56 protein-coding genes and 1 pseudogene (1 of these 57 running past the window's edge) are annotated in these 57,671 nt (G+C 44.7%); 18 read left to right on the top strand and 39 right to left on the bottom strand.

All coding sequences use genetic code 11. The features are described 5' to 3' along the window. The 5 genes from FTU95_RS10780 to FTU95_RS10760 form a co-directional block, all read left to right on the top strand. Positions 1-365: the end of a TonB-dependent receptor gene (locus tag FTU95_RS10780; protein ID WP_180078496.1), read on the top strand. Its footprint begins 2,302 nt before the window's first position; only the last 365 of its 2,667 coding nucleotides appear in the window; its start codon lies beyond the left edge, outside the window; its stop codon occupies positions 363-365. 150 nt (positions 366-515) lie between these two features. After that, complete coding sequence (locus FTU95_RS10775) at positions 516-1,217, top strand: energy transducer TonB (protein ID WP_180050581.1); 702 nt, start codon at positions 516-518, stop codon at positions 1,215-1,217. Between the two features lie 36 nt (positions 1,218-1,253). Further along, a complete protein-coding gene (locus tag FTU95_RS10770; protein WP_159516618.1) occupies positions 1,254-2,153 on the top strand; it encodes a MotA/TolQ/ExbB proton channel family protein in 900 nt (299 codons plus the stop codon). Between the two features lie 16 nt (positions 2,154-2,169). Further along, positions 2,170-2,595 carry a biopolymer transporter ExbD gene (locus tag FTU95_RS10765; RefSeq protein WP_159138568.1) on the top strand — a complete coding sequence of 142 codons (426 nt, stop codon included), beginning with the start codon at positions 2,170-2,172 and terminating at the stop codon, positions 2,593-2,595. 21 nt (positions 2,596-2,616) lie between these two features. Next, positions 2,617-3,033, top strand: a complete 417-nt coding sequence (locus FTU95_RS10760; RefSeq protein WP_159516617.1) for a biopolymer transporter ExbD — start codon at positions 2,617-2,619, stop codon at positions 3,031-3,033. A gap of 57 nt (positions 3,034-3,090) precedes the next feature. Here the strand turns inward: FTU95_RS10760 and bfr are convergent, their stop codons facing one another. Further along, positions 3,091-3,555, bottom strand: a complete 465-nt coding sequence (gene bfr, locus FTU95_RS10755; protein ID WP_005095949.1) for a bacterioferritin — start codon at positions 3,553-3,555, stop codon at positions 3,091-3,093. A gap of 341 nt (positions 3,556-3,896) precedes the next feature. On the opposite strand from bfr, the gene FTU95_RS10750 reads away from it, so the two are divergent. Continuing rightward, positions 3,897-4,964: an aldehyde reductase gene (locus FTU95_RS10750; protein WP_180078493.1), complete on the top strand. Its 1,068-nt coding sequence runs from the start codon at positions 3,897-3,899 to the stop codon at positions 4,962-4,964. Between the two features lie 121 nt (positions 4,965-5,085). Here FTU95_RS10750 and rlmF read toward each other — a convergent pair whose 3' ends face one another. The 6 genes from rlmF to FTU95_RS10720 form a co-directional block, all read right to left on the bottom strand. Continuing rightward, positions 5,086-6,060: a 23S rRNA (adenine(1618)-N(6))-methyltransferase RlmF gene (gene rlmF, locus FTU95_RS10745; RefSeq protein WP_180078491.1), complete on the bottom strand. Its 975-nt coding sequence runs from the start codon at positions 6,058-6,060 to the stop codon at positions 5,086-5,088. A 225-nt stretch (positions 6,061-6,285) separates the two neighbouring features. After that, on the bottom strand, positions 6,286-8,325 hold the full coding sequence (gene ligA, locus FTU95_RS10740) for an NAD-dependent DNA ligase LigA (RefSeq protein WP_180078490.1): 2,040 nt from the start codon (positions 8,323-8,325) through the stop codon (positions 6,286-6,288). Positions 8,326-8,433: 108 nt separating this feature from the next. After that, complete coding sequence (locus FTU95_RS10735; protein ID WP_180078488.1) at positions 8,434-9,426, bottom strand: cell division protein ZipA C-terminal FtsZ-binding domain-containing protein; 993 nt, start codon at positions 9,424-9,426, stop codon at positions 8,434-8,436. Between the two features lies 1 nt (position 9,427). Next, the gene (gene smc / locus FTU95_RS10730; RefSeq protein WP_180078520.1) at positions 9,428-12,880 is read right to left on the bottom strand and encodes a chromosome segregation protein SMC; all 3,453 of its coding nucleotides are present in this window, start codon (positions 12,878-12,880) and stop codon (positions 9,428-9,430) included. An 11-nt stretch (positions 12,881-12,891) separates the two neighbouring features. Then, the gene (locus FTU95_RS10725; RefSeq protein ID WP_180078486.1) at positions 12,892-13,587 is read right to left on the bottom strand and encodes a GntR family transcriptional regulator; all 696 of its coding nucleotides are present in this window, start codon (positions 13,585-13,587) and stop codon (positions 12,892-12,894) included. A gap of 199 nt (positions 13,588-13,786) precedes the next feature. After that, positions 13,787-14,590 carry a sulfite exporter TauE/SafE family protein gene (locus FTU95_RS10720; protein WP_005172427.1) on the bottom strand — a complete coding sequence of 268 codons (804 nt, stop codon included), beginning with the start codon at positions 14,588-14,590 and terminating at the stop codon, positions 13,787-13,789. A 27-nt stretch (positions 14,591-14,617) separates the two neighbouring features. Here FTU95_RS10720 and FTU95_RS10715 point away from each other — a divergent pair, with 27 nt between their 5' ends. After that, complete coding sequence (locus FTU95_RS10715) at positions 14,618-15,373, top strand: biotin--[acetyl-CoA-carboxylase] ligase (RefSeq protein ID WP_100355526.1); 756 nt, start codon at positions 14,618-14,620, stop codon at positions 15,371-15,373. 13 nt (positions 15,374-15,386) lie between these two features. Beyond that, complete coding sequence (locus tag FTU95_RS10710; RefSeq protein ID WP_100355527.1) at positions 15,387-16,130, top strand: type III pantothenate kinase; 744 nt, start codon at positions 15,387-15,389, stop codon at positions 16,128-16,130. On the opposite strand, the gene FTU95_RS10705 is transcribed toward FTU95_RS10710, so the two are convergent. The 3 genes from FTU95_RS10705 to ffh all read right to left on the bottom strand — a co-directional run bounded on the left by FTU95_RS10705 (position 16,081) and on the right by ffh (position 18,966). Continuing rightward, a complete protein-coding gene (locus FTU95_RS10705; protein WP_180078484.1) occupies positions 16,081-16,686 on the bottom strand; it encodes an alpha/beta hydrolase in 606 nt (201 codons plus the stop codon). The genes FTU95_RS10710 and FTU95_RS10705 overlap by 50 nt on opposite strands. Before the next feature lie 150 nt (positions 16,687-16,836). Then, positions 16,837-17,409, bottom strand: a complete 573-nt coding sequence (locus FTU95_RS10700; protein WP_180078482.1) for an alpha/beta hydrolase — start codon at positions 17,407-17,409, stop codon at positions 16,837-16,839. 150 nt (positions 17,410-17,559) lie between these two features. Further along, positions 17,560-18,966: a signal recognition particle protein gene (gene ffh / locus FTU95_RS10695; RefSeq protein ID WP_004279196.1), complete on the bottom strand. Its 1,407-nt coding sequence runs from the start codon at positions 18,964-18,966 to the stop codon at positions 17,560-17,562. Between the two features lie 138 nt (positions 18,967-19,104). On the opposite strand from ffh, the gene FTU95_RS10690 reads away from it, so the two are divergent. Next, the gene (locus FTU95_RS10690; protein WP_180078480.1) at positions 19,105-19,914 is read left to right on the top strand and encodes an inner membrane protein YpjD; all 810 of its coding nucleotides are present in this window, start codon (positions 19,105-19,107) and stop codon (positions 19,912-19,914) included. Positions 19,915-20,013: 99 nt separating this feature from the next. Continuing rightward, positions 20,014-20,493 carry a DUF4097 domain-containing protein gene (locus FTU95_RS10685; protein ID WP_257220136.1) on the top strand — a complete coding sequence of 160 codons (480 nt, stop codon included), beginning with the start codon at positions 20,014-20,016 and terminating at the stop codon, positions 20,491-20,493. A gap of 55 nt (positions 20,494-20,548) precedes the next feature. On the opposite strand, the gene FTU95_RS10680 is transcribed toward FTU95_RS10685, so the two are convergent. From FTU95_RS10680 to paaA, 12 genes are all read right to left on the bottom strand, one after another. Then, on the bottom strand, positions 20,549-21,148 hold the full coding sequence (locus FTU95_RS10680; protein ID WP_180078478.1) for a DapH/DapD/GlmU-related protein: 600 nt from the start codon (positions 21,146-21,148) through the stop codon (positions 20,549-20,551). 31 nt (positions 21,149-21,179) lie between these two features. Then, positions 21,180-22,118: a phenylacetic acid degradation operon negative regulatory protein PaaX gene (paaX, locus tag FTU95_RS10675; RefSeq protein WP_074384109.1), complete on the bottom strand. Its 939-nt coding sequence runs from the start codon at positions 22,116-22,118 to the stop codon at positions 21,180-21,182. A gap of 63 nt (positions 22,119-22,181) precedes the next feature. After that, the gene (gene paaK / locus FTU95_RS10670; RefSeq protein WP_074384108.1) at positions 22,182-23,474 is read right to left on the bottom strand and encodes a phenylacetate--CoA ligase PaaK; all 1,293 of its coding nucleotides are present in this window, start codon (positions 23,472-23,474) and stop codon (positions 22,182-22,184) included. A gap of 59 nt (positions 23,475-23,533) precedes the next feature. Further along, positions 23,534-24,745 (bottom strand): 3-oxoadipyl-CoA thiolase, encoded by a 1,212-nt coding sequence (pcaF, locus tag FTU95_RS10665; protein WP_180078476.1) that lies wholly within the window; start codon positions 24,743-24,745, stop codon positions 23,534-23,536. 11 nt (positions 24,746-24,756) lie between these two features. Continuing rightward, complete coding sequence (locus FTU95_RS10660) at positions 24,757-26,310, bottom strand: 3-hydroxyacyl-CoA dehydrogenase (RefSeq protein ID WP_180078474.1); 1,554 nt, start codon at positions 26,308-26,310, stop codon at positions 24,757-24,759. Between the two features lie 3 nt (positions 26,311-26,313). Then, entirely contained in the window at positions 26,314-27,105 is a 792-nt protein-coding gene (paaG, locus tag FTU95_RS10655) for a 2-(1,2-epoxy-1,2-dihydrophenyl)acetyl-CoA isomerase PaaG (RefSeq protein ID WP_005172455.1), read from the bottom strand. Beyond that, a complete protein-coding gene (locus FTU95_RS10650) occupies positions 27,105-27,875 on the bottom strand; it encodes an enoyl-CoA hydratase-related protein (protein ID WP_180078472.1) in 771 nt (256 codons plus the stop codon). Before FTU95_RS10650 ends, paaG begins: the two co-directional genes overlap by 1 nt. Before the next feature lie 40 nt (positions 27,876-27,915). Then, positions 27,916-28,974: a 2Fe-2S iron-sulfur cluster-binding protein gene (locus FTU95_RS10645; protein WP_180078470.1), complete on the bottom strand. Its 1,059-nt coding sequence runs from the start codon at positions 28,972-28,974 to the stop codon at positions 27,916-27,918. 64 nt (positions 28,975-29,038) lie between these two features. Then, the gene (gene paaD / locus FTU95_RS10640) at positions 29,039-29,539 is read right to left on the bottom strand and encodes a 1,2-phenylacetyl-CoA epoxidase subunit PaaD (protein ID WP_180078468.1); all 501 of its coding nucleotides are present in this window, start codon (positions 29,537-29,539) and stop codon (positions 29,039-29,041) included. A 28-nt stretch (positions 29,540-29,567) separates the two neighbouring features. Next, positions 29,568-30,323, bottom strand: a complete 756-nt coding sequence (gene paaC, locus FTU95_RS10635) for a 1,2-phenylacetyl-CoA epoxidase subunit PaaC (protein WP_180076395.1) — start codon at positions 30,321-30,323, stop codon at positions 29,568-29,570. A gap of 17 nt (positions 30,324-30,340) precedes the next feature. Then, entirely contained in the window at positions 30,341-30,631 is a 291-nt protein-coding gene (paaB, locus tag FTU95_RS10630) for a 1,2-phenylacetyl-CoA epoxidase subunit PaaB (RefSeq protein WP_004279183.1), read from the bottom strand. Between the two features lie 31 nt (positions 30,632-30,662). Next, positions 30,663-31,607, bottom strand: a complete 945-nt coding sequence (gene paaA / locus FTU95_RS10625; protein WP_100328957.1) for a 1,2-phenylacetyl-CoA epoxidase subunit PaaA — start codon at positions 31,605-31,607, stop codon at positions 30,663-30,665. 262 nt (positions 31,608-31,869) lie between these two features. Between paaA and paaZ the strand changes: the two genes are divergently transcribed. The 3 genes from paaZ to FTU95_RS10610 all read left to right on the top strand — a co-directional run bounded on the left by paaZ (position 31,870) and on the right by FTU95_RS10610 (position 36,737). Continuing rightward, the gene (gene paaZ, locus FTU95_RS10620) at positions 31,870-33,981 is read left to right on the top strand and encodes a phenylacetic acid degradation bifunctional protein PaaZ (protein WP_180078466.1); all 2,112 of its coding nucleotides are present in this window, start codon (positions 31,870-31,872) and stop codon (positions 33,979-33,981) included. 194 nt (positions 33,982-34,175) lie between these two features. Continuing rightward, on the top strand, positions 34,176-35,615 hold the full coding sequence (locus tag FTU95_RS10615) for an MFS transporter (protein WP_005095892.1): 1,440 nt from the start codon (positions 34,176-34,178) through the stop codon (positions 35,613-35,615). A 186-nt stretch (positions 35,616-35,801) separates the two neighbouring features. Next, on the top strand, positions 35,802-36,737 hold the full coding sequence (locus FTU95_RS10610) for a tRNA-dihydrouridine synthase (protein WP_180078464.1): 936 nt from the start codon (positions 35,802-35,804) through the stop codon (positions 36,735-36,737). A 52-nt stretch (positions 36,738-36,789) separates the two neighbouring features. Here the strand turns inward: FTU95_RS10610 and FTU95_RS10605 are convergent. From FTU95_RS10605 to rpe, 4 genes and pseudogenes are all read right to left on the bottom strand, one after another. Continuing rightward, positions 36,790-37,451, bottom strand: a pseudogene (locus FTU95_RS10605) (nuclease-related domain-containing protein). Between the two features lie 33 nt (positions 37,452-37,484). Further along, positions 37,485-37,967, bottom strand: coding sequence for a methylated-DNA--[protein]-cysteine S-methyltransferase (locus tag FTU95_RS10600; protein WP_100328961.1), 483 nt, complete (start codon positions 37,965-37,967; stop codon positions 37,485-37,487). Positions 37,968-38,041: 74 nt separating this feature from the next. Further along, positions 38,042-38,359: a quaternary ammonium compound efflux SMR transporter SugE gene (gene sugE, locus FTU95_RS10595; RefSeq protein ID WP_180078462.1), complete on the bottom strand. Its 318-nt coding sequence runs from the start codon at positions 38,357-38,359 to the stop codon at positions 38,042-38,044. A gap of 629 nt (positions 38,360-38,988) precedes the next feature. Further along, a complete protein-coding gene (rpe, locus tag FTU95_RS10590; protein WP_005172476.1) occupies positions 38,989-39,675 on the bottom strand; it encodes a ribulose-phosphate 3-epimerase in 687 nt (228 codons plus the stop codon). Positions 39,676-39,846: 171 nt separating this feature from the next. Between rpe and FTU95_RS10585 the strand changes: the two genes are divergently transcribed. Beyond that, on the top strand, positions 39,847-40,125 hold the full coding sequence (locus tag FTU95_RS10585; protein ID WP_005095882.1) for a DUF2218 domain-containing protein: 279 nt from the start codon (positions 39,847-39,849) through the stop codon (positions 40,123-40,125). Between the two features lie 398 nt (positions 40,126-40,523). Here the strand turns inward: FTU95_RS10585 and fghA are convergent, their stop codons facing one another. The 7 genes from fghA to FTU95_RS10550 all read right to left on the bottom strand — a co-directional run bounded on the left by fghA (position 40,524) and on the right by FTU95_RS10550 (position 46,527). Beyond that, positions 40,524-41,360 (bottom strand): S-formylglutathione hydrolase, encoded by an 837-nt coding sequence (gene fghA, locus FTU95_RS10580; RefSeq protein WP_180078460.1) that lies wholly within the window; start codon positions 41,358-41,360, stop codon positions 40,524-40,526. 44 nt (positions 41,361-41,404) lie between these two features. Further along, on the bottom strand, positions 41,405-42,787 hold the full coding sequence (locus tag FTU95_RS10575; protein ID WP_074384093.1) for a C13 family peptidase: 1,383 nt from the start codon (positions 42,785-42,787) through the stop codon (positions 41,405-41,407). Between the two features lie 121 nt (positions 42,788-42,908). Next, positions 42,909-43,730 (bottom strand): class I SAM-dependent methyltransferase, encoded by an 822-nt coding sequence (locus FTU95_RS10570; RefSeq protein ID WP_218944664.1) that lies wholly within the window; start codon positions 43,728-43,730, stop codon positions 42,909-42,911. Beyond that, positions 43,724-44,548 carry an undecaprenyl-diphosphate phosphatase gene (locus FTU95_RS10565; protein WP_180078458.1) on the bottom strand — a complete coding sequence of 275 codons (825 nt, stop codon included), beginning with the start codon at positions 44,546-44,548 and terminating at the stop codon, positions 43,724-43,726. The genes FTU95_RS10570 and FTU95_RS10565 overlap by 7 nt, the downstream gene beginning before the upstream one ends. Positions 44,549-44,564: 16 nt before the next feature. Then, the gene (gene tsaB / locus FTU95_RS10560; RefSeq protein WP_180078455.1) at positions 44,565-45,230 is read right to left on the bottom strand and encodes a tRNA (adenosine(37)-N6)-threonylcarbamoyltransferase complex dimerization subunit type 1 TsaB; all 666 of its coding nucleotides are present in this window, start codon (positions 45,228-45,230) and stop codon (positions 44,565-44,567) included. Positions 45,231-45,366: 136 nt separating this feature from the next. Next, on the bottom strand, positions 45,367-45,894 hold the full coding sequence (locus tag FTU95_RS10555) for a gamma carbonic anhydrase family protein (protein ID WP_373683528.1): 528 nt from the start codon (positions 45,892-45,894) through the stop codon (positions 45,367-45,369). Between the two features lie 24 nt (positions 45,895-45,918). Beyond that, a complete protein-coding gene (locus FTU95_RS10550; RefSeq protein ID WP_005095870.1) occupies positions 45,919-46,527 on the bottom strand; it encodes a CoA pyrophosphatase in 609 nt (202 codons plus the stop codon). A gap of 123 nt (positions 46,528-46,650) precedes the next feature. Between FTU95_RS10550 and FTU95_RS10545 the strand changes: the two genes are divergently transcribed. Next, positions 46,651-47,199: an NUDIX hydrolase gene (locus FTU95_RS10545; protein ID WP_180078516.1), complete on the top strand. Its 549-nt coding sequence runs from the start codon at positions 46,651-46,653 to the stop codon at positions 47,197-47,199. A gap of 66 nt (positions 47,200-47,265) precedes the next feature. On the opposite strand, the gene FTU95_RS10540 is transcribed toward FTU95_RS10545, so the two are convergent. The 6 genes from FTU95_RS10540 to FTU95_RS10515 form a co-directional block, all read right to left on the bottom strand. Further along, positions 47,266-49,197, bottom strand: a complete 1,932-nt coding sequence (locus FTU95_RS10540; RefSeq protein WP_180078453.1) for a hypothetical protein — start codon at positions 49,195-49,197, stop codon at positions 47,266-47,268. Positions 49,198-49,218: 21 nt separating this feature from the next. After that, positions 49,219-50,379: a putative pilus assembly protein FilE gene (gene filE, locus FTU95_RS10535; RefSeq protein ID WP_180078451.1), complete on the bottom strand. Its 1,161-nt coding sequence runs from the start codon at positions 50,377-50,379 to the stop codon at positions 49,219-49,221. Between the two features lie 7 nt (positions 50,380-50,386). Next, positions 50,387-52,051, bottom strand: coding sequence for an OmpP1/FadL family transporter (locus FTU95_RS10530; RefSeq protein WP_005095864.1), 1,665 nt, complete (start codon positions 52,049-52,051; stop codon positions 50,387-50,389). A 12-nt stretch (positions 52,052-52,063) separates the two neighbouring features. Next, entirely contained in the window at positions 52,064-53,269 is a 1,206-nt protein-coding gene (locus FTU95_RS10525) for a hypothetical protein (protein WP_074384085.1), read from the bottom strand. 34 nt (positions 53,270-53,303) lie between these two features. Further along, a complete protein-coding gene (locus FTU95_RS10520) occupies positions 53,304-54,137 on the bottom strand; it encodes a C39 family peptidase (RefSeq protein ID WP_005172502.1) in 834 nt (277 codons plus the stop codon). Between the two features lie 188 nt (positions 54,138-54,325). Continuing rightward, positions 54,326-55,372 carry a DUF6160 family protein gene (locus tag FTU95_RS10515; protein ID WP_005172505.1) on the bottom strand — a complete coding sequence of 349 codons (1,047 nt, stop codon included), beginning with the start codon at positions 55,370-55,372 and terminating at the stop codon, positions 54,326-54,328. A 260-nt stretch (positions 55,373-55,632) separates the two neighbouring features. Here FTU95_RS10515 and FTU95_RS10510 point away from each other — a divergent pair, with 260 nt between their 5' ends. The 3 genes from FTU95_RS10510 to FTU95_RS15170 all read left to right on the top strand — a co-directional run. Then, the gene (locus FTU95_RS10510) at positions 55,633-56,964 is read left to right on the top strand and encodes an anthranilate synthase component I family protein (RefSeq protein WP_005095856.1); all 1,332 of its coding nucleotides are present in this window, start codon (positions 55,633-55,635) and stop codon (positions 56,962-56,964) included. 149 nt (positions 56,965-57,113) lie between these two features. Continuing rightward, positions 57,114-57,419 carry an IS3 family transposase gene (locus FTU95_RS10505; protein WP_026444437.1) on the top strand — a complete coding sequence of 102 codons (306 nt, stop codon included), beginning with the start codon at positions 57,114-57,116 and terminating at the stop codon, positions 57,417-57,419. After that, the coding region (locus FTU95_RS15170) for an IS3 family transposase (protein ID WP_373688073.1) at positions 57,416-57,671 on the top strand (256 nt) is incomplete at its 3' end. The genes FTU95_RS10505 and FTU95_RS15170, both read left to right, overlap by 4 nt.

The following is a 57,671-nucleotide window of genomic DNA, read 5'->3' as shown; positions in this document are numbered from 1 at the left end:
AACCGGGTGGCTCATGGAAAGGTTTGGTGGGCATCTATGATGATCCTGCAGTCGTTCGCTGGAGACATATTGCCAATATTAACTGGTCTTATGAAAACTGGAAAATGAGACTAGAACAACAATATATCCGTGGTTATGAAGACTTTTCACAAGAACGTGATGTAAGTGCTTATACGCTTTATAACTTTGCAGGAACCTATAACGGATTCAAAAATCTGGAGCTAACTGCTGGTATCCGTAACATGTTTGATGCAGAACCACCTGCTTCTGATGCAACCAATAATGCCCAATACGGCTATGATCCTCGTCATGGTGACCCAATGGGCCGTACCTACTTCTTACGTGGTACCTATAAATTCTTTTAATTAATCTTTTCGCAAACACTGCTGCCAAGCGGTGTTTGCAGTTTTCCCCGTTTAATTTTAGTCGAACAAAAAAATAATGCTGCCTGTAACCAAAAACAATTTTCTCATCAGTGCACTATTTCCTGTTTGTCTTAAATTCTAGGAGTCATGATGGGCACAAAGTTTGAAGACTTAGAAAAAAACTCCGCCAAGAAACTGACGGGTATTGGGGTGGTGGTTTTTTTGCATATCCTGGTTGGCCTGGTACTCATGGCGGGTATGGCAAAAGACATTATTAAACCGGCCGAACAGCCGGTTGAGCTGATGATTATCCAGGATATTAAGCTACCTGAACCTGAACCACCAAAAGAAACCCCGCCAGAACCACCGAAAATAGTGGAAAAAGTGGCACAAGTGCCTGAGCTAAAACCGGTTGAAAAAGTGGTTCCTGTACAGAAAATGCTTGCTACACCCACACAAGCAACGACTGTTGCAGTACCTACACCTGTTGCCGCCAGTCCTTCGCCAAGTCCCGTGGCAGCACCGGCTCCAGTCGTCGCAGCTGCTCCAGCACCAACTCCTCCACCCGCTGGTGTAACTCGCGGTGTGGCACAAGGTGAAGTAGGTTGTAAACGTCCTGACTATCCACGCGATGCACTCATGAATGAAGAACAAGGTGAAGTCCTGATCTCTGTCTATGTAAATACCGACGGTAAGGTCAAAGATGCCAAAGTAAAAAGTTCGAGCGGTAGTCGCTCACTGGATCGTGCAGCATCTAAGGCATTCAGTTTATGTACCTTTAAGCCGGCCATGAAAAATGGTGAGCCGCAAGAATCTTGGTATGACATTCCCTATGAATTTGTCCTTGACTAACAGATACAACAGATAAAGAAAAAAATCAGGAGATCTATGATGAAAAAATCACTAAAACCTTTAAAAAATATGACTGCTGCTGGTGTGATTGCCATAAGCGCCTTATTACCTTTGCAAGCTGTTTTTGCAGAACAGTCCGCTACTCCAAATACGAGTGCAACCACTGAAACAACGGCTACAACACCCGCAACACCTGCAACACCTACTCCGCCACCACTTCCGGCTGAACCCGTAGCCGAAGAGCCTGCGTATAATCCTTATGGTTTAGAAGCCATGTGGAAAGAAGGTGATATCGTTTCTAAAATCACCCTCTTTATTTTGGTTGTCATGTCGATCGGTACCTGGTACATCATGATCAGCAAATGCCTGCAACAAGGCAAAATACGCAAACAGGCCAAACAAGCTGAAAATACCTTCTGGGAATCTTCTTCTCTGGATAATGCGACCGAAAACCTGGACGAAGCCAGCGTCTACCGTTTTATTGCGGAAAAAGGCATCAATTCAACCAAAAATCATGGTGGTAATTTACTTGAGCGTATCGATTTCAATACCTGGGTCACCATTTCGATTTCGCGTGCAATCGACAAAATTCAGAACCATCTGAGTGGCGGTCTGGCCTTCCTTGCGACAGTCGGTTCGACTGCACCCTTTGTTGGCCTGTTTGGTACAGTTTGGGGGATCTACCATGCACTGACTGCCATTGGTGTTTCAGGTCAGGCATCAATCGATAAAGTTGCTGGCCCGGTAGGTGAAGCCCTGATCATGACTGCAATCGGTCTGGCAGTCGCAGTACCGGCAGTACTCGGTTACAACTGGTTGACTCGCCGTAATAAAGCGGTCATGGAAGAAGTGCGTACTTTTGGTTCTGATTTGCACGCAGTATTACTCAGCGGTGAAATCACGACCAATAATTCTGTTAATCGTGACGTAAAGTAAGAGTGAGGCATCAGCCATGGGAATGATGGTCAATTCAAACGACAGCGATGATGAGGTAATTGGAACCATTAATACCACACCTCTGGTTGATATTATGCTGGTTCTGCTCATTATCTTCCTGATTACTGTGCCGGTTGCAATTCATACCGTCCCTGTCGATCTACCTGAAGAAAGAAATGTGCCCTATGAAACCAAGCCAGACAATGTTCAGCTGGCCGTCAATAAAACTGGAGATATTTTCTGGAACGAAATTTATATTGCAGATAAATCCGTTTTACTGAGCCGCTTACAGGCTGAAGCGCAAAAGACACCTCAGCCTGAAGTACATATCCGCGGCGATCAGTTAACCCCTTATGAGGCGATTGATCAGGTGATTAGTACCACCCAACAAGCCGGTATTGGCAAAATTGCTTTTGTCACGACACCTCCCGCTACACCTTAAAAGTGAAGAAGGATTAAGTTTATGGGTATGAATGTGGGTTCGAATCAAGATGATGATGTGATGTTGGATGTCAACATGACGCCACTGATTGATGTCATGCTGGTCTTGCTGATTATGTTTATTATCACGATTCCATTACCAAATAATTCTATTAATATCGATCTGCCCAACGGAACGCCACCTGTGACCGATGAAAAACCGCCTGAGCTGGTGGAATTACGTCTGGATGCACAAGGCAAAATGTTCTGGAATGAACAGCCCGTAGAAAGCCCTCAGGCTCTAGAAATTCTGTTTCAAACAGTGGCCAGAAAAGCAGATCAGGATCAGATTAAAATCAAAGCGGATCGTGCCACCGAGTATAAACATATTGCGATGGTCATGGCTTCTGCACAGCGTCTGGATGTCAAAAAAATTGGAATTATGAGTAATAACAACTAACTATTTACAACATATAAAAAAAACCCAGCATATGCTGGGTTTTTTCTCAATCCGATTTTACATCTGTGATTGAATATAATTTTGCAAGCCAATCAGTTCAATTAAACGCAACTGTTTTTCTAACCAGTAGGTATGGTCTTCTTCAGTATCTGACATTTGCTGGCGCAGCATATCACGGGTGATATAGTCACCTTTTTCTTCGCACAGCTTGATGCCTTGTGCCAGTTTTTCCCGCACATGATATTCAAGTTTCAGATCGGCTTTCAGGCAGCTCACGACATCTTCACCAATCTCAACGTCATCGCGTTGCATGTTCGGTGTACCTTCAAGGAACAATACACGGCGGATAATCGCATCCGCATGCTGGGCTTCTTCCTGCATTTCGTGGTCGATACGTTCAAAGATTTTGGTTAAACCCCAATCTTCATACATCCGAGAGTGAATCAAGTATTGGTCACGAGCAGCCAGTTCGCCACCGATCAACATATTTAAATAATCTACGACTTCTGGATTACCGCGCATTTGAATTACTCCCTACCTTTATGCTGCTATTATGGAGAAAAGCATTCAGATTTGCAAAGCTTAACTATGTTAAATATTTGATTTTTATATAATTAAAATGAGAAGTACTTGCATTTACACTTCGTTCTGAATCAAATCCCATTTATAAAACAATACTTTGCATTTTTACGGCGCTCGGCTCTACAGCTAAATACACCAAAGAATGTTCAGGTTAAAATTTGTAAATATTCATGAAGATCAGTCAGATTAATAGTTTTTGTATAAACATCACCGTATTGGCGTACTTAATGCATAAATTTCGCTTATGATGCAGACAAATTTAAAACAACAATGGTTTAACTATGACACATCTATACACTACAGCGCCGGTTCTAGTTACCGGTGCATCGGGTTATATTGCCAGCTGGGTCATCCAGAAATTACTCACGCAAGGCTATAGCGTACATGCCACGGTACGCGATCTGAATAAAATTCAAAGCTTTACTCACCTAGAAAAAATTGCCGACAGCACTCCGGGAACTCTCAAGTTATTTCAAGCCAATTTATTAAGCCCGGGTTCTTTTGATCAGGCCATGCAAGGTTGTGAAATTGTCTTTCATATGGCCTCACCTTTTGTGGTCACCAACTATAAAGATGCAGTCAAAGATATTATTGAACCTGCGGTGTTAGGCACTGAAAATGTATTGAATAGTGTCAATCAGACCGCATCCGTAAAACGTGTGATCGTCACATCGAGTATCGCATCTACCTATGGCGATGCCATTGATATTCTACAAACTGAACATAACAGTTTTGATGAATCATGCTGGAATACCACCAGTTCGGCCACGCATCAGCCTTATCCTTATTCCAAAGTCATGGCAGAGCGTAAAGCCTGGGAAATGGCTGAAGCACAAGATCGCTGGGATCTGGTCTGTATCAATCCAGCGCTAGTCTTTGGTCAATCCCTAACACCAACTACTCAGTCGGGCAGTGTCGAAGTCTTGCAGCAATTTGCCAACGGCATGATGCTGCTTGGCGTTCCACCGATGTGGAATGGCGTGGTCGATGTTCAGGATGTCGCTGAAGCGCATATCCGTGCTGCATTTAATCCGCAAGCGCATGGCCGTTATATCATTTGTAGTGAAAGCTTAAGTCTGCTGGAAATGGGCCAAATTCTACGGGCACATTTCGGCAATAAGTTTCCGTTCCCACGCAATCAACTGCCCAAAGCAGCCTTTAAACTGTTCGGGCCTGTAGCAGGTTTTAGCCGCAAATTTGTAGAACTGAATATGGGTTATCCAATTTTCTTTAATGCACAAAAAAGTAAGGATGAACTCGGTCTGGAATATCGTCCGGTGAAAGAGAGTCTGGTCGAGCACTTCCAGCAATTACTAGATGATGGTGTGGTGAAAAAATATATTCCTTAATCGTACTTGCTCAAACCTGATCTGACAGTTACCGATTTTTTTATTATGTCTGTCAGATTAAATTTGAGCTACTACACCGACTTATACGCCCACAAGCTCACTATTCCTGCCTAAAAACAAGCTAAGCAGAAGTCCAACGCGCATTTTTCCACGCTTGCTGTTGCTTTGCATCTAGAAAAGTCCAAGCCACAAAACGACTCTCTTTTTGCCCCTGCGTCATTTTAATGGTTTTTACCTCCACTGCACCGCACTTACGCAAGGTATTTAACAGCATAGGCAATGTGGTTTTCTTAGAAACCAGTGTACTAAACCAAAGACATTGCTCAGCAAACTGTGTGCTCTCTTGTACCATCTGGCAAACAAAGCGTTCTTCTCCACCGTCACACCACAGCTCGTTCTTTTGTCCGCCAAAGTTTAACACCACTTTAGACCGATCAACCGGTTTACCGAGTTTGCGTATTTTTTGCGTTGCTGTGGCATTTGCTTCATCTTGCGAAGCATGAAATGGTGGGTTACACAGGGTCAAATCAAAACGATCTGAAGGTTTAATCACACCTTTGAAAATATTGCTCGGTGTCTTTTGCAATCGAATCTGAATCCCCTTCCTGAGATTTGGATTTGCCTCCACAATAAATTGAGCACTTTTTACCGATGCAGGATGAATGTCTGAGCCAACAAATTTCCAACCATAACTACGATGACCAATAATCGGATAAATACAGTTCGCGCCCACCCCAATATCTAATACGTGAACGGCGTGTCCTGTTGGAATCTGACCTTTATTGCTATCACTCAACAAGTCCGCTAAATAGTGAATATAGTCGGCTCTACCCGGAATAGGTGGGCAAAGATAATCTTGAGGAATATCCCAATATTGAATACCATAAAAATGCTTGAGCAATGCTTTATTGAGCATTTTCACAGCTTGAGGATCAGAAAAGTTGACTGAAAGATCGTTATATTGATTCGGGCTGACAAAAGGGGCAAGTTCCGGACAACTCTGGATTAACTGAGGAAAATCGTAACGACTACAATGCAGATTTCGTGCATGTAATTCCGATTTTTGTTGCGGAAAAGATTTCTTTGCTTGAGCCATGTGTATGCCAATCATCAACGGGAGAACAGAATCAATAAGGCAGGATCTATACCTGCAAATGAATCGATATTGTACGTGAATTCAACTCACATTGCCGAACCTGTCCTTGTATTTGTCTATCCTCCCCCTCTCATTCACCTATAGTTTTGAACTAGCAATAAAAAAGACACCTGAAGATTCATCATCCTCGGTGTCTTTTTTATTTGAGTCATTGTTTAGAACTGATTAGTCTTCGATTTGCCCATGCTCTTTCATCAAAGCAATAAATTGCGCTTCATTGATCACAGGTACACCGAGTTTTTCTGCTTTATCGAGCTTAGAACCCGCTTTTTCACCCGCAACCACACATTTGGTTTTACTGGACACACTGCCACTGACTCGTGCACCTAAGGCTTGCAATAACTGGGTTGCATCATCTCGTCCCATACTGCTTAAAGTCCCGGTGACCACCCAGCTTTCGCAGTTTAACGGCTGACGGGTCGGTGCAATCGGTGCATCCCAGTGAATACCGGCAGCCAGTAAACGATCCAGAACTTCCAGGTTATGTGGTGCCTGGAAGAAATCCAGAATCCATTCCGCAGTGATATCACCTACATCTGGAGTTTTCTTTAATGCTTCCAGATCTGCCTCACGTAATGCATCCAAGGTCTGGAAATTATTGGCCAGCATGCGCGCTGTAGTTTCACCCACGCCACGAATACCGAGTGCATAAATAAAAGCGGCCAGTGTGGTTTTCTTACTGTTCTCAATAGAATCTATTAAATTCTGAACAGATTTTTCACCCATTTTTTCAATCTGTAGTAGCTGCTCACGATGTTCATGCAGGTGATAAATATCCGAGACATCTTTCAGCAGATTTAGATGCAGCAAAGATTCTGCCCAGCGATCCCCCAGACCCTCAATATCCATGGCTTTACGTGAAACAAAGTGACGAATCGCCTCAATACGCTGCGCTGCACAATACAGCCCACCCGAACAACGCGCCAAGGCTTCGCCTTCCGGCATCACCACCGGTGAATCACAGACTGGGCATTGCTCAGGTAAATGCACTTCAACGGCATCCATCGGGCGGAATTCCGGCCAGACTTTTTCCACTTTAGGAATTACATCGCCACTTCGGTAAACACTGACGGTATCGCCAATCCGTACATCGAGACGGTGAATTTCACCAATATTATGCAAGGTCACATTAGAAACAGTCACGCCGCCGACCGCGACCGGATTCAAACGCGCCACTGGCGTTAATGTACCAGTACGTCCCACCTGCCAGTTAATATTTTCAACCGTGGTCAAGGCTGCAACTGCGGGGAATTTATAAGCGGTGGCCCAACGCGGCTCCCGGCTCAGAAAACCGAGTTGCTGCTGCTGTTTCAGGTCATTGACTTTAATCACCATGCCATCGATTTCTACACTGAGACTGGCACGTTCCTCAATGATCTGTTCATAGACTTTTTGCACGTCCTGAATACTGTCACAAATAAAGTGGCGCTCACCTACAGCAAAACCAAACTGACTCAGCCATTCCAGACTGTCCGACATGCTGCGTTGACCATGATACGGTACACACTGCGCAATTCCATAAGCATAAAAAGCCAGTGGCCGTGATGCGGCAATATTCGGATCGAGCTGGCGCAAACTTCCTGCCGCGGCATTACGCGGATTGGCAAAGGTCTTTTCACCTTTGGCTGCATTGGCGGCATTCAGTTTTTCAAAGCCCGATTTCGGCATCAATACTTCGCCGCGTACTTCCAGCAAATCGGGAATAACGCCATTTACTGCTGATAACAGCTTCGGCAGGTTGCGAATGGTTCTGACATTCTGGGTAATATCTTCACCGGTTTCCCCGTCGCCGCGAGTCACACCACGGGTCAATACGCCATGCTCATACCACAGGGAAATGGCCAGACCGTCAAATTTCAGTTCTACATCATATTCGATTTTTTGATTCGGCAAACGCTCTTCAATACGGCGAGCAAAAGCAAAAAGATCGTCCTGATTAAAGACATTTCCCAAGGACAGCATCGGAACGGCGTGAGTAATGCTCACAAATTTTGCAAGTGCCTGCCCGCCGACTTTATCGGTCGGGCTATCCGGCTGGATCAGATCGGGATATTGTTGTTCTAAAGCTTTGAGCTGATGAAAGAGCTGATCATATTCACTGTCTTCAATGCTCGGTTGATCCATCACATAATAAGCATGATTATGCTTGGCAAGCAGTTGAATCAGTTGACGCATTTGCGCAATGACAGTGGCATCTTGGGTCATAATTTCACCATAAAAAAGGGCGGAAAATCCGCCCTGTAGAATATTCAGCTTTTGGCTATTATAAAAATTGCAGTCCACAGATTCAACTTGGAGATTAAACAAAACCGCTTAAACTTCTGTCGGTTGACCGGCACGATAATCAATGGCTTGATGGCGCCAGAATTCACGTAATTGTGGGGTAAGTTCCTGCTGGTTCTGATCATAGACCAGACCATCGACTTCACGGGCAATCAGACGTGAAATACTGTCCATGGTATCAAAGGCATTTTGTACATCGCTATGCGGTAAAGCCAGGAAGAAAGCCAGACCTTTGACTTCCTGAGTCGACAATGTTTCCAGATCAAAGCCTTCCATACCCGTATCGGTCATTTGCAGTACCGAAAATAGCAGTTTTGAATCATCTTCACTATAACGGTGGAAACAGGCCAGTTCGCCATAACGCAGACCATATTTGAGTAAGACTTTCAGGGTTTTATCACCTGAAAGTACACGGCCTTGCGGATAGATATGCAGAGAAATAATGGTTTCAGCACTGGATAACGCACTTTCTTCATCCACTATTTTTTGCTCATGCAGATGGGCATCCAGAATACTGCTTTCATCATTAAATTCAGAAATTTCTGCTTTTTCGATGTTGCTGTTCAGACTAAATTCGGTAGCTGTATCTTTATTTTCAGGCTGGTTATTTTCCGGTTCTACTTCGGCCGGCTTTTGCTCCAGTGATGTTTCGGCTGGTTCTGTAGTTGCAGAGCTTGCCACCACTTCAGCTTCGGTCATTGGACTCGGCTCGACCGCTGCAGCTGTCTCAAGCACTGCTGGCTCAGCCAAGATCGGTTCAGGCTTGCGAAATGCCGAAGGTTTTTCAGGAGCCTTTTCTTCTACGCTCAGGCTCGGCTCTATACGTTGTGCCGGATCTGCGTTCTGCTTTGCCAGTTGCGATCGTACATGCCGAGGAATGACAGGGGTCTGGCTATCCGGATCGATATGCAGGTTAGCATCCAGTGAAGGGACTGCCTCTACAGGTTTTTTGAGCAGCATTCTGATGCCCAACAGCATGATGATAATTGCAATAACAATCCCGATAATGGTGGTGATTTCCATATTATACCTCCGCAGCTAAGCCGTATTCTTTTGCCTGTTCCAAATTTACTGTCACTAATTTTGAGGTTCCCGGTTCAGGCATGGTTACACCTAAAAGATCAGTCGCCATCATCATTGCAAGTTTGTTATGGGTAATATAAATAAATTGCACGTGTTCAGAAAGCTCTTTGACTAAATTACAAAAACGTCCCACATTGGCATCATCTAGCGGTGCATCGACTTCATCGAGTACACAAAAAGGTGCCGGATTTAAGCGAAAAATCGCGAATACCAGTGCCAATGCAGTTAAAGCCTTCTCCCCACCGGAGAGTAATGCCAAGGAGCTATTACGTTTACCCGGTGGTCGGGCCATCAGTTTTACACCCGATTGCCATCCATCTTCAAGACTTAAACTCGCCTCGCCCCCTTCAAATACTTTCGGGAACAGGTTTTGCAGTTCGGCATTGACTTGATCAAAAGTGTGCATAAACAGTTTGCGGGTTTCCTGATCAATACTTTTCATCGCAGCTTGTAGCTGTTCCACAGTATTTTCCAGATCCTGCATCTGGTGGCTCAGTTCCTCATAGCGTTTCGAGACTTCTTTATATTCTTCAGAAGCCGCCAGATTCACTGCACCGAGCTTATCGAACTGCACCTGAGCTTTTTCCAGTTTCGCCTGATGGGTTTTGACATCAATAGTTAAACCGCTGATGACTTCATGATTCAGTTCTTTTAATTGTTCTGAATAATGCTGCAAATCAGATTTGGCTGCCTGCCAGGCCAGACGTTTGGCTTCCAGTGCTGTACGCAGTTTTTCATCCTGCTGCTGGAAACTGTGACGCTGTTCAGTCAACTGCTGCTGCTTGCTCTGCACCTGATTTAATTCGATCTGCCAGTCGGCCCAGGTTTTTTGCAGCTTTTCAGTGATCTGCGCCTGTTCATTAAACTGGCTCTGTAAAGCAGGCAATTCCAGCTGTACCGGATCGACAAATTTCTTGGCTTGCTCGATTTGTAGATTAATTTGTTGATACTGTTCTATTAAAAATACCTGATCTTTTTCCAGCAATTCAATCTGCTGCTGACTCTGTACGCTTTGACGGCGCAGCAGTTCCAGTTCCTGCTGCGCTTGCTGGCTAAGCTGCTGCGAGTCATCTAACTGAGTGCTCAATGCTTCCAGCTGGAATTGCAGGGTTTTATAATTTGGTAGCGCTTGTTCTAGCTTGATATTCAGGGCATGCAGGTCAATTTCCAGATCGTCTTTCTGCATGGCATCTTCTTCTAGCTGCTCATCCAGTTGTTGCAGCTGATGCTGTAATTGCTGCTTCTGTAATGCGAAAGCCTGAGCACTACTTTGAACTTTGGCAATATTGACATCGAGTTGTTGCAGTTGCTTTTGTGTGTGCTTGTACTGCTCACTGATCGTTTGAATCTGGGTTTTTAACTCCTTCATCCGAAGATTCAGTTCAGGCAGTTGCTCTTCAGCCTGACTAAGTTGGGTATTCAGTGCTGATAACTGAAGCTCGATTTCCTCCAGACGGATACGATGACTCAATGCGCCCTGAGCGGCTTGGCTCGATTCATCATAATCCAGCGCAATCACCCAATCAGGCCCAACCTGATAGCCATCCAGACTGAGTAGGGTCTGACCTTGCAAAAGCCCAGTTTGAAGTTTCAAGGCTTGCGCTAATGAATCTACAACTGCAACCTGCTGCCACAGTGAATACTGTGGAGATTCAATCCAGTCGGCCAGACACACCGTATTGGCAATCTGAATTTCATCTTGCACAGTATATGGCTTTAACTGACGCGCCCGATCTTCAAGAAAGTTTTCACCCTCTGCCAGAATCTGGGCAGACAGCCATTTTGCCAGAAACTTTTCGATCAGCTTTGCATGGTCTTTGCCTGCATCGTTGAGCTTAAGTACATGCATTAGCTGTAGTGCATCGGCCTTGGCATGTGGATTGGCTTTGGTCAGCAATTGACTGAGGTTGTTCTGTTCTGAATGCAGCACCTGAATTTCAGATTTTAACTGCATCAAGCACTGCTGCTGTTCTGCCTGCTCGGTCTGAACTTGAGCCAATTGATCTTGCAATACAGTGCGTTGCGCTTCACATGTGAATAGCTGCTGTTCGATCTCAGTCTTGTCTTGTTGATATTGCTCTAGCTCATCTTGTTGCGCTTGATGCTGAATCTGTATGCTCTGTTGCTGTACGGTCTGTTTTTGCTGTTCAATCCGCTCAATATTCTTGGCCAGTTGCTCGCTTTGAGCCAACATTTGTAATTTACGCTGCTGCTGCTGTTCGACCTGAGTTTTGATTTGGGCAAATTGTGCCGCGACTGTTGTATGTTGTGATTTGAGATCAGCCAGATTTTGGCTCTGCGCCTGATTCTGGCCATCTTGCTGCTGCAATTGTGTTTGCTGATCTTCAGCTTGCTGCTGCAAGGTATCGAGTTGCAGTTCAATCAATTGCAAACGCTCTTTGGTCTGGGCTTTTTGCTGTTCCAGCTTGACCAGACTGGTGGAATTTTGCTCGAGCAAAGACTGTTTTTGCTGCAAGGTCATTTCCAGTTCAGCCAGTTTTTTCTCGGCCTGTTGCCATTCACTTTGCAAAGGTGTCGATTGCTGAATCAGACGCTGAAACAGTTCACTGGTACGACCTAAATCATGTTCAACCGTAGTCAGCTCGGAACGCACCAGCTTAAAATTATCTCCGAGAGTATTCATCTCCACGGTATATTCTTCTTGCAAGTGCTGGCTTTGTTCATACTGGAAAGACAGGATTTCAATCTTGATGCTGCGAATCTGTTCTTCCAGTTGCTTATATTGAATCGCGCTTTCAGCCTGACGTTTCAGGGTTTTTAACTGAGATTTCAGTTCAGAGGCAATATCTTCCAGACGCGACAGGTTTTGCGTGGTGTGATCCAGATGCAGCATGGTTTCACGGCGCCGTGCCTGATAACGCGAAACCCCGGCAGCTTCTTCAATATAGACCCGCATTTCATCCGGTTTGGCATCGACCAGACGGTTGATCATGCCCTGTTCAATAATCGCGTAAGAACGTGGCCCCAGACCGGTGCCCAGAAAAATATCGGTAATGTCACGACGACGGCATTTGCTGCCATTCAGGAAATATTCAGACTTGCCATCGCGGTTGACCTGACGGCGGACTGCCAGTTCATTATAGGCATTATAAGCACCGCCCAGTTTGCCATAGGTATTGTCAAAGCGCAGTTCTACACTGGCCATACCCACCGGTTTACGCTTGGCAGTTCCGGTAAAAATCACGTCCTGCATGCTGCCACCACGCAGCTGGCGCGCACTGGACTCGCCCATGACCCAGCGTATGGCATCAATGACGTTAGATTTACCACACCCGTTCGGTCCCACGACTGCAGTACGGTTATCTTTAAAATGTAAAGTGGTACTGTCGGCAAAAGATTTAAAGCCTGAAAGTTTTAAACTGCTTAAACGCATAATGTCCTGATTTAACGTCGTGAGCGTCTGGCCCACGCGAGTTCAATTTGTTTCATCCGTGTCAGAGATTCCAACACAAGGTTGCGTAAGTGTCGACAAAAATCTTCCATAAATAAAGCGGCCTGATGGGTTTTTCGTATCAAAATTGCTTCAGTGACCAGTTTAAATAAGTCGAAAGATTCCTGTAACTCGCGTCTGGAAATATTCAGGGTCAGGAAATAGCTACGCCGCAAGCAAGGTAACAGTTCCTGATAGTAGCGCATCAGATAGGGATTTCCGACCATCTCATGTTGCTGGGCCATGCCCTGAAAGATCAGATCATAAAACTTTTCTGTATGTCCTTGGCGAGTTTCTGCTTCTAATTGTTCTAATAATAGCTGAATGCGCTCGGCTTCATGACTCCGCCAGGTTTCAGCCATACGATGCACCATCTGCCCCAGCAATAAAGAGGTAATATCAAATAGGGCACGCACCTGCAAGGCCGACATTTCCGAGACAATGGCACCGCGACGCGGATAAATTTCAATCAGCTGGGTGCGTTCCAGCAACAGCAGGGCTTCACGAACCGACCCTCGACTGACATCCAGCTCCGAGGCAATCCTGAGTTCCTGTATACGTTCGCCTTCGACCAATTCGCCGCGAATAATCTGTTCGCTAATGTGTTTGGCAATCTGCTCAGACAAACTCTGTGCTTGTTCTAATGGCATACCGTTCCTGTCTTTATTTTTATGGATACTGGTTCAGCCCGTGATTTGGGCTATGTTGCTATTAGACAGAATTTTTTCAATAATTACTGTGACATTGTCAGACAATCTTGTGTCTCTACAGCCAACTCAAGTTCACAAAAAAGGAGAATAGTGAACCATTCTCCTTAGGTGATACATCAGTTCAACCTAAAAACTTAAATCAGGCCATAAAACCTTGATAAATAAAATACAGGCCGACGGTGGTCAGTAAAGCCGCAAAACATTTTTTCAGTACCGCAGGTGAAAGTAAATGTGCCACTTTTGCACCGAGTTTGGCGGTAAAAAAACTCATCATACTGATGCCAATAAAGGCATAAATATGGATATAGCCAATCGTATTTGGTACTGTGACCTGGGCCTGTTGACCAAACCAGATAAAGCCTAGTGCGCCTGCCACGGCAATCGGCAATCCACAAGCCGCAGAGGTCGCCACGGCTTTTTGCATCACGATGCCACAGCGATTCAAAAACGGGACTGTCAGACTACCGCCACCAATCCCAAAGATCGCCGATGCCACACCAATCCCACCGCCCGCAGCGAGTTGTACCGGGGTTGAAGGCAATTTTTTATTCGGATCGACCTGAACATTGGCGCCTTTAAACATTCTAAACGCCACCCAGACTGCAAAGAACCCGATCAACAGCTGCAAGCCTTGACCAGATAAATAGTCAGCAATCCCTGCGCCCAGGAAGGAACCAATAATCAAGCCGGGTGCCAGATTACGAAATACCGACCACAACACGGCACCTCTTTGATGATGCGCCATGACAGAACTGATCGAGGTGACAATAATGGTAGCCAGAGAAGTCCCCACCGCCATGTGCATAATCACGCTGGGATCGTACTGGAGCTGGGTAAAAACAATGTACAGAATCGGCACAATAATCAAACCACCACCAACCCCAAACAGGCCAGCTGTAAATCCTGCAATTGCACCAATCAATAAATATATGATTAACTCCATAACGATATTTACCACGTTTAGATTCAAATGGATGTAGAAACTCGTGAACTGCAACAACGATTAAGCGATGCAGGCCAGCTTCCGGAAGTATTGCTCATCAAACCGATTACCACATCGACCAATGACGATGTGCGGGAATTGGCAACCAAGGGGGTACAGCAGGTTCTGGTCTGTAGCCATGTGCAGACCCAAGGCCGTGGACAGCGCCAGCGTCAGTGGATTTCACCTGAAGGGAATATCTATTTAAGCACATTGCTGCATACACAAAAACCCATCGATGGCCGTTTGGCTCTGGAAATTGCGTTAAATATCCTGCAAATGCCCAGTCTACAAGGGCTGGACTTGCAAGTAAAATGGCCGAATGACCTGTATAGCGTCAAAGGCAAATGGGGCGGCATTCTGGTAGAACCAATTTCACCTACGCAAGTGGTGGTCGGGGTCGGGATCAACCTCAGCCCAATGTCTGCTGAGGTTCCCGAGCAGCAAGTGACCTCATTGAATGAGTTGGGCCTGCATCCGGGTTCACGCATTCAGCTGATTGCAGAACTGTATCTGGCGATTCAGCAAGCCGGACAATGGTTTAGTTATGGCAGCCAGAATCTGTCTGGTCGTTTCAATCGACATGCCGCTTTTATCCAAGAGAGGGTTGAATTTACCGATCTGCAAGGGCAATATTCAGGAAAATTTCTGGGTATTCAGGATGATGGCGCTGTTAAAATCGCAACTGAAACAGGTGTCCACATCTTTTACCAAGGTCAATTACGGCTCAAAAATAATCCTTGAACAGGCATAATCCATGAAGAAACTATGGCTAGATATTGGCAATACCCGACTCAAATACTGGATTACCGAACAAGATCAGATCATTGAACATGCAGCGGAATTACATTTACAATCCCCTGCCGATTTGTTACTTGGCCTGATCCAGCACTTTAAAACGCTGGATCTGGATCAGGTCGGATTGTCTTCGGTTCAGGACAAAACCAATAATGAGCGCATTCTTAGTATATTAGATGGTCTGCATATTCCAGTGATTTTTGCTCAGGTGCAGGCCCAATATGCTGGCCTGATTTGTGGCTATGATGAACCCGCACAACTGGGGATTGACCGCTGGCTACAGGTACTTGCTGTCGCGACCCAGCCTCATGAGAATTATTGTGTGATTAGTTGTGGTACAGCGCTGACCATTGACCTGATTCAAGGACAACAACATTTAGGCGGTTTTATTCTGCCAAATTTATATTTGCAACGTGATGCACTAATTCAGAATACCAAAGGCATTAAAATTCCGGATGCCGCATTTTCTGAGCTCAATCCCGGACGCAATACCATCGATGCAGTACATCATGGCATTCTGCTCGGTCTGCTCAGCACCATTGAAAAAGTGCTGCATGATTTTCCGGCACAGCTGGTACTAACCGGTGGAGATGCTCCACTGTTTGCCCAACATCTTGAGCCGTATCAGCCGAGGATTGAACCTGATCTTCTGCTTAAAGGTTTGCAGCATTTTGCGGCTCATTTGCCAGACACAGTTTCATGATTTCGAGCAATTGAGGAAATTCGGTAAATCCATCACATTTGTTAAAATGTCCGGCTTTTTTAATCTCAAAAATTTGAGCATTTAAGCTGTGGGCCAAGCGCAAGGAAACCGGTGCAGGTACAAAAGGATCATTACTGGAGATCAGCATGACCGCGCGTTTATAGCTATACGGCAGGTTGTTCAGATCCAGTCGTGTCGCCTGCAGCATTTTGTTCAGTTCCGACCAGGCCACCAGCGGCGTATCGAAAGCTGAAACCAGAATAACCCCGCCGATCTTGCGGTGCTGCTGGAGATAATGTTGCTGTAAAAAACTTAAAACACTGAGTCCACTCAGGCCATGGGCAACTAAAAAAGTATGCTCATCCATATGCGGAATGTGCAGTTTCAGGTTCTGCTGCCATTCTTGCAAATTGGGCTGAAAAGGATTCGCCAGCATAATCCGCTTGGATGCAAAACCGGCATTTTTAAGCTGACGACTGAGCCATGGATACCAGTGATCATTAGAAATCGCCTGATAATCTGGCACGATATACACCTGTTTTGTAATATTTTTCATAGGGATTTTCTTATTATAGTTGAACGAAAATTACATCGACAAAACACGAGTTTTATACAGCCTGAAGATGGAATTCAAGTGTCTTTTTGTTGAGCGTCTTGAGCACAATCACCTGCTCCATTTGAAAATCGAGCGGATACATCAACCGGCTTAAACTTCGGATTTCATCAGATAAGGCTCAATCACTTTCCAGAGTTCCGGCAGATCGGTACAGCCTTGGGAGTCAATAAAATGTCCATGATGCTTGGCATTGATCACGATGGCATCCAGACTGTCGGCCTGCTCCAGACTCAACTCCGGTGCAACCCGGTCATCGCCTTCAGAATAAATCACCACCCGTTCTGCAATCTGCTGTTTAAGTAACTCGAAATCTATTTCAGCGGCATCAATAAAGGGATTGACTTCATCCAGACGCCCCAAGCGACCATTAAATCCTGCGATCAAGACCAGTTGCTGAATCTTCTTCTGTTTTAATTCTCTGGACAGATAATGCAATACTGCCACCGTGCCCAAACTATGGGCAATGAAAATACTGTCCTCATCGATCGCCTCAATCTGTTCCCGCATTTGCTGATCCCAGGTGTCCAGTGTCGGTGTGGTCGATGGATCCAGGCGCAGTACTTTTAAACTGACCTGTTCCTGCCGGGCTTTTTCCTGAATCCATGGATACCAGTTTTCTTCCGGACTGGCGGTATAACCATGTACGACAATCACTTGAGTCATTTGAATTGCTCTTTATTATTTGCTCATGCTCCTGAGTCTGCCTGATTGGATTTTTATTTTGGGTAAGTAAATGTTGTTTTGTTTAAACCGGTTTGACTATTTATTCGCAATAAAAAAAGGCGCATATTGCACCTTTTTTTAAAACAAAACTTATTTCTTGTCATTACCGCCGAACAATGGACCCATACCACCGCCGCCGCCAAACTGTTTCTGCAAGCCGCCGAGTGACTTCATCATTTTTGCCATACCGGATGGATTGGCAAATTTTTTCATCATCTTGGCCATTTGGGCATGTTGCTTGATCAGCTTGTTGACTTCTGCCACTTCCATACCACAACCTGCTGCGATACGTTTTTTACGGCTTGGGTTCATCAAGTCCGGGTTACGGCGCTCTTTGATAGTCATCGACTGGATAATCGCTTCCATTTTCTTGACCTGCTTTTCAGGATTGGCTTGCGCCAACGCATCTTGCAGACCGGCATTGCTCATGCCAGGAAGTTTGTCCAGGAAGCCCATCATGCCGCCCATCTTGTTCATCTGCTCAAACTGCATCAGCATGTCTTCAAAGTTGAAGCTGCCGCCTTTTTGCAGTTTTTTCGCCATTTTTTCGGCTTTTTCTTTGTCGACCTTGCGTTCAAGTTCTTCGACCAAAGAAAGTACATCACCCATACCGAGAATACGCTGTGCAACACGCTCAGGATGGAATGGCTCCAAGGCATCGAGTTTCTCACCCATACCCAAGAATTTGATTGGCTTGCCGGTAATCGCGCGTACTGAAAGCGCTGCACCACCGCGCGCATCACCATCAGTTTTGGTCAGGATCACACCAGTTAAAGGCAAGGCATCATTAAATGCTTTGGCGGTGTTTGCCGCATCCTGACCGGTCATGGCATCGACCACGAACAGGGTTTCAGTCGGGTTAATCGCTGCATGCAGCTCTTTGATTTCACCCATCATGTCATCATCGATATGCAAACGACCTGCCGTATCGACAATCAGCACATCGGCAAACTGGATTTTTGCCTGTTCAATCGCGCGATTCACAATCGTAATCGGTTTTTCGTCTGCGCTAGATTCCAGGAAAATCGCACCGACTTCACCCGCGACAGTCTGTAGCTGTTTGATCGCAGCCGGACGATACACATCGGCAGAGACCATCGCGACTTTTTTCTTTTGACGTTCTTGTAAGAAGCGTGCAAGTTTCGCTGCAGTTGTTGTTTTACCTGCACCCTGCAGGCCTGCCAGCAGGACAACCACAGGTGGTTTTGCAGCGAGGTCGAGGCTTTCATTGGCCTCGCCCATCATTTTGGTCAATTCGTCATGAACGATTTTGACAAAAGCCTGCCCAGGAGATAACTGAGTCATCACTTCCTGGCCCAATGCCTCTTCCTTAACTTTCGCGATGAATTCACGAGTTACAGGTAACGCAACATCGGCTTCAAGAAGCGCCATACGCACTTCACGTAACGTATCTTTAATATTGTCTTCGGTTAGCTGCCCTGAGCCAGTAACATTTCTTAAACTCTGCGTGAGTCGTTCTGTTAAGGTATCAAACATTGCAAAATCCGCTTAAAATAGCCATGAGCAAAAAATTGTTTCTTAAAATAGAAAATTTATGCATAGAATGCTATAGGATACTGTAGTTCGCAGCGAATTTATATAAATGAATATTCATCACCCTTAAAAAGGTTTGACATGGTTAGCCTCCCCTTGGTTTATACGATCTTAGCATTAGTCGCTTATACCGCCTCCTTCTGGTATCTGTTCATTCATTTAATGTCTAAACGTAGTCCTAATCAATGGTTTGTCTCGCTAACCGCACTGCTGGGACTGGGCTTGCATGCACTGGTGCTCTATGGCGACATGCACACTCCGCTGGGCTTGAATTATGATGTTTTTGTACTGTGCTCTTTTACTTCAGGGCTAATGCTACTGCTGAGTATCATTTATAGTACCTACCGTCCAGTGATTGCCCTGAACCTGATCGGGATTCCGGTAGCAGCCACAGGCTTGATACTCGGTTTTGTTTTCAGTCAACCAGCCCAGCTGATTAGCCAGAACTCTCTCGGTCTGGATATCCATATTATTCTGTCTTTATCTGCCTATGCGGTATTGCTGATGGCGACCATTCAGGCCGTCATTTTGTACCTGCAGGATCGTGAGCTAAAAAAGAAACTGAAACGCCGGGTCTGGGTCAATCTGCTGCCCTCCTATCAGGACATGGAATCGCTGTTATTCGATATGCTGATGACTGGCTTTATCCTGCTGACCCTGGCGCTCGGTTTTGGTTTCTTTACCATCGATAATTTCTTTGCCCAGCATCTGGCGCATAAAACTGCTTTTAGTATGATTTCCTGGCTGGTCTATGGTTCACTGTTAATCGGGCACTGGAAGTTTGGCTGGCGTGGCCAGAAAGCCGTGCGCTTTACCCTGCTCGGTTTTGGCTTGCTGGCACTGGGTTTTATTGGTTCTAAATTCGTGCTGGAAATGATTTTGGTACGTTAACATACGCTAACCTAAAGCCCACACTACGTTTGAGTGCCGTCATCAAAATGTCATATTCAAAAATTATGGTTAAAGTGCATTAAAAATACACCAAGGATCATGATGATAAAATTACTTTCAAGTTTAGCACTACTTTGTTTATCAAGCGCAAGTTTCGCAGATTATCACTGTCACGGTAGCATTAAAGATCGCACGATTGATGATAATGTCAGTATCAGCCAAAACTGTCAGATTGATAATGCCACCATTAAAGGCAATGTCATGCTGTATCAGGGTGCTCAAGCAGTAATTTCAAATACTGCGATTGATGGCAATCTGGAATCGAAAGGACGTTTTAGCTCGGTTCTGGCACAACATAACCGGATTGACGGCAATATCCAGCTAGAAGGCGGTCAGACGATTCAGCTCACTGCCAATCAGGTAGAGGGTGATATCCAGCTGAAAAAGAATACCCAAAAAATTACTGTAAATGACAATGTGGTGGACGGTAATCTGCAATGCGAATCCAATCTAATTCAACCGATCGGTGGCAATAACCGGGTCAATGGTGACAAAGAAGGTCAATGTCGCCGTTTATAATTTTTATAAATGAAATAAAAAACTTGGCTGATACAATCATCAGCCAAGTGCTAAATTAATGATCCTTTTTAATTTGATATTCCGCATCAAAGGCCTGATAGTTCAGGCGATCTGCTGAATCTTCAGACAACGGTTCAACTTCCTGCATCGAGGACAAGCAGCGCTCTGTCAGCTGAATATATTCCTGCGTCCCTTTGCTTTTCCAGGAAATTTCTTTGGCATCCAGAGGACGAATGACCCGCGCCGGACTACCGAGCACCAGTGAATTTTCCGGAATTTGAGCTTTGGCTTTAACCGTGCTATTAGCACCGATAATGGTATTTTCACCAATTTCGGCTTCATCCAGAATCACGCTGTTCATGCCGACCAGTACATTTTTGCGAATGATACAACCATGTAAAATCGCGCCATGTCCGATATGGCCATATTCTTCGACTAGCGTGACGCTACCGGGAAAGCCATGAATGGTACAGGAATCCTGAACATTGGCATTTTTCTGGATATGAATCCCGCCAAAGTCGGCTCTTAAAGTAGCAAAAGGCCCGATATATACACCTTCTTCAATCACCACATCCCCGATCAGAACGGCTTGCGGATGCACATAAGCGCGAGGGCTGACCACAGGAATCACACCATCAATGGCATAACACGGCATTATTTTATTCCTTTAAAAATGCAGAATTAGATTAGCTAACGGCTTCGAGTCGCAAACCGCCAAAACGTTTATAAAATTGTGGATGTACTGGCGGCATCGAACCTTCCGAAGTTCGGGCGATCTCCATAAAGAACTCATCCCCTGCTGCAACCACGGTTTGATATAAATTACTGCTCAGATTACGGGCATTCAGGGAAAGCCAGTTGGATGGCAATAATTCAAACGGCAGATTCGGATCCTTTAATAAAATCCGGCGGAATTGATGAATCAGCAAAATACGCAACTGAAAAGCCTGAACCGGATCCAGTTCATCTTCCTGTTCTACCATATGAAAGAATTCCCGGAAATCCGCAATGAATTTTTCATAACGCTGATGCAGTTCCTGCACCGGCCAGTTGGTGGCCACCATGCGTTTTACAGTTGGATAGGATTCCTGCCAGAGCTGCAAGGTTTCGGCCTTAAACACCACCACCTGATCGGTCATTTTCAGGTTCAGCAGCAGGTTTTGCAGTTTCTGGTGATCACAGCCCGGATAGGCCATGACATTGGTGGCGATATTGGCAAAGCCCAGCCATTCCAGTTCTTTTTTCAGAACCAGTTTATTTTCCAGCTCCACCGAACTGAGCAGCACCAGATCCCATTTCTGATCCCATTCGGTGTGCTGAAAACTGTAAATTTTTTGATCCGCCATAATAAAACGCTGGCGGCTGCTTTCGGTCACGCGGTAATAGCTGGTGCGGCCAATTTTTTCAGACATCAGCCAGCCGTTTTGGACCAGACGGAATACGGCAGTCCGTACCGATCGTTCATTAAATCCGAATACATCCATAAGCTGAATCAGGCTGGCCAGACTGATAATGCCACCGCGGTGAAAAATACAGTCACCGAAGATGGTCATGATTAATGAGGTTCCGCTGAGTGCTTCAGTTTGAATAAAGTCATCAATTATTTGTTTTAATTTCGGATTCATTGCGTTTAACTTTACCTTATAGAAACTGGATGATAGACCATTTGGCTATCATCCAATAGTACTTCATGCAGACTTGCGGATATCAAACACGCGCTGTGCCTTGCCTTCAGAGCGTGGCAGACTCCCTTCAGGCAACACTTCGACATTTACGGTGATTCCGACCATGGTTTTAATCTGGCCCTTAAGCTGAGTTGCCAGCTGGTGCGCCATAATGTCACTACTATCTTTACGCATTTCAGTACGGATATGCAATGTATCCAGATGTCCCTGTTTGCAAATCTGGATTTGGTAGTTCGGAATCAGTTGCTGGATCTGTAAAATCTGCTCTTCAATCTGCGATGGGAAGACATTGACACCACGGATAATCATCATGTCATCACTACGGCCCACAATCTTGTCCATACGGCGCATGGTACGTGCCGTGCCTGGCAATAAACGGGTCAGATCGCGGGTACGGTAACGGATTACCGGCATGCCTTCTTTGGTAATAGTGGTAAATACCAGTTCACCTAGCTCACCGTCTGCCAGCACTTCGCCAGTTTCAGGATGAATGATTTCAGGATAAAAATGATCTTCCCAAATGGTTGGGCCATCTTTGGATTCGAGACATTCCATGGCGACGCCCGGGCCCATCACTTCTGACAGGCCATAAATATCCAAGGCATCAATGCCGAGACGCTCTTCAATTTCCTTGCGCATTTCATTGGTCCATGGCTCTGCACCAAAGACGCCGGTTTTAATTGAACAGTTTTTGGCTGTACCAAATTTCTTTTCCAGCGCTTCAATAATATTCAGACAATAAGATGGCGTAACCATTAATGCCGTCGGCTTAAAATCATGAATCAGTTGCGCCTGTTTATCGGTTTGTCCGCCAGACATTGGGATCACAGTTGCACCCAAGCGTTCAACGCCATAATGCGCACCTAGACCACCAGTAAACAGGCCATAACCATAAGACACCTGAATGATATCTTTACTGCTCAAGCCGGCTGCGCGTAATGAACGTGCCACCACGTCTGACCAGACATTAATATCATTCTGGGTATAACCGACCACGGTCGGCTGACCGGTGGTGCCAGAAGAGGCGTGCACACGTACAATCTGTTCCTGTGGTACAGCGAACATGCCAAACGGATAGTTATCGCGTAAATCCTGTTTGGTGGTAAACGGGAATTTGGCCAGATCTTCCAGAGAATTAAAATCATCCGGATGCACGCCAGCATCATCGAATTTCTTTTTATAAACCGGGCTATTCTGATAGGCATGCTGCAGGGTCTTTTTCATACGCTGTAACTGAACACTGCGTAGCTCATCAACCGATACTTTTTCAATTTTTTCCATTGCATTGTTATTCATATTCTTACTCCTGACGCAGTCTTCCTGACCACGATTTAATTCATTGATTGAATGATGTCTTAATCCATATTTTCTAAAACCAGTGCAACACCTTGACCAACACCGACACACATGGTGCACAGTGCATATTTGCCTTGACGGCGTTTCAATTCATGCATAGCGGTAATCACCAGACGGGTACCACTCATACCCAGTGGATGACCCAAAGCGATGGCACCGCCATTCGGGTTGATTCTTGCATCATCATCTTGCAGGCCCAATTCCCGAATCACAGCCAGCGATTGCGCTGCGAATGCTTCATTCAGCTCGATCACGTCCATCTGTTCCAGGCTGAGTCCGGTTTGTTTCAAGACTTTCTGTACCGCTGGCACCGGGCCAATGCCCATATATTTAGCTTCGACACCGGCGCTGGCCATCCCGATCACTTTGGCTTTCGGGCTCAAACCATACTGCTCGGCAAACTGCTGATTCCCAAGTAATACGCAAGCCGCACCGTCATTGACACCTGAAGCATTACCAGCCGTGATCGAACCGCCTTCTTTACGAAATGGGGTTTTTAAGGCGGCCAGATTGTCCAGTGTCGTCTCTGCGCGCGGATGCTCATCTTGGGAAATGGTCAGAGTGCTTTTCTTCGGACCTTTGACCTCTACTGGCAGAATTTCTTCGGCAAAAATACCCTTCTGCTGGGCTACTGCGGTTTTCTGTTGGCTGTGATAGGCAAACAGGTCCTGGTCTGCACGGCTAATCTGATACTTTTCAGCGACGTTTTCGGCCGTTTCCGGCATGCTGTCAACGCCAAACTGTGCTTTAAATTTTGGGTTGATAAAACGCCAGCCAATGGTGGTGTCATAAATTTCAGGGGTACGGCTAAAGGCAGTCGTAGGTTTGGATTGCACGAAAGGCGCTCGGCTCATGGATTCTACGCCACCCGCCAAAACAAATTGTGCTTCACCCGATTTGATGGCACGTGCTCCCAGTCCAATGGCATCCAGACCTGAAGCACATAAGCGGTTCACGGTGAGCGCTGGAACAGATTCAGGCAACCCTGCGAGTAAAGCAGCCATACGCGCCACGTTGCGGTTATCTTCACCGGCCTGATTGGCACACCCCAAGATCACTTCATCCAGTTCTGTCCATGGCAAGGCCGGATGCTGCTCTTTCAAATATTGAATCGGTAGCGCTGCCAGATCATCAGCACGAATGCTGCTCAGTCCACCGGCATAGCGTCCGATCGGGGTGCGAATTCCATCAAAAATATAAACCTGTTCCATGATTCTTCCTTTTAGCCAGCAACACGTAATGGTTGCTGCTGAGTTTTCTGTGCCTGTCCCTGCACCGCTTTCTTTGCTAAATATATACTAGTTCTATAGCGGTCTTCACCATAAATACGATACATATTTTCTAAAATTTGTAAAATTGTGTAATATCCAATTTTATCTGCCCATTCGAATGGACCACAAGGATAATTAACGCCATATTTCATAGCAGAATCAATATCTTGTTCTGATGCAATATCATGCAATACTGCTTCACAGGCTTCATTCACCAACATGGCAATACTACGTATAACATAAAGACCGGGATGATCCTTAGACCAAATAGGTATCATATCCATACCTATGAGGAATAGCTCCACTGCCTGGCGCTGTTCAGTACTACATGCTGGTGATGCAACGACTGGAATTGCCTGGGCATTTGTCCAATCTGCATGCCAGTCCATCAACACCACAGGCTCATGCGGATAGGTAAGTTCAACCGACTCACCGAGCGATAATCGCAGGGAAAGATCACCAATCAGGATTTCATTCTGTTCTGCCGCCTGAAAAATGAGATCCACATGAGAGGCCTGTTTTAAACGTTCAATCAAGGCTAAGGAATGTCGCCATTCACCTTTTACCGTGACTTTGAGCTTATTCAGCGACTTGGCATAACACACTGGCAATTCATATACAGGCACAGGCTTGGACTGCGTGTAATCATAAAAACCCTGACCGGACTTACGACCATAACAGCCGGCATCGACCAGCTCTTTTTGAATCAAGGATGGGCAGTAGCGTGGCTCATAGAAAAATTCCTGATAGACACTTTGCGTGACCGAGAAATTCACATCCTGACCAATCAGGTCGGTGAGTTCACATGGACCCATGGCAAAACGGCCACATTCGCGCATGATGTAATCGAGCTGTTCCGGGGTGGTAGCATTTTCCTGCAAGGCACGAAAGGCTTCGGCATAATACGGTCGTGCGACACGATTGACGATAAAACCGGGCGTCGATTTGGCCCGTACCGGAACCTTGTTCCAGTCCTTCATCAATTCAAATACCGCATCGGCAATGGCTGCTGAAGTTTTCAGTCCGCGGATAATCTCGACCAGCTTCATCACGGGGGCCGGATTAAAGAAATGCAGCCCAATCACCCGTTCCGGATTCGGAATCGCCGAGGCAATTGCAGTAATGGAAATCGAGGAAGTATTGGAAGCAAAAATTGTCTGTTCCGGGCAAATGGCAGCCAGTTGTTGAAACAGGTTTTGTTTCACTTCTTTCTTCTCGACAATGGCTTCAATAATCAAGCCCGCATCAGCAAGCTGCTGAATATCCTCTGCCACGATCAGATTGGCGAAGGTACTCTCCAGCAATTGCTGGGTCATTTTGCCATTCTGTACCCGCTTGCCAAGCTGCGCCTTTAAAGCAGTCAAGGCACTCTGAACTTTGCTGCGATCGAGGTCAAACACATAGGTCGGATGCCCGTGCATGGCGGCCAATTGTGCAATGCCAATTCCCATGGTTCCAGCACCGACCACAGCAACTTTGACGTGTTCCAAATTGATCTGTTGCATGATTTAGCATCCTTTATATTCAGGGGTACGCTTCTGCATAAAGGCTTGTACACCTTCTTTATAATCGCTTGAACGTCCAGCCAAACGTTGCAGGTCACGTTCCAGAATGAGCTGCTGATCCAGATTATTGTCGGCTGCGGCATGAATGGCTTTTTTGATTAGTGACAGGCCATAAGTCGGCTGCTTGGCCAAATGCTCGGCCAGTTTTTTCGCTTCTGCTTGCAGTTGCTCATCTTCAACCACCTGCCAGATCATGCCCAGTTGTACTGCGCGCTCAGCCGGAATTTTATCGCCGAGCATGGCAAGACCCATCGCCTGGGCACGCCCGACCAGACGCGGTAAGAACCAGGTGCCGCCTGAATCTGGTACTAAACCTAGACGACAAAAGGCCTGAATAAAGGAAGCCGATTTTGCAGCCACCACAATGTCACAGGCCAGTGCAATATTGGCACCGGCCCCTGCCGCCACACCATTCACCGCACAAATCACCGGTTTTGGCATTTCAGTAATCAGTTTGATTAAAGGGTTGTAGTATTTTTCAATCGACAGGCCTAAGTCCGGTGCATCGGCATTCGGATCGACCACACGATCATTCAGATCCTGACCAGCACAGAAACCACGACCTTCTGCTGAAATCACTACGGCACGAATCTGGCTGTCTTTGGCCCAGGCCTTGATGACTTTAGAGACTTCCTGATGCATGGTTTCATTAAAACTGTTGAGCTGTTTTGGACGGTTAAAGGTCAGGTAGCCCACTGCATTTTTTTCTTCGACAATAATTGTTTGATAATCCATTACACACCTCTAAATTCTGGTTTTCTTTTTTCTAAAAATGCATTAATGCCTTCCTGGCGATCTTGGGTCGCAGCCAGCCAGACAAAATGTTGACGCTCGAGCTTCAATCCCTGACTTAAAGTCACTTCATGAATCGACTTTAAAGATTGCTTGATGGCACGAATGGCCAGCGGTGCCTGCTTGGCAATTTTTTCTGCCAGTTCCAGTGCGTATTGCACGGTCAATCCTGTCGGACAAATCTGGCTGCTCATGCCATGTTGCAATGCGGCTTGTGCTGAAATCATTTCACCGGTCATGGCCCAGCGCATCGTTAATTGCTGACCGACCAGACGGGCAAGGCGCTGTGTTCCACCGGCGCCCGGCAACATGCCTAAACCAATTTCAGGCAAGGCAAACTGGGCATTGTCGCCAGTTAAAATCATGTCACCATGTAGAGCCAGTTCAAACCCTGCACCAAAGGCATAACCATTCACCGCCATGATTACAGGCTTGGAAAATTCATCAATTTTTTTCCAAAGCAGTGGCCGCTGATCCTGCTGGATGCTGACCACATCTAACTGCGCCAATTCATTTAAATCAGCACCGGCAGCAAAGCATTGCGTATTTCCGGTAATGACCACGGCTTTCACAGCAGCATCTGTTTCCAGGTTCTGCAAACAGGCTGCAATACCTTGCAAGGTCGCATTATTTAGGGCATTGCGCTTTTCCGGGCGATTCAGCTCAATCAGGACTACGCCGGGTTTTGGTGAGCTGGTTTTAATGTAAGTCATCCTTGAACTCCTGCTGTGCTCAGTGCTGTAAATTCAGCTGTTATTCATCAAAACTGAGTCGGACATTGGCTGTGGTTGGACGTGCCTGACAACTGAGCACATAGCCTTTCTGGATTTCATCTTCTTCCAGACTGTAATTCACCGCCATTTCAACCTGGCCCTCTAACACCTTACATTTACAGGTGGCACAAACACCGCCCTTACAGGCATAAGGCAGATCGGCTCCGGCACGTAGCGCAGCATCTAAAATACTGTCATCCTGTTTGGAGACTTCAACAATCAGCTCGCGACCATCGAGGATGATATTGACGCGTTCTTCGCTGCGGCTTTCAATCTGCTGGGCGGTTGCTTTCGGTGCAGTACCCGTATTGAAGCGTTCAGTGTGAATCTTGCTGCGTTGAATGCCCCAAGTCGGTAATACCGTTTCGACCGCCGCCATCATTTCTTCAGGACCACAGGCAAAACAGTGATCTGTGTCGGCTGAAATCAGATTGGCCTGAAACAGCTGCTGCAATTTATCCGCATTGATACGACCGTTAAAGATTTCGCTGTCATTCAGTTCACGTGAAAAAATATTTACCAGTTGCAGACGTTCCTTAAAACGGTCTTTCAAGTCCATGATCTGTTCAGAAAACATGGTCTGTTTCCAAGAACGGTTGCCATATACCAAGGTAAATGTGGCTTCTGCTTGACGGTTTAGCACCGATTTTACAATCGATAAAATTGGCGTAATGCCACTGCCTGCTGCAAACCCTAGATAATTCTGGCCACCGGCCTTGGCTGCTTTCTGAAAGAACACCCCTTGCGGTGGCATGACTTCCAGTACATCGCCCGCTTTGAGATGCGCATTGGCCCAGGTTGAAAACTGACCCTGATCAATTTTTTTAATCGCAATACTCATATCTTCCTGGGTATCACTGCAGATCGAGTAGCAACGACGCAGCTCGCCGTCATCGGTTAAATGACGAATGGTGAGGTGCTGACCCGGCTGATATTGAAAAGCATCAAACTGTTCAGGTGCGAGATCAAATGCAATGCAAATCGCCTGCTCGGTTTGAGGCTGAATCGATTTAATGGTTAATGGTATAAATTGGCTCATTTGAAAATCCCTCTTTCGTTTTGGCTATTTCTTTTTTGTGTTCACGCAGACGCTAGACCAGACATTAAATACATTTGAAATAGTCAAAAGTTTCTAAGCAGTCTCGACATTGATATAAGGCTTTACAGGCGGTCGAACCGAATTCACTTAATAATTTACTGTTATAACTTAAGCACTGTGGACAGGTGATGCCATCGGTCAATGCCACATGCGTACCACAGCTATGTGACTGGCCTTGCGGCGGTGCAATACCATATTGCTGTAATTTTTGTTTACCCGATTCACTCATCCAGTCCGTGGTCCAAGCTTCAGACAAATCAACAACAACTTTGACCGGGGTCAAACCGTTCGCCTCAAAAGCCTGGGTAATTTCTGCTTTTAATAAATCCGTGGCCGGACAGCCGCTATAGGTCGGCGTGAGTCGCACCACAATTTCATCCTGCTGATTCAGCTCGACGCCACGAATCATACCTAGATCAATCACGGACAATACCGGAATCTCTGGATCAGAAACCTGCTGTAAAACGTCCCAACATTGATCTTCTACGTGTCGAATCAGATTCATGCGACTCACTCCCTGTGATTGTGCCGAATTACCAGTTCATGTTTGGATAAGAGCGCTGCATATATTGCAGTTCAGCCAAAATAAAACCGAGATGTTCTGTATGTAAACCCTGTTTAGCCCCACTACGATAAGCGCCCAGCTCTGGCAGGCTTAATTCAAATCGGGCTAATTCGGCTGTAATTGTTTCTAGCCACTGGACTTTTAAATTTTCAATATCTGGAAGGACACCACTATTGACCAGCTGTTTTTCATCTGCCGTCAATACAAAAAGTTCCTCAGTAAAACGCCATAACTGGTTTAAACCTTGCTGGGTTTTTTCATGCGCTTCAGCTGTACCTAGACTTAGGCGTTCCATCCAGGTGGTGGAAAAACGCTGGTGATATTTCACTTCTTTGAGTGACTTCACTGCAAAAGCCGCCAGCTCAGCATGCTGACTTTGACTTAAGGCACTAAACAATAAAGCATGATAGTGATCCATCAACCACTGGCGTACCAAGGTCTGGGCAAAGTCACCATTTGGCTGTTCGCATAGCAGCAAATTACGATAGTCACGTTCGGTGCGGAAATAAGCCAGCTTGTCTTCATCACGGCCCAAGCCTTCCACTTCACCGGCCAGACTGAGTGCGGTACGTGCCTGACCCAATAAATCCAGTCCGATATTGGCTAAGGCAATATCTAGCTCCAGTTCAGGGGCATGGCCACACCATTCTGCCAAACGATGCGACAACACCAGTTGACTGTCGCCCACATGTAAAAGAAATTCTGCCAATACTTGATTTGTCATAATCTTCACCTTTCCCTTTACATGTGCTCGATGCCAGCTGGAATGTTATAAAAGGTTGGATGGCGATAGACCTTGTCCAAAGCTGGTTCAAAAAATTCTGCTTTTTCATCTGGCTGGGAAGAGGTAATCAATTCAGATTTCACCACCCAGATACTGATACCTTCATTGCGGCGGGTATACACATCGCGGGCATTTTGTAGTGCGACCTCCTCATCTGGCGCACGCAGGCTGCCAACATGACGGTGACTCAGACCCTGTTTACTACGCACAAACACTTCATAAAGTGACCAGTTGTTTTTGTTATTCATGAGCAAATTTCCCTATATTGATCAAACTGTTTTAAGCAACTTTTTGTGCTGCTGACTGTTGCTGCTGTTTTTGCGCATAGACTGCTGCTGAATCACGTACCCACTTACCGCCTTCCCAAGCTTTGCGGCGTGCTTCAATACGCTCATGGTTACACGGTCCCTTGCCTGCAAGAATCGCAAAGAACTCATCCCAATTGATTTCACCAAATTCATAATGTCCGGTTGCTTCATTGAATTTAAGGTCTGGATCGGGAACGGTTAAACCCAGCTGCAAGACTTGCGATACAGTGTTATCGACAAATTTCTGACGTAAATCATCGTTGCTGAATAATTTAATTTTCCACTGCATGCTTTGTGCACTATTCGGTGAATTATCATCACTTGGACCAAACATCATCAGTGCCGGCCACCAAAAACGGTTCACGGCATCCTGTGCCATCTGCTTTTGTTCCGGCGTACCATTGGCCAGTTCCATCATGGCTTCAAAGCCCTGACGCTGATGGAAACTTTCTTCCTTGCAGACGCGCACCATAGCGCGGGCATAAGGACCATAAGACGTACGGCACAACGCAACCTGATTGACAATTGCTGCACCATCCACCAGCCAGCCAATCGCTGCAACATCGGCCCAGCTCAGAGTTGGATAGTTAAAAATGGATGAATATTTCATGCGACCGGCAATCAGCTTATCCATCATGTCGTCACGATCCGCCCCCAGGGTTTCTGCAGCGCTGTAGAGATACAAGGCATGACCGGCTTCGTCCTGAACTTTTGCCATCAGCACGGCTTTACGTTTTAAAGTTGGTGCACGGGTAATCCAGTTGCCTTCTGGCAACATGCCCACCACTTCAGAGTGTGCGTGCTGACCGATCTGACGAATCAAGGTTTTACGATAAGCATCCGGCATCCAGTCCTTCGGCTCGATGGAAATATCCTTTTCAATCTTTTGATCGAAGATTTGTTGTTGATTATTCATTGTTCCCTCACTTATCCCAAGTGTTGATACACTCAAATTAAAACGATACGTAATTAAAATCAATATCTATTTATTGGTATCATTTAATTTTTATCACTTATTTTTAATAAATATTTGTTTTACATCATTTAATATTTTTTATTTTATTGTTACGCATTTTTAAATACAGATTTATGATTGACATTTTCAATTTTTCAACACAAATTATGAAACATCAAAATTAAAATACATCTCAAAACGTATCATAAATGGAGTTTTTACAATGTTAGAGTTAGACAGCAGCTCAAGCACAACGGATTATCAAGATACTGAATCAACCCATAATCCTATTGCCATCAAAAGCTTATCTTCACTGGTGTACGGCCAGGAATACGCAGCGCAAGCCGATTTACGTACGGTTTATCATGCCATTAGCGGTGAAGCGGTTTATCAGGTCGGCAGTCAGGGCATCGATACCCAAGCCGTGGTGAAGTATGCCAAACAAAAAGGCGCGACTATTGCCACATGGACCTTCCATCAACGTGCCAATGCACTGAAGCAAGTGGCTCAGTATTTGATGGAACGCAAAGAAGACTTTTATGAGCTTGCCAAAGCAACCGGCTGTACCCGTAAAGATGCCTGGATTGATATTGAAGGCGGAGTTGGCACCTTATATGCCTATTCGAGTTTGGTGCGTCGCGAACTGAGTGATGAAACAGCATGGGTGGAAGATGCCTGGATTCCTCTTTCTAAGCAAGGTAGCTTTGGCGCGAAACATATTCTGACGCCTAAAGCCGGTGTCGCCGTGCATATCAATGCCTTTAACTTTCCGATCTGGGGCATGCTGGAAAAAATCGCACCGACGCTGCTGGCAGGCGTACCCTGTATTGTCAAACCGGCGACCGAAGGTGCCGAGCTGACCCATGCTGTGGTCAAAGCCATTCATGAAAGTGGTTTCTTGCCAGAAGGCTCGCTACAGCTCATTTGCGGACAGATCTATGATTTATTCGATTATTTAAATCCTCAGGATACGGTCACCTTTACCGGTTCTGCATCAACCGGGCAAAAACTGCGTTCGCATCCACACTTAAATGCCTACTCGATTCCATTCACTATGGAAGCAGATTCGGTCAATAGTGCGATTTTGACGGCGCAAGCCAATGATGAAACGATTGATTTATTTGTTCGTGAAGTTTTCCGTGAAATGACCACTAAAGCCGGACAAAAATGCACCGCCATTCGTCGTGCCTTTGTTCCAGCCGAGCTGCTGGATACAGTACAAGACCGTCTGATTGAAAAACTGAAAAAAGTGGTTGTCGGTGATCCGGCTCAGGAAGGCGTGACAATGGGTGCTTTGGCCAGCGTCAAACAGAAACATGATGTCGCGGCAAAAGTTGAACAGCTCAGCCAGGATGCAGAAATTGTGTTCGGTAGTCACTTGCGTCAGGACTTTAAGATTCAAGTACAAAATACTGAGAAGTCCGCATGTTATCCACCAACAGTCTTGGTCTGCAAAGCACCGGCTCAGGCAGAAAATATTCATAAAATTGAAGCCTTTGGACCTGTAGTCACTTTAATGCCATATACTGACCTGGCTCAGCTGGCTGACCTGGTGGCACGTGGCGAAGGTAGTCTGGTAGCATCCATCGTACGCAATACCGATGAAAATATTGAACAACTGCTCAGCAAAATTGCGCCATGGCATGGTCGTGTCCATATTCTGGATGCAGAAAGTGCCAAAGAAAGTACCGGACATGGTTCTCCATTACCTTTGCTGGTGCATGGTGGACCGGGACGTGCTGGTGGCGGTGAGGAGCTCGGTGGCTTACGTGCAGTGAAACATTATATGCAACGGACTGCGATTCAAGGTTCCCCGAATGCCATGACCCAAGTCGGTCATAGCTGGACGGCTGGTGCTCAGGTCTTTGAAGACCGTGTGCATCCATTCAAAAAATCATTTGATGAATTGCGTATCGGTGAGCGTTTACTGACTGCACGACGTAGCGTGACCGAAGCCGATCTGGTGAATTTCGGCTGCCTGAGCGGTGATCACTTTTATGCGCATATGGACAAAATTGCTGCGGCAGAATCACTGTTTGGTGAGCGCGTGGCCCATGGTTACTTTGTGGTATCTGCCGCGGCCGGTTTATTCGTCGAGGCTGCTCCAGGCCCGGTCATTGCCAACTATGGCATGGACAACTTGCGCTTTGTAGAGCCGGTGAAAATTGGCGATACCATTCAGGTAGAACTGACCTGTAAGCAGAAAACTCCAAAAGCACTGCGCGATCCGGCACAGAAACCACATGGTGTGGTGGTCTGGGATATTAAAGTCAAAAATCAGCGCAATGAACTGGTCGCAACCTATGATATTTTGACCCTGGTTGAGCGCGGCTAAACATTTAAACTCAAAAAAGGAATCATTATGATTCCTTTTTTTTTGATTCAAATATTATTTGTATCTATTCTTAAAAAACAGATTGACGTCAATCCAATTAAACTTTAGATTGATCAAATACGATACAAAATAAAAATAATATATAAATTAAAAGTATCAAATAAATATCTCAAACGATCAGCACAGGATGTTGCATGATGAATGATAAATCGCTAGACATAGACATGGTTGAAAGGACGATTCAACCGCCCAATCAAAGTTTTGAGCCTACACCGACAGAAACGGCCGTGCCGCTGTCTGAACAGATTGAACCACCACCGGAAAGCAGCACCTATCAATGGTATGTGGTGGTCATTTGTATGGTGGCTTACATTCTGTCATTTGTAGACCGTCAAATTTTATCCTTAATGATTGAACCGATTAAAGCCGATTTAATGCTAAGCGATACCCAGTTCAGCCTGTTACAGGGTCTAGCCTTCTCCTTGTTTTATGCCATTATGGGTCTGCCCATTGCCGCGCTGGCGGATCGAAAGTCCCGGATTAAAATTATTGCGACCGGGATTGCATTCTGGAGCCTCGCTACAGCGGCCTGTGGTCTCAGTAAAAACTTTATTCAAATGTTTATTGCACGTTTGAGTGTGGGTGCCGGTGAAGCTGCGCTTTCCCCTGCCTTTTATTCAATCGTTGCCGATTTATTTCCCAAAGATAAATTAGGCCGTGCACTCGGGGTATATGCGATTGGTGCCTTTATTGGTTCGGGTTTAGCTTTCCTGATTGGCGGCTATGTGATTGGCCTGCTAAAAGATGTCAGCTTCGTGGCTTTACCGCTCATTGGTGAAGTAAAAACCTGGCAACTTACCTTTATGATTGTGGGTCTACCAGGCGTATTGCTGGCCCTGCTGATGGTTTTGACGGTGCGTGAGCCTGCACGTAAGGGCATGAAAGTCGGTCAGGATGGTCAGGTCATTAAAGCCTCTTTCAAAAATTCGATCGGTTTTATCAAGACACATAAAAAGACCTTTTTCTGTCATTTTATCGGCTTTTCTTTTTACACCATGATGCTGTATTCGCTGCTGGGCTGGGCACCTGCCTATTACATGCGTAATTTCGGTCTGGATGCGAGTCAAACCGGTTATATCCTTGGGACGATTATTTTAGTGGCAAATACCTCTGGTGCCCTGTTCTGTGGCTGGCTGATCGACTTCTTTTCAAAGCGTGGCTATAGCGATGCTGCAATTCGTACCGGTGCCATTGGCTGTGCGGCGCTGATTATTCCGAGTGTGCTGTTTACTCAGGTCGATAATATGCAGCTTTCATTTGCGCTGATTTTTGTGGCGATGTTCTTCTCCACTTTCCCGATTCCTGCATCCGCTGCTGCTACGCAAATGCTGACACCAAACCAGTTACGAGCCCAGGTCTCTGCCAAGTTTCTGCTAATTTCAAATCTGATTGCCTTAGGCATCGGAACCACCGCAGTGGCGTTGATCACGGATAAATATTTTCAGAACACGATGATGGTTGGTAATTCTATTTCGATCGTCAATGCCATTGCCGGAGTGATTGGCTTCTTCTTGTTGTATAAGGGCTGTCAGTATTATCGTGAGAGTATGAAAGTCGAAAAACTGGCTGACTAAAATAGCTGGATATGAATCAGCCATCTTAAGCTTCACTGTGAAAGGCCTTTAATCCACATTAAAGGCTTTTTTATATCCATTCCACAAGCTCAATTTTCAAGTTCTCAAATTTCAATTCTCCCTCCAACCTAGACAGGCTGGCTAAAAAAACGTATAACACCGTTTTAAATTTACAGGTGTGCACCGTTGAAACTTGTGCTTGCTCCCATGGAAGGCTTAACCGATCCGATTATGCGTGATGTGCTGACATCCGTAGGTAGCTTTGACTGGTGCGTGACCGAGTTTATCCGTGTCACCGACTCTATCCTGCCCGATCATGTTTATCACAGTTACTGCCCGGAACTGTTAAATGATGGCAAGACGGCGGCGGGTACGCCGGTACATGTGCAGTTTCTGGGAAATAATCCGGAAATGCTGGCAGCAAATGCAGCCAAAGTTGCCGCAATGGGCGCACCGGCGATTGACCTGAATTTTGGTTGTCCTGCGAAAACCGTGAACCGTCATCGCGGCGGTTCCGTTTTACTGGATGAACCCGAAGTGGTACATGAGTTAGTCAAAGCCGTGCGGGATGCAGTACCGGCGCATATTCCGGTGTCTGCGAAAATGCGTCTGGGTTATATGGACCGCAACTTTATGCTGGACAATGCCCATGCTATTGAAGATGCGGGAGCGTCTTGGGTCACCGTTCATGCGCGCACCAAAGCCGATGGCTATACTCCACCCGCTTTTTGGGACCAGCTACAACCGATTCGTGAAGCACTGAAAATTAATGTGATTGCCAATGGTGAAATCTGGAACAATGCCGATGCCAAACAGTGCCGTCTGGAATCCGGTTGCGAAGACCTGATGATTGGCCGTGGTGCCGTGACCACACCCGACCTGACCCAATGTATCCGCCAAAATTCAGATGCACCTTTGATGAACTGGAATGAATTGCTGGAACTGCAAATTCGCTTTATCAATGGCCCCGCCAAAACTGAGATCGGGATGGTCGGTCGTTACAAGCAATGGCTCGGCATGATGTCGAAACATTATCCTGAAGCCAAATCCTTATGGGATGAAGTAAAGCGGATTAAAGTTCTGACTGAAATGACCGAAAAACTGAAAGCCTCAACTATGTAAATGCAAAAGCCTTTGAATGATTCAAAGGCTTTTTTTGATTCTATAAATCATTTTAAGGCTGCTTATGCTGTTTTAAGCTTTCTACATGTTCCCGATTGTTTTTCCAGAATTTTTCTAAAAGCTGTTTTTCTAAACGCAGTTGTATCCGTTTTAATTTCGTTTCAGAAATCATCTGTTGATCAAAACTTTTCACATAATCGGTCCAAGCTGCGCCCCGAAATACCTCATTCGGCATTGGTGTTTTAAATACCGCATCCGGCATAAATACAATCACAGAATGCAAAAGATTTAGCTCCACAATATCAGCCAGTAATTGTTCCAGAACTTTGATGTGTTTATAGTTTTGATGAATCGGATTTTGAAATGTATAACTGTTTTTATAAATTTTCTGGGTCCATTGTTTCTGACGCGCGCTTGCAAAAATCCAGCCCTTATAGTTTTTGGTTTCAATCACAAAGATGCCATAAGGACTTAATAGCAGATGATCGATTTGTGTGGTGGCACCTGCTCCATCTGGAAGGGTCAAATCATTCAGTAGAATGTAATTCAGGGTCTTTTAAATACCGTTTGACATGGGTACTGACCGTGAACTCACCTAACTTTTCTTAAAAATGGCTTAAATAATTTAAAAACAATCACGCCAAAGAACAGCAGAAAAATCCACCATACACTGAACCAGAGCGGACTTAATATCTGTAATATAGAATGTTCCATATTCTAATTTTCATTTATTTTAAGACTTCGATCTTAATGCGTTCGCTCAATATTTAACAGAATTTCTTTTTTATCCAAACCACCGGCGAAGCCCACCAGCTTGCCACTGCTGCCAATCACCCGATGACAGGGTGCAATAATCGAAATCGGGTTTTTTCCGTTGGCTGCACCCACGGCACGCACTGCTTTAACATTACCCACCTGCTCGGCAATATCGCGATAGCTTCGGGTCTGGCCATAAGGAATATTCAGCAGAGCCTGCCAGACTTTTTTCTGAAAATCGGTTCCGGCAAAGTCCAAAGGCAAGTCAAAAACATTGCGCTGACCAGCAAAATACTCCTGAAGCTGGCGTCTGGTTTCAATCAATAGCGGATGCTGCAGATCTTCCACCAAGGTCGCCAGTTTCACCCGATTCGGCTGTTCACAATCCCAAAGCACAGCTACTAGTGCGGTGTCATTCGCGACCAGTCGTAACTGACCGACTGGAGAATCCATATAGAGATAACTTAAGTTCATGCTTACACCCTGTCCCGGATCAGCGGAGTTTATTTTCTATTTTAACTCAGTTCACCGAGACAGGCTGAAACAAATTATGAAGAAGATACTTTCATCAGCACCAGACCGGAAATAATCAATACTGCAGCCAGCATACGCATGGCCGATGTCGGCTCACCCAGAACTAAAATCCCGATCAGAAATGAACCCACAGCCCCGATTCCGGTCCAGATCACGTAAGCTGTGCCTAATGGCAAAGTACGCATGGCATAGGCCAGTAAGGCAAAGCTGAGAATCATAAAGAAAATGGTGATGATACTTGGCATTAATCGGGTAAATCCTTCGGACAATTTCATGGAATATGCCCAAACGATTTCAAAAACACCTGCGAATATAAGTGCAATCCAGGCCATGCAGCCCTCCTCTTTTATCTAAGAATCAGGCCGTCCTGACGATTTTTCCTGTGTATTTCAGCATGAAATAGACAAGGGAGGTCGTTCCTCCTACCTATAAAAAATTTTATAAAACCAGATTACGCACACCTGATTATTTTTACAAAACATGACTCTTAGAGATGCAACTTAACCTGATCTTACTCAAATCTTCAAGACATTTGTCGCTGCTGTTATTATGGTAGATATTCAAAATGATCATTCAGAAATAGCCCCTATGATCAGGCAAATTCAGCAACAACAATTTCACAAAAATAAGTGCAGCATATCAAGTTATACACATCCATTAAATTTAAATAACGAGCAAAGAGATTACACAATGAAATACAATTTTAAGACCTATTGATCACTTTTTATTTAACATGATTATGAACCTGTGATGAATAAACGACCCCTAAACAAGAGGGGTTGTAAGGTATAAAAAGAACCAGATTTGAGCTCTTTTTATACAAATTTCGTCTAAGGCATAATCAATCTGGCTACAAATGATTACATTTTACACAACATATCCATATGGTTACCCACATGGATATCTACACACTTATCCATAAAGTTATCCACATATTTATGTGCATACTACTTTTTAGCGATTAGAGTTGAACCTGACCGACTTTGGCTAATTCTGCACGCATTTCATCAATTACAGCTTTATAATCCGGCTTGCCAAAAATAGCAGATCCAGCGACAAACATATCCGCCCCCGCTTCGGCAATTGCACGAATATTGCTTGGGGTAACACCGCCATCGACTTCCAGCTGAATATCACGCCCTGAAGCATCGATCAGTTTACGGGCCTGACGCAGTTTATCCAAAGTCATCGGAATGAATTTCTGTCCACCAAAACCCGGGTTTACACTCATCAACAGAATTTGATCTACTTTATCTAATACATAATCCAGATAATGCAGCGGTGTGGCCGGGTTAAAGACTAAACCGGCTTTTGCACCACCCGATTTGATCAACTGTAAAGAACGGTCAATATGGTCAGATGCTTCCGGGTGGAAGGTAATGATATCGGCACCTGCTTCAAGGAAATCCCCGATCATACGATCTACCGGTTTCACCATCAAATGCACATCAATCGGGGCTTTGATCCCATAGTTTTTCAATGCCTTACAAACGCCTGCACCAAAAGTCAGATTCGGTACATAATGATTATCCATCACATCAAAATGAACAACATCTGCCCCTGCTGCCAAGACGTTCTCGACTTCTTCACCTAATCGGGCGAAATCGGCAGATAAAATTGAAGGTGCAATTAAATATGGCTTGGACATGGGAGAACCTGGCTAGCTAAAATTGGATTTTTCTCATTATAACAAATCCAGTCCGGCTACTGTGACCTTGATGTTGCAAGAATAAAACGCTGTGTAACGCTTTAAGGCTTATGAATGCCTTTCAATTTGGTTTAAAGTCCTGACAAGGATAAAAAGTTTAGAGGAGTAAGAATGCAAAGTACCGCCCAGATCCAGACTCAACAGGCGCAGCGCCTTGCCAAACGCCTGGCCAATCACTGGAAGCATAAGTTTACCATCGAAGAAACAGACCAGCAGTTCCTGATTCATTTTCCGAGTGCAGAGCTGATGTTAATTCCTCAGACTGAGCACTTGCTGGTGACCATCCAAAGTAGCGATGAATCTACCGATTTCGATAAACTGGAAAATGTGGTTCTGGATCATCTGATCCGCATGGGACAGGAAGATTTAACAGCCGACTGGCAAAGATAAGCGATAAAAAGCCCTGTTATTCAGTAATGCCAGTCAGTTAAGGAATTGACTGGCATTTTCTTTTTCAAATTCATGATTATATCTGATAGATAGAAAAGTCATCCGCAACTGTTTGAGGCAGGACTACATTTAAAAATGATTGTTTCTGCGACAAGCTTACTAGTTGATGGTGGCTGACGAGTTTTGCGGTGAGGAGTGTTGCTCCGCAAGATGCCTTCCTTGCGAAGCTTCGCTTCTCATTTGGGCGAAACCAAAGTAACAAATAATTTACAAGAATTTGATTTATAAAATTAATACTCCGCTGTGAGTGACTAAAAAATTAAAGAGTCTATTTCTAAACTCCTTAACTGATCAACATTACTGTTATTCAGGGCTTTTTTGTGCCAGCAGTTTTGAGTTTAAGGCTGAAGCTGTACCGCATGAAACTGTAGATGGTCATCCATAAAACTTTGAATAAAGTAATAGCCATGATCATAACCCTGATGTTCACGCAAGGTCAGCGACTGGTTCACGGCATCACAGGCCTGCTGGAACAGCGCCGGATTCAGCTGGCTATAGAACTGGTCTGAAAAACCCTGATCAATCAGGATGTCAGCGAATAAGACACCTTTCTCTTTAACCAGTGCAGTCGCATCATGCTTGAGCCATTCTTCACGGTTTTCACCCAGATAATTCGAGAAAGCTTTGTCTCCCCAAGGACATTGGCTTGGTGCACAGATCGGTGCAAAAGCCGAAACTGAACTAAATTTTTCTGGATATTTAAAAGCCAGAGTCAATGCACCATGTCCGCCCATACTGTGACCGAATATGCCGATCTTGCCCGGCTGAATCACAAACTCTTCAATGACCAGCGCATAGAGTTCATCGACGATGAAGCTTTCCATCTGATAATGTTCAGCCCACGGCGCTTCGGTGGCATTGATATAAAAACCTGCTCCCTGACCGATATCCCAGTGATCGCCTTCTGCCACAGCTTCACCGCGTGGCGATGTATCCGGTGTGATTAAAATCAGGCCCAATTGTGCTGCCAGACGCTGTGCATGTGCCTTAATCGCAAAGGTTTCCTCGGTACAGGTTAGCCCTCCCAGATAAAACAATGCCGGACAGCTATGACCTTCTAGGGCTTGAGGCGGCAGATAAATACCAAATTTGGTCGATGTTTTCAGTGCTTTCGAATCAAAGCGATAAATCCGCTGTTCACCTTCAAAGCTTCTATTGTTCTGTACGAGTTCCATGGCATATTCCTTATGATTGCAGCATATCTGCTGATGACATTGATCTAAGGTGATTGTGTCATTGTACTGGTTTGCGGAAATAAACGTTGTTCCAGCTGTGGCAACATCAATTGCATATTCTTGCCAATCACCCATTGCGGCTCTGAAGGCTCGAAGCCTTGCGCTGATTCCCATTTTGCTACGGTATCTCTGGCCTGTTCGAACGCGGCTTGCAGACTGCTATTTTCACGCATCGCTTCATCAAAGAATGCACGGCCAAAATAGGTATAATCCGCTTCATTGGAGCAGCCAAAAGACTGACGGTCGGCTGCCGAAGCCGTAATCACCAGGGTATTGTCATTCTGCAGGGCCGAAGCAAAGCTGCCGGAAAAACAGGCCGAGATCACAATCACACGCCAGCGAATGCCTGCTGCATCCAGCGTTTCACGTAACCATTTTGGATCGACCTGTGCCAAATCCAGCGGCGCATTTTCCATTTCAAACACATTTGGCAGACCATGAGAGGTCATATATAAAAATAACACATCACTTTCACGGTTCATCTGCTGGCCCATACGGCGCAATGCCAGTTCCATACTGGTTTTGGAGGCAATCGGCATGGTGGTACGTGTCGCCGGATGATTGACCAAAGCAATAGAACGGCCATAAGTGCCAAAACGGGTATCAAACTGCTCTTTAATCCGCTCGATTTCAGAATGAAATACATCCTGATAACTTGCGCCAGCCACGCCCATAAAATACCAGTGCGATTGGGCAAATTCACCGTATTCGATATTTTCCAGGGCTTTATTCAGCAAAATTGGCTGCGCATAAAATGCATCTTCGGCAAAGCTCGGTGGAATTTCTTCGACTTTCCAGATCGGTTGATCTTTGACTGAAATTTGCCAGACCACCAGCGTAAACAGGGTCGCCAGCATAATCAGCGCACGTTCCCACCACGGCCATTTTAATTCACGTGAAATTACCCAGACCACAGCCAGACTTTGCCAGACAAATAACATGACAAACAGGGTCGGAATATAGTCATAGAGGATATAAGGCAGATAGTCCAGATCGCCCAGATATTGAATCAGGCACTGGAACAGCATGATATGGGTATCTAAAACCAACCATAACAATGCCGGCACCAGCATCAAACGCAGGTTATTGATCCGTTGCGACAGAAAGATACCCACAATCAGCGCAATAAAAGGCCAAAGTGCATAACTAATCAGACCTTGAGAGTTAAAATCTCCCATACGGCCTGAACTGAGCCAGCTAAATAGGCTGTTGGCACAACCACCCAGAATCCCCCAGAACACCAATTGCATGATCGATGGACGAACCAGTTGCAATGAACGCCGAGATCCCAGAAATAACCACATCCCGGCAATTTGGTTGCTCTTAAAATCGTGCCAAAAATTAATGGAGGGTTTAAAGTCGATCATAGAATTTCAAGGAGATCAGTGGCTCGCTAAGGTGCTGAATAAGTTTATGCTTGATAACGGTTTTATCAATGCCAATTGTTAAATATACAACAAATCATTGCTTAATATTGAAACAATTATCTTATTCAGCCACAAGTTCATGCTGAAAATATGCATCAAAACGGCAGGCATCACCCTGCCATTGATGATGAGGTTGTTTTTCTGCCAAAAACACCGCCAGACGTGGACGTTTGACCACCACACGTTTGGCAATTTTTTGCGCCAATTCCAACAGGTTATCACCCAGATCCATTTCGCCATCTTCAGGCAAAAGCATGTGCAAGAGCTGCATCTGTTTTTTGACTTGCGCCTGTTTCTTGACCGCCTGCTGGTTCTGATCCCGCTGCGGGAACATCGGATCCAGATAGACCACATCTACAGTTCGATGCTGCTCGGCTTGCTGCTTCAGATAATCGGCTGAATCAGAAAAGACCAGTTGAATCCGTGATACGACTTGACTCAGGAATGCATCAGATTGTGCACGGGTATGGGTATCTTCAAGTAAAGTAAATAATATGGGATGTCGTTCGACCAGCGTGACTTGGGCACCTAAATGCGCCATCAATAAACTGTCATGTCCCAGACCCGCGGTGGCATCGATCAAGCTCGGTTTCTCGGCTAAATGACAGGCACGTGCAATCATTTCAGATTTTAAAGACGCACGTTTTAAACGTCCGGTCTCGGCTTGCCAGTCCGGTTGCATTTTCATGCCATGGGCACAAAGCCAAAGTCCATTCTCATCTACACATAAGGCCAGTTCAGGATTCAGACGAAAGAAACGTGCATTGAGTTTTTCAACCGTTTCAATTTCGACCTGCACCCCACGAGAAGAAAGCACAGCCCCGAAGTGCTGTGCTTTCTGTTGATCGTCAGATTCGGCATATAAGCGAATCGCGCTTACCATAATTTCCAACCTGTATAGGCAAATAATAAAATCAGCAGACCCGAAGCAATACGATACCAGGCAAAGATCATAAAGTCGCGTTTAGCGACATAAGCCACCAGCGCGCGGATGAGTAACAGTGCCGAAATAAAAGAAACCAGAAGTCCGACCCCGATCACGGTCCAGTCTTCAGTAGTATTTAGCACATCATAACTTTGATAAAGGTCTAGCAGGCCGGCACCAATAATGACCGGAATACCCAGAAAGAATGAGAATTCAGTCGCGGCCTTACGTGATACACCCAGAAACATCGCACCGATAATGGTCGCACCTGAACGGGAGGTTCCCGGAATCAAGGACAAGACCTGAATCAAACCAATCCAGATGGCATCTTTAATACTGAGATCTTCAACTTCATGTGCACGAACTTGAGGCGGATGTTTTTCAATCCAGATAATGATCAGGCCACCCACAATCAAACCAATGGCAATGGCAATATCATTAAACAGAAACTGTTTGACCGTTTGCCCCAAGGTCAGTCCAATCAATATAATTGGAATCGAGGCCAAAATCAGGCCAATCCCTAAGCGACGACCCTGTGGCTCACCGCTGACAATTCCGGTTGCTGCTCCCCAAAGACGGGCCCAATATTCATAAATTACCGCTGCAATGGCACCCATTTGAATGGCAATGACGAATACATCACTCTTTTCCTTGGTCCAGAAATTCATTAATTCTGATGCCAAAATTAAATGGCCAGTACTGGAAATCGGCAAAAATTCGGTAATACCTTCGATAATACCCATGATTGCCGCTTTGAGTAGCAGTAAAAGATCCATGCTTTATCCTAATTAATTATGCTTTGCCTTGTTCAGGAATTTTTTTCCACGCGTTATCACGTAAATAGACCGGCAGCGCCAATTCTGCACTAACCCAGTTTTCTGTGTGTGCTGCTGCACGTGCGATGCTGGCAATATCCTGTGCGGTCGCATGCACATTTTTATACATTGAAGTTTCAGTTTGTACCAGCTCAGCACCAGAGCCCACCGGCGTAAACCGCACAGCCTGACTGCCTTCGGCATAACTTAATAATTGTTCTTCATCGACCGGCTGCATGATCCCCTCTGCATCCAGTTGATAGCTCGCGATATAAACTTCGCTCATGCGCGCATCTAATACGGCAGAAACTTCGCTTAAACCATGTACACGGTAGGCCGCCTGCGCCAAGGCCTGTAAAGTCGACACCGGAATCACCGGCACATCATTTGACCAGGCCAGCGCCTGCGTGACTGCGGCATTAATCCGCACGCCGCTAAAAGAACCCGGACCACGACTAAAAGCAATCGCGGTTAAATCGCCAATCGCCAGCCCAAGATCTTGCAGACCTTGTTCAATCATTGGGAGAATCGTTTGCGTTTGTGCCTTGGCGCGCGCATCAAGCTGAAAAAATAGTTCTTGAGTATCATCGATCACAGAGACGGAACACTGCTCATTGGCAGTCTCCAATGCCAGCACTTTCATGCACAACCTTAATTCAGAGAATATAAAAAACGCGGATATAATACTCCACTCATATCCGCTACGCGAGATTTTCCCGAAACAGATACAAAAATGCCTAGAAAATTCTAGGCTTATCATGATTTTTTAGAACATCGTATTAAAGCTGAATTTGTTCCAGATCCTGAAATTTCTGAAAATGCCCGGCATAGTGCAGGGCACTCATTTTCAGCTTTTGAATACTGTCTTGATCCAGCGTTTTTACCACTTTGCCCGGTGAACCCATCACCACCGAATTATCCGGAATGATCTTGCCTTCAGGAATCAGGGCATTGGCACCAATAATACAATTCTTGCCAATCACCGCATGATTCAGAATCACCGCCTGAATCCCGATCAGGCTGTTATCACCAATGGTACAGCCATGTAACATGGCCTGATGTCCGATGGTGACATAATTTCCAATTTGCATCTCAATACCGGCATCGGTATGCAGCACGGCATTTTCCTGCACATTGCTGAAATCACCCAGTTTGATTTTACTGTTATCTGCCCGTACCACGGCACCAAACCAGATGCTGACCTGCTGCCCGAGTTCGACTTGTCCAATTACTGTTGCCGTTGGTGCGACCCAGCCATCCCATGGCTGCTGTGTAGCAGTCGGTGTGTGTCCCTGAAATTTATACAACATTGATAAAATCCTGTTCAATGGTTAAAAAAATTTGGAGCGTTTAAAACTTGGTGAATTGAGCAGGAATGGCCAGTCTTTTTTATAATCCAATCCATACTGGAACAAAGAAATCAGCATACGTGCCGTCAATCCCCAGACCACTTCATTTTCTACCCGCATACTTGGAAAATATAAAGATTGCTGGGCAAAGCGGACTTCATAAGGTGTGGGCGTGGCTTCAAGCAAATGTTGCAATGAGGCAAAGAAAATCCGGTCGATTTCCGTTGGTTGCGGAATCAGCTGCACTTGCGGCGGAATCAGCCCCACAATCGGCTTAACCAGCATGCCATTACGGGCTTTCTGCATGGGCAAGTCCCCCATCAGCTGCACATCAAAGGGATTTAATGCCGTTTCCTCATAGGCTTCTCTTAAAGCCACGACAATATTGCTGGTATCTTGTGGATCGCGCTTGCCACCCGGAAACGAAACCTCTCCGGCATGATTATTCAAATAGGCCGAACGGCGGGTCAGCAATACTTTGGGATCAGCTTCATCGGTGATCGCAATCAACACGGCAGCATGCGCAGATCGAATACGCCTGGAAAAGCGTAATCGTTGCTGCAGCTTTTGTGTCAACTCACGCGCGTCCATTCTTTCAGCCTTAACCATGATCATAATTTCATCATAGCTGATTTTTGATTCAGCGGGATAGAAATGATGCCAAATTTTGATTTTTCAGTTATCCTGAGCTTACTTTTATCATTGATGATGAATATGAACTTCTGTGTGAATTGTGGACATAAAACGACCGAAAAAATTCCTTTGGGCGACCAACAAATCCGCAGCGTGTGTAATTCATGTGGCTCTATTCATTATATTAATCCAAAAGTCATTTGTGGCGCGCTGGTACTCTGGGACAATAAAGTCCTACTTTGCCGCCGTGCCATTGAACCGCGTTACGGTTTATGGACTCTGCCTGCCGGCTATATGGAACTGTTTGAAACCATGGAGCAAGGTGCTGCACGGGAAACCCGTGAAGAAGCTGAAGCCGAAGTCGAGATTGAGCAGTTGTACTGTATGTATAACATTCCGCGTATTGGCCAGATTTATGTGCTGTTCAAAGCCAATCTGATTGATGGAAAATTTGGTGCTGGTGAGGAAACCATCGAAGCACGTTTATTCGATGAAGCAGATATTCCGTGGACCGAGCTGGCTTTCCCAAGTGTAAAACATACACTAAGACATTATTTTGCAGACCGTAAAAATAATATTTTCCCGATGCATTTAGAAACCTTAGGTTCGCGTCTGGATCATACCGGTTAAATCCAATAGATTGAGCGCGCATAAAAAAATCCCATACGCAGATGGGATTTTTTTATTTATGGGACATTACGCTTTAGCTTTGACGCGATAACAATCTGCAAGTTTAAACTCAACAGACCCACCGCTTCGTTTGGCCAGACCAATATCGTCAGGCGTTTCATCCTCATTATTATTGTTATAAATTTTCTGGAAACTGGCATAGGTATTGGCCCATTGCACGCCGTCTCCGACCGAATTCAGGAAGGTGACCCGCCCGTTCTGACCGGCAGCAGTATCCAGTACATTGGACAAATTCAGCAGAGCACCGCCAATCACAATCGAATCATTTGCATTTGGTGAAGACTGGATGCGTGAGTCGACCCCAACCAATGCACCATTCAAATCCCCTAATTTTACATTGGCCAAAATCAGACGCATCGAAACCGATTTATCACGAACAAATGCACGGCCTAAAGTTCCAAGCCGGTATTGCTGTACGCCATTCAATAATAAATTGTTATCAAGCACATCGCCCTCACAGCCTGTTGCTGGGTCGGTCGCAAGATTATTCTCAGATTGCATATTGGTTCGCACATCACCATTACTATCAATCACAATCCCCAAAGTGACTGGACTGACCGTTGTGTCACTAAACTTAAACTCCAGATTGGCATACATCGGGAAGATATACTTCTCCCCACTGGCTACATTCTGCTCTGTTTTAAATACCGCACGATCCAGATAGCTGATTGGGAAAATTTTATATAAATCAATACTTCCATTATATTGATCACCATCCGCATCCAGACGCCATGCCCCTAAACTGGCTTGATCAGATGCATCCAGCTGTGTTTTTCCAGTGACCATCTTATAGAAAGCTTCTTTACCCGCAATCACATAATCATTCAGCAAACTGCCCCGATACAGTTCAAGTGGCGTAGCGTTATTTGCGACATTTAAACGATAAGGTGCAGTAATCGTTTTGCTGGTAGGATGAATCCATGAACTTTGCGGATCGGCCGTCATTTGTGCAGGTTTCACATTACGAATGAGTTCAGCATTAATTCCACCCAGTGAAGATAGATTTTTTGCGGGCAGTTTTAACTGGCTATCACGCCATTGCAGGCCACTGCCAAAGGTATAACCCTGACGGTCTGTGATTAGCATAAAATGACCAAATAGATGTTTGGTAGTCTGATCTTTAATATCACAAGGTGTTTTATTGCATCCCACCAGTCCATCTGAACCCGACTGGATGCTACCAATCACACCAGAGGTTGAAAATAGTGAAAATTCCGGCTGATAAACCGCGGCATTGGCAATGGTTACCAGTTTTTTCACTGTAGCAAAAGCAGCTTCATCAGAAATCTGGTCAACATCGATAAAATCCTTAATTTTTGTGGCGAAGCTAGCATCCGTCAGACTGATATTTCCACTCACTTTAGCCAAGTCTTTACGCATTTCTTCGGTAATATACAAGGGCTGCACATCCGTTGGATTCACAATACGGCCTTCTTGTATCGCCAGAGCTTGCAGAATTTTCACCAGACGCATGGCAACCTGAACTGTAGGATCATTCTGATCCAAGTTATTTACCTGACGTCCAGTAATTCCTTTTGCAATATCGACCACACTTAAACGTGGGAGCTGAGTCTGGGTACTAAAGGTGGCATAATCGCTCAGCTTAAGTTTGCCGAGAGTAATTTTGCTTGAACTAAAACTCTGAATATAAAATTCAACCTCATCCGTCTTTTGACAGGTTCCGGATGCCACGCCAGCATTACTATCAAATAGAGTAATGAAGGTATTTTCTTTATCGCCACTACAATTAAAATTCAAGCCATCCAGCGGATATTCAAGCCCCCATTCCACACAATTATCTGTCCCTGCTGTACAGGTTCCATTGGTCGTGGCTTCATTATTTTTTTCTGGAATCACATTGGCACTCTCCCCACCACATCCTGCGAGTGCAGCCAAAAGTGTAGTTAAAGCAAATGGATATAATATTTTATTTTTCATCTTGTTATACTCGAATAGTCCTTATCGAATGGCGACTAATTTTAGTTGTCCATAATTAGTGAGCATCTTGTCTTCAACATCGATTGCTGAGGCTAAAGGCGTCAATAACACATACTCACTTTGCGCAGGGATCTGAATAATGCCTTCAATACGCTCATGTTGAATAATATTTGCTTGTCCTTCCTGGTTTTTAAAACCACCCGCTCCTTCCAGAACACAGCCTCTATTGTCTAAAAAGACCACAAAAGGCCAATAATAAGTAGGATTTTTTTGGCGTGAAGCATAAGAGTTAATCTGAATATTCTTGATATCAGACTGTAATTGCACGACTTCAAAATCAAACTCATCTGCTTTCAAAGGCGCACGAGGCCATAAATTGACTTCTTTTTTAAGGCTGATCTGTTTGGCTTTTTTGATTTTTTTGTCATTAAAGCACTGTTTCCCCAAACTCTCTCTAGTTTCAGCTTGTGAAATACGGTAATAACTTTGTGCCAGTACCACTGGACCTGTATCCAGTGTAGGCGTTTTAAATAAGGATTTTAATACTGATTGACCAAGCCCTTTTTCACGCTCAATGGTCTGGATTCGGGTAGAGCCGATATTTTTATCTACCACGCCCTCGGGCATACTGTAGAAACGTTTCCTGCCTTCTAGATTAAATTCTTTATTCTCAAGATATTCACTGTCTACATAGTCCACGCCTTCAATCTGACTGAATCCGGTTTTCTGTAGCATCGGGCTTGAAGCGGGTGTCATGGCCTTAGGCATTTGAGTCAATTGGGTTTCAGATCTTATTAATGGCTTAGATTCTGTCAGTTCTTTCACAATCTGCGGTTGTACTGGTTGTACTGGTTGTACTGGTTGTACTGGTTGTACTGGTTGTACTGGTTGTACAACCAGATTATGGTCTGACTTAAGTTCTGCTGGTCTATTTTCTAGGACTGATACTGTTTCTAAGTTTTGCTTTACAGGAGGTGACTGAACCACTGCAACTGCTATTTTTTTCGATGCTAGAGATTTTTCTTCTGTTTTTTTCTGTGGGTTATGATTACGTGGCACGACTAATGGTCGCCCATCTGGACCAATAATGGTAATAAATTCTCTGGCGCTTGTATAAAAAGATAAGGGTACCAGACTTAATGCCAGTACCACTTTCAATCCAATTTTCTCTGTCTTGATCATTTCTTCCTTACCAACGAGTGCGATAGTTCAAACCTAAAATGGTAATCTTGGTATCTGTTTTCACGTTTAAACCTGCATATGGGTTTAATAACAGGTTATTCACGCCGGTCTGGTTGGCTAAACTACTGGTATTTGCTGGAATTTGATCTTTACTGCGCAAGAAACCAATCGAGAGATCCAAATCAGTATCTGCATCAAAACGATAACCCACACCTAATCCAAATAGCTGTGCACCATTAATAGGAACCATCGTATTGCGCTTATTTTTTGGAATAGCGCTGGTTCGTGGCTCATAACCTGCGCGAAGTTTTAAACGGTCGGTGGCGGAATACTCCATCCCGATTCCGAAATTCCACGGCGATTCGAATCCCATCGGCAAAGCCAACGTGGAATCAGTGACATTAGCAGACAAGATTTTGGCAATTTTTAAGGCTGAAATGGTACGGTCAAATTCGAATTTAAACTCATCCCAAACCTTGTAGTCTGTCCAGCCAATATCAAAATTTACCTGCAAATCTGGCATGACTTTATATTTGATACCTGCCTGAAAATGCGCCGGATATTCAAAATCCATCGACACCAAACCAGACTCACTGGATGGAATATAATTAGGAAACCCAAGAATTGCTGCCAGAATCTGACCCGTCGGTGAAGTCATTAAACCCTTGATCATTTCCTGTGGTGCTTTGGCATTATCAATATGATATTTACCTTTTAAGCGCATTTTTGCCGCACTTTGGTAGACCATACCAAAACTGAAATCTTCGCGTGGCTCCCACAATATCCCGAGGTTATAGCTTGGACTTAAATTCTGCTCAAGCTCCAGTTGCATCTGACCAAACTTGCCAAATGGGTTCATTCCCTCATCCGCATTACAGATCCCCAGCAACAGAATATCGGTAATAATGTCGGAGTTTTCTTTAAATGGTGTACAGACAACTTCATCGATCATACGCAACATCCCGATCAGCTCATTCGGGAAACGTAAATCTGTTTTCATCCCAATGGCTTGATAGGACATTCCAACAGAAGCACCAATGGACAGTTGGTCATTGACCTCATAACCAATCGATGGAGACAGGTAAGTAATCCGCTCCAAAGCAACTTGCTGGCCCATAAAGTTTGCCGGATTACCATCTTCATGACCGAAACCAGCGACTAAAGGCGCATATACCGCTGTTGCATAGGTCGCTTTAGATCCAGGCGGGTTATAAGCAATCCCCATGGTGGGCGCAGCCAAAGGGAGACCTTCGCCTAAATCCACCATCTTTTTCAGAAAAGGGACATACAGGCTGACATATTCCACATCACCACTGACCGGCCCTTTAAAATCAGTACATAAATCAGATGAAACTTCCGGTCCATCATTACAGACGATAGGGTCATCAGAATAGCCAAATACGTTATATCCAGCCGGCACTGTAAACTCCCGCTGGATATCAAAATTCGCCACAATAATCTGCTGTTCGGTTTGCAAACCATCAATTTTAGTTAGAGCAGCCGGGTTAAAGTGAATGGCATTGACTCCCGGGGGATCCGCCGTAACTGCATTCCCCATGGACAATGCACGTAAATCAACCGAAAGGTTGGTTCCCAATTGTGCAAAGGTATAACTTGAACAGCCCGCAAGAATAATTCCTGTTAATAACGGGCTAAGTCGAATGTTTTTCATACGACACCCCTATTAACTGATTTTTTTACCAAAACCTAAAATATCAAGCGGGAATGACAACCCCAACGAAACATCAGGCGCATCTTCGGTCAGCCCTAAGCCGACGGTACCATTCACAATCGTTTCTGGAGAGACTCGCACCCCTAATGAAATTGCCAAGGTGGAACTGGTCTGATCCGCGGCAGAGTAGCTTTCTCCTGTGTTATAGCTAAACTCAGCTCCCGTATTAAAGCTTTGCTGATAGGACATGGTCATCGAAACGTCATAGTTAAATGAGTATGCGAAACCGAATGCAAAACCCCCACTAATCCCCGGTTCAAACTCTTCAATAATGCGATAACCGCGACGCTGGTTCAGGCCTGATTCTTTAAAACCATAGTTTGCAGAAACGGAGGCAAACAGCACGACCGGATCGATGTATTTACGTGTACTGGCACCCACTCCTGCTGAGTAATAGCCCTTCCCTGCTGCCAGATCTGTCGCTGCATTGATTTCATAAGGACTGTCGCCCGTTTTTGTTGATAAATTACCAAATAAAATTAAAGGTAAACGGCCAGCTTTTAATGGAAATGGTTCCCAGCGTGCCCCAACACTAATATCACCTAGTCCGGCAGTCGAAGTGTCTTTTAACAAGTCGGTCTTGGCCACTAAAGGCAAGGATGCAGTTAAGGTCAGGTTATCTTTCACCCCATATTGGAATGTGAAAGTATTGGTCAAACTATGCGTGGCATTCTCTTGTACACGAAGTTGATATAGTTGACCCTGAGCCATTTCAATATCAAGTTGAGTGTCACGATAGTAGGTATAATCGATATCGTAATATGATGAAATATCACCTTTTTTAATGAGTGAGTACTGACGTTCATTTGAAGTAAATACTTCTTCCAGATTAGCTGCCTGGGTAGCATCACCTTCCTGTTTCTGTAAAGCTTGGGATGCATCTGCTACTTGTTTAGTCTGAGCCTCTACCGGTGCGGCAGTTTCACTCACTGCTTCTTCAGCTGTTTCATATCCACCGAGTTCCGGCTCTTGTGCAGCCTGTGTTTCCACTTGCTCAGTCTGGGCCTGTACAGGTACAGCAGTTTCAACAATAACTTCCTCATCAACCGTTTCGTATTCACCCAGTGTCGGCTCTTCTGCAGCAAATGCAACGCCCATTACCATTTGAATGCTCAGTGCCAAGAACGTCTTGTTCATCCATTTACTGTTCATATCCATTTCACCATTTTAATTTTTATTACTATTTTTCGTTTTATTTATTCTTGTAATACAATCTCAGGAAATTATATTGATATTCTCCAAATTTTTCTGATTCTATATTACGATTACGGTCCATACGGATCGTCGAGGCTTTATCGGCAATTTTATCCATATAGAACTGTGGATACTGCATGTCGACCAAGGCATAACGATTAATCGTGGCATCTTCCACATGGCGCATGTCGGCTTCTTTCAATGCCAGAAAGTTTTTACGATATTGTTCAGGGACATTAATCAGGAATAATGTATTATTTTCCCAAACATCCTGAAAACGCCGCTCGTCAAAACTGATATTACCGAGTGCTGGATCTGCGACATACACCCGGCCATTTCTATAGCCTTTATAAACTACGAAATGTTTGAATCCGGCATAAGAAATTGGAACAATAGCAGGCTGATCTTGATTAACTAAATCTTTGAACTCTCCTCGATAGCCTCCGCTTTCTAGCCCTAAAGCCGAGACAAAGCGCTTCATATCAAGTAAAGAGAAACTGCGGCGTTCAATAATTTTATCGGTTTCGCCGAATTTCATCAGTCCATTCATGACTTGCTGTTCATCTAGCTGTGTACCGATATAACCATTGAGTAGGGTGGTAAGGGCGGCTGAACCACAACTATAGTCATAGGCTTGACGTACAATGCCCTGAAATTGATCCAGAAGTGCAGGCTTTACTTGTACAGCTTCACGGTGCATACGCACAAAAGAGTCATTTCTTGAATCAAGAACTTCAGTATAGTGCACAGCGCCATTTGGCTGTTTTTTGATATCCAGAGCTTCTTTGGCAGCGTAATACATCAATGCCGAGCCCAACGCGATCTCTAACATAATTATTAACTTTTCTTATAATGGGCATGATACGCCTATTTTTCTTTTTATAGAGCATTCACTCTACTTCCTTGTAACTAGAAAGATACCTTCTTTTTCAAAAAAATACAGCATTTTTTTTATTTTTTGGATAAATGATTCAGTCATAAAAAAAGCGCGTGTAAACACGCGCTTTTATAAAGTAAATGTTAGTGGCCAGAAATGGTAATGATTGCACCTTTTGTATAAGTAAGCGGAGCTGGAGAGTAGAAAGTTTGCAAACCTTGAACTTCCATATCGCCAATTGATGACGTTGCGTTACGATTACCTAAATGAATACCTTGAATGTATTGATCTTTAGCACCCGTATCATTACTTACAATACGAATATGTGCTGCTTTACCCACAGTATTAGATGTGCCTACATAAGCATCATTAAATACTGAAATGTTTTGGCTAATCGTTAAATCATTAGACTTCGAATCTGCAATTTTAATACTTTCAATGAAGATCTCACCAGATTCACGTGTAGTTACTGGAGTTGTACCTGAAAGTCCCACAGTTACACCTTTAGTTGAATTATCCAGAATACCTAGATTTTTAATTTCTAGGCCACCAACCATTTTAGTATTCAGTTTGATCATCGCACCTTGAGGTGCGGCACCTAATTGGATATTTGCATCCATCACACCTGTTTTAACTTCTAAACCACTGAGGATATCATTTATAACCGCACCTCCACCTCGACGAATTGTATCTACATTATCACCTACACCTTTTACGCCAGATGCAGTTACACCAATTCGACCGATCTTGATATCAAGACCTGATACTTGTGCTGCAATATTAATGAAAGGATTAGCCCCCCCTGCACCAGCATCTGAATCAATCACCAAGTCAGCAAGATTACGAGATTGAAGTAAGTAAGCACCACCATCATCATAGTTAGCACCAATTACTACACCATGAGTTGCAGTAGTCGGATTAGCAAGAGCAGCGGCATCAGGAGCTACATCAGTCGTACCGCGAATAACGATTGCACCTGCCGTACCTGTCCCACCTTTATCAACAGCTAAACCGTCATTATCATGAATAAATAACTTTTCAATAGCGATTTTTGAAATACCGATCCCGATAGTAATGCCGCTTTGACCCGTTGTTTCGCTTAGAGATGCTTCATCCATTGCCTGCATCGCCATCGCATTGGCACTAAATGCAACTGAAGTCGCCAGAACTAATTTTGTGAATTTTTTCATTGTTTACTCTCCCAAGAGTAGTATTTTTTTTGGTTGTGAATCACTCAATGTTCACGCTGTATTTTTTATTTTCTGACAACGCAAAACATCTTTCCTTGAGTAATTTGCTTGCAGAACTAAGTTATCTCCGAGCAATCATTTGATCAACTGTTGTTGGTCGCAATCCAATGCTTACCGATAAACGGTATTTGATGATTTAAAAATATTTTCCTGTCTTCTTGATATAAAATAGCGAGTCATATTGAACTCTGCTTAACTGAATGACCGAAGCTCTCTATCATCGCCCCTTAAAATTTAAATCACCTCTGGTTGCAGATGTATTATCCGCATTAAAGACATTGGGGCATCTGGTGTATTTAAATAATAATGGTCAGCCTTTTATTGCCTGCTGTGCTCAAGAATATTTTATTGTGCAGCAATCACATATTCAGTCGTTTCAAAGAGTGGAAATTGAACAATATCAACCCAGATCATCTGAGTTTAGTTTGGAAATTGATGCATTAAGAAATCCTCACAAGAATGGATTTCATGGAGGTTATGTCGGTTTTATTGGCTATGATTATGCGGCTCAGCAATATATTCAGTATCCGGACCGCTCTCAACCTGGTTTATTTATCGGTCAATTTTCTTCCTATATTAAACTAAGCTCTGAGGGATGGATGTTCTATAGTGATGATCCACAGGCAGAGCAGATCTTCGATTATATTCAGAACTTACTTAATCAAAATAAAATTCGTCCGACGTTTCAGTTAATAAGCCCTTGTACTTCACGCTGGACCAAAACGGTCTACAGCAAGGCATTTCAGAAAATTCAGGATTATATTATTGCAGGTGACTGCTATCAGATTAATCTGACACAAGAATTTAATGGTCGCGCACAAGGTTCCCTCTTAGCAACCGCCCAAGCCTTCTGGACATTAACCGAAGCGCCTTATGCGGGTTATTTGCGTATTGGTGATTTTGAATTATTAAGCTGCTCACCCGAGTTGTTCATTGATTTTGAAACGAAGCGAAAAATTATTACCAAACCGATTAAAGGCACAATGCCCCGTTTTACTGATCCAGTGCTCGATGAACAATCCAGACAGACCCTAAAAGCCTCAGAAAAAGATCAGGCAGAAAATGTCATGATTGTGGATTTATTACGTAATGATTTAAGTGTTTATGCCGAAACAGGCTCGGTCAAAACACCGAAATTATTTAGTATTGAAAGCTTCAATCAAGTTCATCATATGGTCAGTGAAGTTGAAGCGACTTTAAAAGCAGATATCAATCCTTTTGAAGTACTCATGTCTGCTCTTCCAGGTGGCTCGATTACAGGCGCACCCAAAATTCGGGCCATGCAGATTATTGAAGAACTTGAGGGTGCACCACGTGGTGCTTACTGTGGTTCTATGGGCTATTTCAATTTCGATGGCACTGGCTCCTGGAATATTCTGATTCGCTCGATTCAAAAGTATCAGGAAGATATTTCTTTATGGGCCGGTGGTGGTATTACCATTTCTTCAGATTGTGATGCGGAATATCAAGAATGCTTTGATAAGGTTTCAGCGATGCTTGATCTGTTAAATACCTGGTATCAGCCTGAATAAATAAAAAGTGAATTTTAAGATTCGCTTTTTACTACAAATCTCCCCCTTGCGCAGCAATGCTTCTCACCTTTAATAAAGGTGAGAATGTAGTGGTTTAATGAAGTTGGACACCAACTTAGGTGATAATGTATTCACCAAAGAGGTGCTCAATGAGAACAAGACGAACATTCACTCCAGAATTCAAACTAGAAGCAGCAAGCCTTGTACTTAATCAAGGCTATTCAATTACACAAGCTTGTCGTGCTTTAGATATTGGACAAACAGCATTAAAACGTTGGGTTGATCAACTCCAATTTGAACGAACAGGCCAATCTCCAACAACGCCTGCTTTAACGGCTGAACAAAGAGAAATACAACAACTTAAGACTCGTATTCATCAACTTGAGCAGGAGAAGATGATTCTAAAAAAGGCTACAGCTCTCTTAATGTCAGACGAATTCAAACATATGCGTTGATTGATCAATTAAGAAAGCTAAGCCCTGTTAAAGTACTCTGTCGTGCATTTGGTATACTTCGTTCAAGCTACTATCATTATCGTGCAACACGTAAAAGCCGAAGTTCAGATCGTACTAAGCTTAATGCCATGATCCATAGCCTATTTAAGCAAAGTCGTTGTTCCCTCGGTAGTCGTGGTATGCGGTACATGCTGTTGAATCAAGGGATTAAGATTGGGCGCTATTTGGTACGTAAGCTGATGCGTGAATCAG

Origin of the sequence: Acinetobacter sp. YH12208 (genome assembly GCF_013418055.1) — a bacterium.
GTDB lineage: Bacteria > Pseudomonadota > Gammaproteobacteria > Pseudomonadales > Moraxellaceae > Acinetobacter > Acinetobacter pseudolwoffii.
This window is presented reverse-complemented; position numbering and strand designations above follow the sequence as displayed.

Bases quoted from the DNA above. Each gene is read 5' to 3' on its own strand.
- fghA (WP_180078460.1), bottom strand. From the start codon at position 41,360: ATGGAACTCGTACAGAACAATAGAAGCTTTGAAGGTGAACAGCGGATT.
- FTU95_RS10615 (WP_005095892.1), top strand. From the start codon at position 34,176: ATGATGAATGATAAATCGCTAGACATAGACATGGTTGAAAGGACGATT.
- FTU95_RS10705 (WP_180078484.1), bottom strand. From the start codon at position 16,686: ATGAAAAATATTACAAAACAGGTGTATATCGTGCCAGATTATCAGGCG.
- FTU95_RS10715 (WP_100355526.1), top strand. From the start codon at position 14,618: ATGGATGTAGAAACTCGTGAACTGCAACAACGATTAAGCGATGCAGGC.
- FTU95_RS10520 (WP_005172502.1), bottom strand. From the start codon at position 54,137: ATGTTAGAGATCGCGTTGGGCTCGGCATTGATGTATTACGCTGCCAAA.
- FTU95_RS10710 (WP_100355527.1), top strand. From the start codon at position 15,387: ATGAAGAAACTATGGCTAGATATTGGCAATACCCGACTCAAATACTGG.
- FTU95_RS10515 (WP_005172505.1), bottom strand. From the start codon at position 55,372: ATGAAAAAATTCACAAAATTAGTTCTGGCGACTTCAGTTGCATTTAGT.
- paaC (WP_180076395.1), bottom strand. From the start codon at position 30,323: ATGACAAATCAAGTATTGGCAGAATTTCTTTTACATGTGGGCGACAGT.
- FTU95_RS10735 (WP_180078488.1), bottom strand. From the start codon at position 9,426: ATGGAAATCACCACCATTATCGGGATTGTTATTGCAATTATCATCATG.
- pcaF (WP_180078476.1), bottom strand. From the start codon at position 24,745: ATGGAACAGGTTTATATTTTTGATGGAATTCGCACCCCGATCGGACGC.
- rpe (WP_005172476.1), bottom strand. From the start codon at position 39,675: ATGTCCAAGCCATATTTAATTGCACCTTCAATTTTATCTGCCGATTTC.
- FTU95_RS10725 (WP_180078486.1), bottom strand. From the start codon at position 13,587: ATGCCATTAGAACAAGCACAGAGTTTGTCTGAGCAGATTGCCAAACAC.
- paaG (WP_005172455.1), bottom strand. From the start codon at position 27,105: ATGGATTATCAAACAATTATTGTCGAAGAAAAAAATGCAGTGGGCTAC.
- FTU95_RS10565 (WP_180078458.1), bottom strand. From the start codon at position 44,548: ATGGATCTTTTACTGCTACTCAAAGCGGCAATCATGGGTATTATCGAA.
- sugE (WP_180078462.1), bottom strand. From the start codon at position 38,359: ATGGCCTGGATTGCACTTATATTCGCAGGTGTTTTTGAAATCGTTTGG.
- filE (WP_180078451.1), bottom strand. From the start codon at position 50,379: ATGATCAAGACAGAGAAAATTGGATTGAAAGTGGTACTGGCATTAAGT.
- FTU95_RS10505 (WP_026444437.1), top strand. From the start codon at position 57,114: ATGAGAACAAGACGAACATTCACTCCAGAATTCAAACTAGAAGCAGCA.
- smc (WP_180078520.1), bottom strand. From the start codon at position 12,880: ATGCGTTTAAGCAGTTTAAAACTTTCAGGCTTTAAATCTTTTGCCGAC.
- FTU95_RS10650 (WP_180078472.1), bottom strand. From the start codon at position 27,875: ATGACTTACATTAAAACCAGCTCACCAAAACCCGGCGTAGTCCTGATT.
- FTU95_RS10760 (WP_159516617.1), top strand. From the start codon at position 2,617: ATGGGTATGAATGTGGGTTCGAATCAAGATGATGATGTGATGTTGGAT.
- FTU95_RS10770 (WP_159516618.1), top strand. From the start codon at position 1,254: ATGATGAAAAAATCACTAAAACCTTTAAAAAATATGACTGCTGCTGGT.
- paaZ (WP_180078466.1), top strand. From the start codon at position 31,870: ATGTTAGAGTTAGACAGCAGCTCAAGCACAACGGATTATCAAGATACT.
- paaD (WP_180078468.1), bottom strand. From the start codon at position 29,539: ATGAATCTGATTCGACACGTAGAAGATCAATGTTGGGACGTTTTACAG.
- FTU95_RS10510 (WP_005095856.1), top strand. From the start codon at position 55,633: ATGACCGAAGCTCTCTATCATCGCCCCTTAAAATTTAAATCACCTCTG.
- FTU95_RS10700 (WP_180078482.1), bottom strand. From the start codon at position 17,409: ATGACTCAAGTGATTGTCGTACATGGTTATACCGCCAGTCCGGAAGAA.
- FTU95_RS10765 (WP_159138568.1), top strand. From the start codon at position 2,170: ATGGGAATGATGGTCAATTCAAACGACAGCGATGATGAGGTAATTGGA.
- tsaB (WP_180078455.1), bottom strand. From the start codon at position 45,230: ATGAAAGTGCTGGCATTGGAGACTGCCAATGAGCAGTGTTCCGTCTCT.
- FTU95_RS10550 (WP_005095870.1), bottom strand. From the start codon at position 46,527: ATGGACGCGCGTGAGTTGACACAAAAGCTGCAGCAACGATTACGCTTT.
- FTU95_RS10585 (WP_005095882.1), top strand. From the start codon at position 39,847: ATGCAAAGTACCGCCCAGATCCAGACTCAACAGGCGCAGCGCCTTGCC.
- FTU95_RS10530 (WP_005095864.1), bottom strand. From the start codon at position 52,051: ATGAAAAACATTCGACTTAGCCCGTTATTAACAGGAATTATTCTTGCG.
- FTU95_RS10775 (WP_180050581.1), top strand. From the start codon at position 516: ATGGGCACAAAGTTTGAAGACTTAGAAAAAAACTCCGCCAAGAAACTG.
- FTU95_RS10720 (WP_005172427.1), bottom strand. From the start codon at position 14,590: ATGGAGTTAATCATATATTTATTGATTGGTGCAATTGCAGGATTTACA.
- paaX (WP_074384109.1), bottom strand. From the start codon at position 22,118: ATGAATCCGAAATTAAAACAAATAATTGATGACTTTATTCAAACTGAA.
- FTU95_RS10660 (WP_180078474.1), bottom strand. From the start codon at position 26,310: ATGCAACAGATCAATTTGGAACACGTCAAAGTTGCTGTGGTCGGTGCT.
- FTU95_RS10645 (WP_180078470.1), bottom strand. From the start codon at position 28,974: ATGAGCCAATTTATACCATTAACCATTAAATCGATTCAGCCTCAAACC.
- FTU95_RS10525 (WP_074384085.1), bottom strand. From the start codon at position 53,269: ATGGATATGAACAGTAAATGGATGAACAAGACGTTCTTGGCACTGAGC.
- FTU95_RS10690 (WP_180078480.1), top strand. From the start codon at position 19,105: ATGGTTAGCCTCCCCTTGGTTTATACGATCTTAGCATTAGTCGCTTAT.
- paaK (WP_074384108.1), bottom strand. From the start codon at position 23,474: ATGAATAACAATGCAATGGAAAAAATTGAAAAAGTATCGGTTGATGAG.
- ligA (WP_180078490.1), bottom strand. From the start codon at position 8,325: ATGACCCAAGATGCCACTGTCATTGCGCAAATGCGTCAACTGATTCAA.
- ffh (WP_004279196.1), bottom strand. From the start codon at position 18,966: ATGTTTGATACCTTAACAGAACGACTCACGCAGAGTTTAAGAAATGTT.
- bfr (WP_005095949.1), bottom strand. From the start codon at position 3,555: ATGCGCGGTAATCCAGAAGTCGTAGATTATTTAAATATGTTGATCGGT.
- FTU95_RS10570 (WP_218944664.1), bottom strand. From the start codon at position 43,730: ATGGTAAGCGCGATTCGCTTATATGCCGAATCTGACGATCAACAGAAA.
- FTU95_RS10545 (WP_180078516.1), top strand. From the start codon at position 46,651: ATGAACTTCTGTGTGAATTGTGGACATAAAACGACCGAAAAAATTCCT.
- FTU95_RS10680 (WP_180078478.1), bottom strand. From the start codon at position 21,148: ATGCCGTGTTATGCCATTGATGGTGTGATTCCTGTGGTCAGCCCTCGC.
- FTU95_RS10750 (WP_180078493.1), top strand. From the start codon at position 3,897: ATGACACATCTATACACTACAGCGCCGGTTCTAGTTACCGGTGCATCG.
- rlmF (WP_180078491.1), bottom strand. From the start codon at position 6,060: ATGGCTCAAGCAAAGAAATCTTTTCCGCAACAAAAATCGGAATTACAT.
- FTU95_RS10575 (WP_074384093.1), bottom strand. From the start codon at position 42,787: ATGATCGACTTTAAACCCTCCATTAATTTTTGGCACGATTTTAAGAGC.
- FTU95_RS10685 (WP_257220136.1), top strand. From the start codon at position 20,014: ATGATGATAAAATTACTTTCAAGTTTAGCACTACTTTGTTTATCAAGC.
- FTU95_RS10540 (WP_180078453.1), bottom strand. From the start codon at position 49,197: ATGAAAAATAAAATATTATATCCATTTGCTTTAACTACACTTTTGGCT.
- paaA (WP_100328957.1), bottom strand. From the start codon at position 31,607: ATGAATAATCAACAACAAATCTTCGATCAAAAGATTGAAAAGGATATT.
- paaB (WP_004279183.1), bottom strand. From the start codon at position 30,631: ATGAATAACAAAAACAACTGGTCACTTTATGAAGTGTTTGTGCGTAGT.
- FTU95_RS10600 (WP_100328961.1), bottom strand. From the start codon at position 37,967: ATGAACTTAAGTTATCTCTATATGGATTCTCCAGTCGGTCAGTTACGA.